A 57,153-nucleotide genomic window follows, 5' to 3' on the forward strand; every position below is an offset into this window, starting at 1 on the left:
AAGGGCTGCGACATTGCCATCAACGCCATCCAGTCCTATTCAATGGCATCGATTACCAACAAACTCTCCGACTATATGGCTTTGCAAAAACCGATTCTGAACAGCCAAGTCAACGACGAAGTTGCCGAAGTCCTTACCCTGCTGCCGCATGCGAACTACCATTCCGGCGATGTGGACGGTTTCGTTCAAGCCGCCAAAGATATTTTGAAGCGCAAAAGCGATCCTGTTCAGTCCGAAGAAATCGTCGGCCGCTTCAAACGCGACGTTGCCTATCAAAAAATCGTCAACCTGATTGAAAGATTAGCTCATGAATAAATTTTTCAAACGCCTGTTTGACATTGTCGCCTCCGCTTCAGGACTGATTATCCTGTCGCCTGTGTTTTTGATTTTGGTGTACCTCATCCGTAAAAACCTAGGCTCGCCCGTGTTCTTCATCCAAGAGCGGCCGGGCAAAGATGGCAAGCCTTTTAAAATGATTAAATTCCGCTCCATGCGCGATGCAATCGACAAAGACGGCAACCCACTGCCGGACAGCGAACGCCTGACCGATTTCGGCAAAAAATTACGTGCCACCAGTTTGGACGAACTTCCTGAATTATGGAATGTCTTAAAAGGTGAGATGAGTCTAGTTGGCCCTCGTCCGCTGCTGATGCACTATCTGCCGTTGTACAACGACTTTCAAAACCGCCGCCACGAAATGAAACCGGGCGTGACCGGTTGGGCTCAAGTCAATGGCCGCAACGCCATTTCATGGGATGAAAAATTCGCCCACGATGTTTGGTACATCGACAACTTTAGCTTTTGGCTGGATATAAAAATTTTGTTCCTGACAGTTAAAAAAGTCTTCGTCAAAGAAGGCATCTCAGCCGAAGGGGAAGCCACAATGCCTTATTTCACGGGTAACAAAACTGATGAAAAAAAATAATATACTGATTCTGTCGGCAGGTCGCCGTGTCGAATTGGTGCAGGACTTTCAAACCGAAGCCGCACGTTTTTCAGACGGTATCGGCGTTTTTGCCACTGACCTCAACCCCCACATGTCTTCTGCCTGCCATGTTGCCGACCGCACTTTCAGCGTGCCGCGTATCGATGCAGCCGAATACATTGACAGCATTTTCGAGTTGGCCAAACAACACGACATCGGTCTGATTGTGCCAACCATCGATACCGAGCTGCTCAAACTGGCCGAAGCACGTGACCGTTTTGAAGCTGAAGGAATACATATTGTCATTTCCGATGCAAAACTGATTACCCTGTGCCGCGACAAGCGCCTGACCTCAGGCCTGTTTGCACAATACAGCATCCGTTCGCCTGAAATTTACGAACGGGACCGCCTGGTTTTCCCATGTTTTACCAAGCCTTATGACGGCAGCCGCGCCATCGGTGCGAAAAAAATCAACACACCGGCTGATTTGACTGTCGACATTACCGAAGACCCGAAAATGATGTTCACCCAATACATCGATATCGAGAATACTTTTTCCGAATTTACCGTCGATATGTATTACGACCGTCAAGGCCGTCTGAAATGCGCCATTCCTCGTGAACGTTTGGAAGTGCGCACCGGCGAAGTCAGCAAAGGCGCAACCCGACGCAATGCCCTGTATAAAGAGCTGGTTGAAAAAATGGCCGTATTGGAAGGCGCACGCGGCTGCATTACCGCGCAATTCTTCGTCAGCAAAACCGACAGCACGACCTACGGCGTGGAAATCAACCCTCGTTTCGGCGGCGGTTTCCCGCTGACTTACGCCGCAGGCGGCAACTATCCGGGCTGGCTAATTCAAGAATACATCGACGGCCAAGACATCCCTTTCTCCGACGACTGGGAAAACAATTTAATCATGCTTCGTTATGATGCTAAGATTTTGGTAAGAGAACATGATTAAACCGGAAGAATCCGTCATCGTCTTCGATCTTGACGATACGCTTTACTCTGAGTACGACTACAAATGCTCCGGAATACAGGCAGTTGTAGGGACAATTACGTCGCTTTACCCACAATACGATGCCGACGTACTAAATGAAATTGCAGACAATAAAAGTAAAGACTGGCTCGAAAATTTGTGTCATCATTGCAAATTAAACGAACTAGAGAAACAATCACTTTTGTGGCAATATCGACTACACAGGCCTGTTATCCGACCCTATGTCGAACCGTCTTTTTTACAGAAGCTGATGCGCCCTTTTGCCGCACGCGCCCTGATTACAGACGGCCGCAGTCTGACACAGCGTTTGAAAATACAGGCCTTGGGTTTGACCGATTTGTTTGACAACATTTTGATTTCGGAAGCCATGCAATCGGAAAAACCCGACGATAAGCGTTTTGTCTTCCTGCAAAACAAATATCCAGCTGCAAAACGTTTCATCTACATCGGCGACAACATCAAAAAAGATTTTGTCGCACCCAACAAACTGGGTTGGCTCTCCATAGGCATCATGCCTAAGCCGCACAATATTCATCAAGCCGATCCCGAGCAATACGGTCGTGAATATCAGCCCACCCTTTGGATAAACACCCTGGAAGAATTGGCTACACTGACAACTTCCGCCACCGAAAAAGCAAATGCATAAGGGACATTTCTCCATGAAAATCTTATTTATGGGTCGTAAACAGGTTTCCGCCAACCTGCTTCGTTTTTTGACCAAACAAGACCATATCGAAATCGTCGGTGTCTTGACCGACAGCCATCTGCAAGGCTCGCCGACCACGGCTGCCGCGCAGGAATTGGGCTTACCCCTGTACACCTTCGATACGGCTTTGGAAGCAATGCGAGAAGGCCGTCTGAAATACGATTTGGGCTTGTCCGTCCTTTACTGGCGCAAGCTGCGTGATGAATTCCTGAGCATTCCGACTTTAGGCACGATCAACTTCCACCCTGCGCTGTTACCCGAATACAAAGGCACGGGCGGCTACAATCTGGCCATCATGGACGAGCTGAACGAATGGGGCAATACCGCCCACTACGTCGATGCTTCCATCGATACCGGCGAAATCATCGAAGTGGATCGTTTCCCTATCGAAGCTGAAACAGAAACCGCCCAATCTCTCGAACGCAAAACCATGCAGGCATTGGAAGATTTCGCGCGACGCATCATCACCCGCGCCATCGAGTCAAAAACCAAATTGCCGACTACGCCAAACATCGGTGGCCGCTACGTCAGCCGTGATGAGATGGAAGCCATGAAGCAAATCCGCGACGGCGACGATGTGGAGAAAAAAATCCGTGCGTTTTGGTTCCCGCCTTACGACGGCGCATACGTCGAAATCAACGGTCAGAAATACACCCTGATCAACCGCCAACTGCTGGAAGAAATCGCCCCCAAAGGCTCAACCAGTCTTTTCGCAGGAAAAACAAATGCTTAATACATCACTCTCCCCATGGCCAAGCTTTACTCAAGAAGAAGCCGATGCCGTTTCCAAAGCCCTGCTGTCCAACAAAGTCAATTATTGGACGGGCACCGAATGCCGCGAATTTGAAAAAGAATTTGCTGCTTTTGTCGGCACACAATACGCCGTCGCCCTTTCCAACGGTACATTGGCTTTGGACGTAGCCCTCAAAGCAATGGGCATCGGCCAAGGCGATGATGTGATTGTCACTTCGCGCACTTTCTTGGCTTCCGCGTCATGTATCGTGACCGCCGATGCAAATCCTGTGTTCGCCGATGTCGATTTGAACAGCCAAAACATCAGCGCCGAAACCATCAAAGCCGCTTTGACGCCAAACACCAAAGCCATCATCGTGGTTCACCTTGCCGGTATGCCGGCCGAAATGGACGACATTATGGCGTTGGCAAAAGAACATAACTTGTGGGTTATCGAAGACTGCGCCCAAGCGCACGGTGCAAAATACAAAGGCAAATCCGTCGGCTCTATCGGCCACGTCGGCGCTTGGTCGTTCTGCCAAGACAAAATCATGACCACCGGCGGCGAAGGCGGCATGGTAACCACCAACGACAAAGAGTTGTGGAGCAAAATGTGGTCATACAAAGACCACGGCAAAAGCTACGATGCCGTGTACAACCGCGAACACGCACCCGGTTTCCGCTGGTTGCACGAAAGCTTCGGCACCAACTGGCGCATGATGGAAATGCAGGCGGTCATCGGCCGCATCCAGCTCAAACGCATGCCCGAATGGACTGCCCGCCGTCAAGCTCACGCCGCCAAACTGGCTGAAAGCTTGGGCAAATTTGCCAGCATCCGTTTGGTTGAAGTTGCCGACTACATTGAACATGCGCAATACAAGTTCTACGTTTTCGTCAAACCCGAACACCTGAAAGACGGCTGGACACGCGATCGCATCGTCAACGAACTGATCGCGCGCAAAGTCCCATGCTATCAAGGCAGTTGCTCCGAAGTGTATTTAGAAAAAGCCTTCGACGACACGCCTTGGCGTCCGAAAGAGCGTTTGAAAAACGCTGTCGAGTTGGGCGATACCAGCCTGATGTTCTTGGTGCACCCAACCCTGACCGATGAAGAAATTGCGTTCTGCAAAGAAAACATCGAAGCCGTATTGACTGAAGCCACGTCATAATCATTTTCAGACGGCCTGCAACTTCAGGCCGTCTGAAAAAATAAAACAGCCTGCTTCAAACAATCCGTACCAAGCCACATTACAACACTCAGACACAAGAAATATAAAATGAACTTGGAAACCCTGCTGGCTCTGCCGCGCAACCTTAAAAAAACCTTCTTCGTCATCCACGATATCTTGATGATATTCGTGGCGTTTTGGTTTGCCCAAAGCCTCAAAGTGCAATATTCCGACGAATGGTTGAGTATCGCCAACTGGCTGGCTTTCGGCAGCACCGCTGTGCTGACCATCATCCTTTTCATCCGTATTGGCCTCTATCGCGCCGTAACACGCTTCGTCAGCATCCGCGTCCTGACCGCCGCCGCATTCGGCAGCATCATTTCAGCGGTCTTGTTCTGCCTGACCACCCTGATTTTTGAGCAAAAACTACACCTTGCCCTGCCTATCGTCTATTTCTTGGTCTTGGTGGTCGGCGTGACCAGCTCGCGCATGATCCTGCGCGCTATTCTGACCGACCATCACCGTAAACAGATGACCCCCGTCATCATCTACGGCGCAGGCCAATCCGGCCGCCAGTTGTTGGAAGCCATCAAACAGGTTAACGAATATTCGGCCATCGCCTTTGTCGATGACAACCCAAAAATCCAACGTACCGTCATCTATGACCTTGCCGTCTACAACCCCAACGAAATCCCGATGCTGATCAGCCGTTACGGCGTCCGCAAAATTCTGCTGGCGATTCCAAGTTCTACGCCTGAAGAACGCAAAGACATCATTCGCCGCCTCGAAGCATACAAATGCGAAGTCCTGACCATTCCGGGCATGAAGGATTTGGTGGACGGCAAAATCAACGTCAGCTCATTGAAAAAAATCTCTGTGGTCGATTTGCTCGGCCGCGCCCCTGTGACACCGCGCCCTGAATTAATGAGTGCCGACATCAGCGACAAAGTCGTGATGGTGACCGGCGCAGGCGGCTCTATCGGCTCCGAACTTTGCCGTCAGATTCTCAACTGCCGTCCGACCAAACTGCTGTTGTTTGAATTGTCCGAATTTGCCCTATACAGCATAGACAAAGAATTGCGCGAAACCCAAGCCGCGCAAGGCAGCCAAGTCGAAGTCGTACCGCTTTTGGGTTCGGTTCAAAACAAAGAACGCCTTAGCAGCATCATGAAGGCCTATCACGTCGACACCGTTTATCATGCCGCGGCCTATAAACACGTCCCTATGGTCGAGTTCAACACCATCGAAGGCATTCAAAACAACGTGTTCGGCACACTCTGCTGCGGACAGGCTGCCGTAGATGCGGGCGTTTCCACCTTTGTTTTGATTTCCACCGACAAAGCCGTCCGTCCGACCAACACCATGGGCGCCAGCAAACGCATGGCCGAACTCTGCCTGCAAGCGCTTGCCGCCGAGCCGGAGCAAAAAACACGCTTCTGCATGGTGCGTTTCGGCAATGTATTGGGTTCGTCCGGCTCCGTTGTCCCCGTATTTGAAAAACAAATTGCCGAAGGCGGCCCGATTACCCTGACCCACCAAGACATTACCCGCTACTTCATGACGATTCCCGAAGCGGCGCAACTGGTTATCCAAGCCGGCGCAATGGGTAAAGGTGGCGACGTATTCGTCCTCGACATGGGTGAATCCGTAAAAATCATCGACCTTGCCCGTCAAATGATTGTCCTCAGCGGCCTCAAAGTGAAAGACGAGCAACACCCACACGGCGACATCGAAATCAAGATTACCGGCCTGCGCCCGGGCGAGAAACTTTATGAAGAACTGCTCATCGGTGATGAGGTGCAAAAAACCACTCATCCCCGTATTATGACCGCCAGTGAAGTAATGCTTCCATGGACGCAATTATCTGACATACTGTCGGAACTCGAAACTGCTTGTCTCCAAAGCGACCAAAACAGCCTGCGCCAGCTTCTGTTACGCGCACCGACAGGCTTCGTACCTAAAGACGGTATCTGCGACTTGGTTTGGCAACAAAACAATAATGCCGTCTGAACATTTTCAGACAGCCCAGACACCATCCCGCAAGGACTACTACATGAAAAAAACACTCTCCCTGCTTACTCTATTAGCACTGACTGCCTGTAACAGCACGACAGTCATTCCTGGTTCAACCATCAAAACCAGAACCAAAACCATTGTTTACACCGATACCGACACCGCAGCCGATACCAACCTCGACAGCCGCGTTGCCGTTTACCCCATCACACCCAACCTGATTGAAAAAATGCGCAAGCCGCCTGTACTTTCCCAAAACAACCAAGGTTTGGAGCAAAGAAAAAGTGCTTACCGCTACCGCATCGGCAGCGGCGACGTCCTCAATATCATGGTTTGGGCGCACTCCGACCTCAACTCCCCTATCCAGCAAAGCAACCCGCAAACCAACCAAGTCAGCCGCGGTGCCTGGGTAGATGAGGGCGGTTATATTACTTATCCATTGGCAGGCAAAATTCAAGCCAAAGGCAAAACTTTGGACGAATTGCAAAACACCCTAACCAGCCTTCTGAAACGCTACATTAAAAATCCTCAAGTAGCGATCAACGTTACCGAATTCCGTTCGCAACGTATTTCAGTATCCGGTGCCATCAACCAAGCAGGTCAGCTGCCGATTACCAATATCCCGATGACCATTTTGGATGCCATCAACCAAGCAGGCGGCGTCACCCAAAGTGCCGACACCCAACACATCAAATGGACGCACAACGGCGTCGACCGCACCCTCTCCCTGCAAGACATGCTGCAATACGGCGATATGTCGCAAAACCATCTTCTCAGCCATGGCGACATCGTTTACGTTCCTAACAGCAGCAACAACAAAATCTACATCATGGGTGAAGTCGGCAAACAAGCCACTCTGCCGATCGGCAATCACGGCCTCAACCTGACCCAAGCGCTCGGCGAAGTCGGCGGCATGAACCAAAACTATGCTGATGCAACCGGCGTATTCGTGATCCGCCGCGCACCAGAAGATGCGGCCAAACCTATCCACATCTATCAGCTCAACCTGAAAGATGCGACTTCTTACGCACTGGGCAGCGAATTCAAACTGCGTTCGGAAGATACCGTTTACGTTACCGCCGCCCCGGTTACCCGTTGGAACCGCGTAATGTCACAAATTACCAACTCCATCAGCAACGTCAACACCCTCGACAATACGTTTAAATAAGCAGTGGTTCCTGCTGTCAGACCCTTGTTTGACAGCAGGATACAAAATTACACACAATCCAAACCAATTACATAAACGGCATACAAAAGCCGTACACACCGCACAAACGGAAAAGCAGTATCTTATAGTCTGACTCACGCTTTTTTCAGACCATAAACCGAAAACAATATCATGTACCACAACATACTCATCGTCTGCCTAGGCAACATCTGCCGCTCCCCTACAGCAGAGCGGATCATGCAGAAAAAACTACCCGGCCATCAAATCAGCAGCGCCGGCATAAAAGCACTGGCAGGGAAGGATGCCGATTTCCAAGCCATTAAAACCGCACTCAAACACGGCGTTATCGTTGCAGGCCATACGGCACGCCAGCTGACCGCACAAATGTGCGAGCAGGCCGATTTGATTCTTGTGATGGAGCCCAGTCAAATCGATATGGTAGCCGACATCCATTCGCCGGCACGCAGCAAAACCATGCTGTTTGCCCAATGGTTACCTAAAAAAACCGTACCTGACCCATACAAACAAAGCAGCGAAATGTTTGAAGCCGTTTTTGAACAGCTCAATGCTGCCGCAGACACTTGGAAAACCAAACTAAACGGAAAAACTCAACCGGTATAAAACCGGCATGAACAAGAAAGCAAGCAATGAAAAAAACGACCTACATACCTTACAGCGCAGACAACGACGACATCGACTTCGGCCAACAGCTGCGCGTAATTTGGACAAATAAATACAAAATCCTCGCTGCCCTGCTTGCAGGCGGCGTTCTTGGCGCAGCCTTCAGCCTGGCATCCACTCCGCAATACCGTGCCGATGCCATGCTGGAAATTGAAACGCGACAAAACCAAATCCTGACCGAAATCAACAGCATCTTCAACAACCAAACCACGCCGTCTGAAGCAGAAGTCGAGCTGGTTCAATCACGCTTGGTGCTGGGTAAAACCGTCGATGACCTTCAGCTTGACCAAGAAGTCAAAGCCAAATACACACCCGTTATCGGCAGCCTGATGCACAACATTAGCGGCGACCCCGATCCTAAATTGACCGTCGGCAGCTTTACCGTACAAGACGAATGGTTCAACAAAACCTTCACGCTGACCGCCAAAAGCAACAAGGCCTATACCCTTACCCTGCCTGACAAACGCGTCGTCGAAGGCAAGGTCGGCGTGCCTCTGAAAATCAACAATCACACCACCCTCAAAATCGATCAAATACTGGCCAATCCGGGTCAAGAATTTGCGTTGACCAAGTTCTCCCGCATCAGCGCCATCGAAAACATCCAAAACAAACTGGCTGTTATCAGCAAAGGTAAAACTAGCCCCATCATCAACCTTGCCTTTACCGGCACCGACCCTAAACGTACCAGCGTCATCCTCAACAGCATTGCCGACAACTACGTTGCGCAAAACCGTGAACGCGATGTCCAAGTTGCATCCAGCGGTTTGGCCTTCATCAGCGAAGAATTGCCACGCTTGAAAGAAACCTTGCAAGACGCTGAAAACAAACTCAATGCCTACCGCCAACAATCAGGCTCTCTCGACATTCCACTCGAGTCCAAAGGCGCATTGGAAAGCCTGACCAGCATCGAAACCCAAATTACCCTGCTCAAAACCGAAGAAGCAGGCTTAGCCGAGCTGTACACGCCGGAACACCCTTCCTATAAAGCCGTATTGGACAAACTTGCCGTTCTCGAGCGCGCTAAAAACAAAATTAATCAACAAATCGCCGAGTTGCCGAATACCCAACAAGAAGTTATCCGCCTGACCCGCGACGTAGAAACCAACCAGGCTACCTACGTCCAACTGTTGAGCAAACAACAAGAACTCAACATCATGAAAGCCAGCGCGCAAGGTAATGTCCGCATCGTCGATTATGCCTATGTCCCTGAAAACCCCGTTGCACCGCGTAAAGCCGTCATCACACTCCTGAGCGCACTTGCCGCAGGTTCATTGACCGCTTTGTGGCTCATGATCGGCAACCGCATGAAAAACGGCATTACGTCATCTGCAGAAATCGAAAACCTCAATTTGGAAGTCGTCGCTCTTGTTCCGCACTCCAAAACCCAGCAAAAACGCGACTTCTTCAAAAGCAAATTCAAAAAAACCGGCGGCCGTTCCAACTATCTGCTGGCCAGCGAAGACCGCGCCGATACTGCCGTAGAAGCCATCCGCGCCCTGCGCACCAATATCTACTTCTCCATGCTGGACGCGCCTAACAACATCCTCATGATTACCGGTGCCGCGCCTGAAGCAGGTAAATCCTTTATCTCCGCCAACCTCGCCACCGTAATGGCGCAGTCAGGCAAACGCGTTCTGCTTATCGATACCGATATGCGCAAAGGCTACCTCGACCGACTCTTCGGCCTTACCCCCGAGTTCGGCTTGTCTGACATCCTCAACGGCAAAGCGGCTCCGGCCAAAGCCGTACAAGAGACCGGCATTGAAAACCTCCACCTCATCAGCAGCGGCAGCTATCCTAGCAATCCATCCGAGCTTTTGATGGACAAACGTTTCAACGAGTTGCTCGCCCACGCGCGCCAACGCTACGATTACGTCATCTTGGACACGCCGCCTGTATTGGCCGTGACCGACGCCGTCATCATCGGCCAACATGCAGGCACCGTCCTGATGATAAGCCGTTATGCACACACGCGTGCACGAGAGCTTGAGGCCAGCGTTGAACGCCTCAAACAAAACCGTATCAACATCAAAGGTGTCGTCCTCAACGGCATGAAGCGCGAAGCCAACAACAGCTACGACTACTACGCCTACGATGCCTACCATTCCGGTAACAATAAATCATAAACCGAAGCAGGCCGTCTGAACTTTCAGACGGCCTAAGGCTTTTTAAACGGCACAAAAAATTTTTCACAAACGCCGCCCTTGCACCCCAAAGCCGTTTGTTTTAAAGTAAGCCCCGTTCCCATATGGAAGAGAAACATGAAAATTACCGTCATCGGCGCAGGTTCGTGGGGTACAGCTCTCGCGTTGCACTTTGCGCACCACAACAATGAAGTTGCCCTTTGGACACGCAATCCCGACCAAATCCGCACCCTGCAAGCAGAACGCCAAAACAAACGCGGCCTGCCCGGCTTCCCTTTCCCTGAGTCCCTGACCGCTCATGCCGATTTGGGCGAAGCGCTGAAAGACAGCCAACTTGCCCTGATCGTGACCTCCGTAGCCGGACTCAGAAGCAGCGCCGAGCTGCTCAAACAGCATAACGCCGCCGATATTCCCGTTCTCGCCGCCTGCAAAGGTTTTGAACAAGATACCGGCCTTCTGACTTTCCAAGTACTGAAAGAAGTCCTGCCTAACAATAAAAAAATCGGCGTTCTCTCAGGTCCGAGCTTTGCCCAAGAACTTGCAGCCCAACTGCCTTGCGCCGTCGTGCTTGCTTCCGAAAACAAAGACTGGGTGGAGGAAACCACTGCCCAACTGAACACCAACGTGATGCGTCTGTACGGCAGCACCGACGTCATCGGCGTCGCTGTGGGCGGTGCCGTTAAAAACGTCATGGCGATTGCCACCGGCCTTTCAGACGGCCTCGAATACGGCCTCAATGCACGCGCAGCCTTAGTAACACGCGGCCTTGCCGAAATCACCCGCCTTGCCATCGCCATGGGCGCACAACCCAAAACCATGATGGGCTTGGCAGGCATCGGCGACCTTATCCTGACCTGTACCGGCGCACTCTCGCGCAACCGCCGCGTCGGCCTCGGCCTCGCAGAAGGCAAAGAGTTGCATCAAGTGCTTGTCGAAATCGGCCACGTTTCCGAAGGCGTCAGCACCATTGAAGAAGTCTTCAACACCGCCGCCAAATACCAAATCGATATGCCCATCACTCAAACCCTGCTGCAACTCATCCGCAAAGAAATGACCCCGCAGCAAGTCGTTGAACGACTGATGGAACGAAGTGCGCGCTTCGAATAAACGGTCGCGCCGTCTGCCGTTCAGACGGCCTGACGCACAATATGACGGCCATAAGGCCGTCTGAAGGGAAATACATGAACCAATCACTGAACAATCTGGAAATCAACGTTTACCAACTTGTCCAAAAATTTGAAACACTGGTTTCAGAAAACCGCCGCCTCAACGAAGAAATCGACAGACTCAAACTTGAGCAAGAGCAACAAAAACACCAACACGACGCTGCCATTGACGAACTCAGCGAAGCCTTGCTGGTTCAAGTCGGCAAACTCAAAGAAGACCTGCAAAGCAAAATTGACAACCTGACTGCCGAAAAAGAAAACTACCGCAACGCGCTGGCACAAAGTGCAGACCAAATCCGCAGCCTCATTGCCCGATTGCCCCAAGAAACACAACAATAAAAGGATGCCCCGTGAGTATCGAACAAGTCAATCTCGACATCATGAATGTCAACTTCACCATCAACACGCCGAGTGAAGAAAAAACCACCCTGCTGCAAGCCGTTGAAATGCTCAACAAAAAAAGCGACGCGATTAAAGAAAGCGGCCGCATCGTCGGCACGGACAAAATCGTCGTCATGGCAGCCCTCAACGTCGTACACGACCTCTTGAAAACCACCCTCAACGACGATTTGGCAATTGGTGAATTTGAGCGTAAAATAACCGACATGAACAACGCGTGCCAAAAAGCACTGGCGCGCTTGGAGCAAAACTGATTTCCCCTTTTCCCTGCGGTGTTCGCGAAGGCATACATTCCTTTGAACCAATACGTTCGCTTTAGGTTGCCGGGAGCTGTAGTGGGCGCGAGCGTCCGTTTATCGGACGCACCCGAAACTACCCGAGGTGACCGCCTTGTCAGCAAGGTTCAAGCGGATTCAGCCTGAACGGCACTCGTGGGGATTCCCTAAAAAAGCCATACCGACAGGTGTGGCTTTTCCCTTTCCAAGTAAAGACTTTCGTAAAGATTTCCGGCCGTCTGAAAAAACCGCATATTCATGCATCAAACACGTTCGATTAAGATTGACAAAAACCAATCTCCTCTTTAAAATCCATAACTTTCTATATATATCTGGATTCCAACCATGAAAACCTTCTCTGCAAAACCCCACGAGGTGAAGCGCGAATGGTTCGTCATTGACGCAGAAGACAAAGTTCTGGGTCGTGTCGCAGCCGAAGTCGCACACCGTCTGCGCGGCAAACACAAACCCGAATACACCCCTCACGTTGATACCGGCGACTACATCATCGTCATCAACGCAGACAAACTGCGCGTGACCGGTGCTAAATTCGAAGACAAAAAATACTTCCGTCACTCTGGTTTCCCAGGCGGCATCTACGAGCGTACTTTCCGTGAAATGCAAGAGCAATTCCCTGGCCGCGCTTTGGAACAAGCCGTAAAAGGCATGTTGCCTAAAGGTCCTCTGGGCTACGCCATGATCAAAAAACTGAAAGTGTACGCCGGCGCCGAACACGGCCACGCTGCACAACAACCTAAAGTTTTGGAACTGAAATAATAAGGACACGACATGAACGGTAAATACTACTACGGCACAGGCCGCCGCAAAAGTTCAGTGGCTCGTGTATTCTTGACTAAAGGTACCGGCCAAATCATCGTAAACGGCCGCCCCGTTGACGAATTTTTCGCACGTGAAACCAGCCGCATGGTTGTACGTCAACCTCTGGTTTTGACTGAAAATGCCGAATCTTTCGACATCAAAGTTAACGTAACCGGTGGTGGCGAAACCGGTCAATCCGGCGCTATCCGTCACGGCATCACCCGCGCCCTGATCGACTTCGATGCAGCTCTAAAACCAGCCCTGTCTCAAGCAGGCTTCGTTACTCGCGATGCTCGTGAAGTTGAACGTAAAAAACCTGGTTTGCGCAAAGCACGTCGCGCAAAACAATTCTCCAAACGTTAATACGTTTTCAGAATCGAATCAAAAGGCCTTGCTTTGCAAGGCTTTTTTCATTTATAAAACAACAATACAATATCCCCGCAATATATGACGAAAACCCTGCTCCACTACGCCAAATCATTGCTTCAGGCTGTGATTATCTTCATCTTCTTATCCCTGATTGTCGACTGGGTGCGCAAACCTGACCAACCTTTGCAGTCGGCAGCACAAACACTGACTTTAACCAATGGTCAAACCACTTCCCTCCAATCCTTCAGCCAAAATCGGGTTGCCGTCGTTTATTTTTGGGGCAGCTGGTGTCGTATTTGTTCATACACATCATCAACCATAGAAAAACTGCACCAAGACAATATCCCAACATTGGGCGTAGCCTTGCGCTCCGGAAGTGACGCGGACATTACCCACCATATGCAACAAAACAATCTATCCTTTCCAAACTTCAACGATTCAGACGGCCTGATGGCTCAAAAATGGAACATAGCCGTCACACCAACCATTATCATATTAAAAGATGGCAAAATGATTCATCACACATCCGGACTTTCCAGTTATATCGGATTAAAAATCAGAATTTACTTGGCAAATATCTTCAGCTAAATTCATTGAAAATCCACTAAAAATAGGAAATCTAAAGAATAATTTCACCTGAATACATTCAAACAATTCAATTTCATAAATAAATAAACTATCTCTTTCCCAATAACATATCATTTTGTTGAGATTATAAAGAAAATAGACTAAGATATAACCATAAGAACAATTGGAAACATTATTATCAAAACAAACTGTTAGAGATTCTCATCTAATATCGTGGCAGTGATGCTTTTGTTCCCATAGACCCGGCTGCCGATGGCAGCCTTAAAACAGCAATATTCGCCTTTATCAATCTACCTCACGCTTCAACGGTTTGATTTTTGATAACACCGGAGACTTAGTAATGCCCAACCAATCTAAACATGCATCTATCAATATCGGTCTGATTCAGGCACGGGAAGCATTGATGACCCAATTCCGCCCTATTCTGAACCAAGCCAATATTACTGACCAGCAATGGCGTATCATCCGGCTCTTAGCGGAAAACGGCACACTCGACTTTCAAGATTTGGCCAATCAGGCCTGCATCCTTCGCCCCAGCCTGACCGGCATTCTGACTCGCCTGGAAAAAGCAGGTTTGGCCGTTCGCCTGAAGCCTTCCAACGACCAACGCCGTGTTTATCTGAAACTAACGCCCGAAGGTGAGAAACTCTATGAATCCATCGGTGCATTGGTTGACGAACGCTACGATGCGATTGAAAAAGTTCTGTCCAAAGAAAAAATGGCACAACTCAAAGAACTCTTGGCAGAGCTGGCAAAAATCGAACAGGCATTAAAATAAAGAAAGTCGGATGACAGACTCAACACACACACTCAAGGGACCATTTCGAGATGCCATGGCCTCCTGTGCCGCCGGCGTACACGTTATCACGACAGACGGCGAAACGGGACGCTATGGCATTACTATGACTGCCGTAACTGCCATTACCGATGAGCCGCCGACGGTCATGCTGTGCATCAACCGCCAATCCGCCATCATTCCCATCCTGCAAGGCAACCGTGACTTGTGCATCAACACGCTCAACGACAGCCAACAGGATGTTGCTGAACACTTTGCCGGACTGACCGACCTCTCGCCCGAAGAACGCTTCGAATACCATATTTGGCACAGGGGACAAACCGGACAGCTTGAAGTCGAAGGTGCGCTGGCGCACCTGCACGGCAGCATTGTCGATCAACGCGAAATCGGCACGCATTACGTCTTTTTCGTTCAGCTCAACGAAATCCGCAATACCGACACGCAGGCACCGGCATTGCTGTATTTTCGTAGGCAATTCAAATCTTTGGCATAAATAAAGGTCTCAGGCCGTCTGAAACATCGGTTTCATTTTTTCAGACGGCCTGAGACTTTTTCTGTTTCACACATTATAGGCACACCCATGAAAGCAATGATATTGGCCGCCGGTCGCGGCGAACGCATGCGCCCGCTGACCGACCACACGCCAAAACCCTTACTCGAAGTGGCAGGCATGCCGCTTATCGGCTGGCACTTACGCCGCCTGCGGAAGGCCGGCTTTACTGAAATCGTCATCAACCATGCCTGGCTTGGCCAGCAAATCGAAGACACCTTGAAAGACGGTTCGGACTACGGCGTGCGCATTGCCTATTCTCCAGAACTCGCCGGAGGCCTGGAAACCGCCGGTGGCATTGCCACCGCCCTGCCTCTTTTGGGCGACGAGCCGTTTTTGGTCGTCAATGGCGATGTGTTGACTGACATTGATTTCCAAGCTGCACGACTGGCTGCCCAGCGTATGCAGGAACACAACCTTCTCGCCCATTTGTGGCTGGTGGACAATCCGCCCCATCACCCCGAAGGCGACTTCGGCCTGCTTTCAGACGGCCTGGTATCCGCCTCATCCTCAGACGGCCAAGCCCTAACTTTCAGCGGCGTGGGCGTTTATCATCCCGCACTTTTCAAAGATACCCCGGCGCATCAGGCTGCCAAACTTGCCCCTCTGTTACGTCAGGCCATGAGCCAAAGCCAAATCAGCGGCGAACACCACAACGGCCTTTGGTTGGACGTCGGCACAGTCGAACGCCTGCAAGAAGCCGACCGTATTGCCCAAAGCTGGTAAAACAAAAGGGACGTATCCGATACATCCCTTTCAATATCAAAGGCCGTCTGAAAATATTGGTCAACCCATTTTTCAGACGGCCTCAATCTATCATCAAGCTTTAGCCAATTTCTTTTCTTTCTTCATTCCCAACAAGCCATTGACAATCATCACGCACAATCCCGACCAAATCAGGCCATAGCCGATCAATGCGCCTTTTTGCACCGGCTCACCCAGCCATACAATCGACACAATAAAAAGCAATACAGGCTCCAAATAGCTCAACATGCCGAACACCGCAACCTGCAACAACTGACTCGCCTTCAAATTCAAATGCATAGATATTGCGCTATTGAAGCCTAGCAACACAATAAAGAAAATTAAAACCGGTTTGGCCGCAATCATCGCCGGCGTATCCGTTGCAAATATAATATACGCCAACGCAAATGGCGTAATCATCATCAAATCAAAAGTCAGACCGATTAAAGAAGGCACACCCAGTTTTCGGCGTGGCAGATAATAAAACGGATAGGTGCCGAACACCCATACAGTCGTCCACGAAAACGCACCCGACCGTACCAATTCACATGCCACGCCTGCACACGCCAACGCAACGGCAACCGTCTGCAATCGGTTTAAACGCTCTTTAAACCAAATCCGTCCACCCAGCATCATCGCCAAAGGAAACAGGAAATAACCCATGGCGATGTTTACCCCTTCCCCGTTGACCGGCCCCCAGACAAACAGCCACAACTGGCTGGCAAATATCGGCGTCGGCAATACAATCAATAGCCACCGCTTCCAATCGCGGCCGATATTGCTCGCAAACCGCGCCGCCGCCCGCCAACCGTTGACCATCGTCATCAGCACGCATAAAGCCGACAACATCGCCACCATACGCCACGCGAAAATTTCTGTGCCACTCATCGGCTGCATCCATACGCCGTACAGAAACAGCATGGCAAACAACACATTGGACGTTATGGCCGCCAGCAAACCTTTGGATAAATTCGTCATTTCAGACGGCCTTCCTCAATAAATCAATATTGATATTGTAAAGAAAATGTGTGAAAAAATTTCTCATATTTTTTTATATTACAACGATAATTTTTCTATTATGATTAAAAAATCAAAAAATATTACATTCAAAGGCCGTCTGAAATGGAGCTGGACAAACTCGACCGCAATATCCTCAACATTCTCCAAACACGTGCAGACATTCCGCTGAAAGAATTGGCCGCACAAGTGCATTCGTCGATTGCCACTTGCCAGCGGCGCATCAAAAACCTGACCGAACAAGGCGTCATCCTCCGCCAAGCCGCCATCGTCTCGCCGCAGGCAGTCGGTTTGAACATTAGCGTCTTTGTCCAAGTTGACCTCGAACGCCAGTACCATGATGTGCAAGAAGCATTTGAACGCAGTATGCAGCGCGAGCCGCAAGTTGTCGGGTGTTATGAAATTTCCGGCAATTATGATTTCTTGCTGTTGGTGCATTGCACCGATATGCCCGCTTATCACGCCTTCACGCGCCGCGTGCTCACTTCCGTCAACAGAGTACGCAATTTCAAAAGCCAATTTGTAATGAATTTCGCGAAAACGGAAACCAAAATCGAAATTCCGGGATAACCGGTATTCCTTTGTTTACAAAGAGACTTCACAACATAAATCCATTTAGTTAAATGGCCGTCTGAAAACCCTGTCTTTAGGTTTTCAGACGGCCTTTCATTGCACCGAAACAGTCTAATTATCAACCCTGCTTCACAATATCCGACAGCGGCCAGCGCGGTTTGACATTGAATGCGCCGACAGCCTGACGCTCGGCAAGACGCATCGCACCGGCAAAGGCAATCATTGCGCCGTTGTCGGTACAGTATGCCATCGGCGGGAAATAAACATTGATTTTTTCTTCCTGCGGTTTGGGTTTGCCTTTTTCAGACGGCACTTTGACGGTTAAGCGCGAAAATTCATCGCGCAGTTTCCAGTTTGCACCCACGCCGCCGGCAACCACCAAAGTTCTGAAGCCGGTATCCAACAACGCTTTTTTGGCTTTGGCCGCCAATACGTCAACTACCGCATCTTGGAAAGCGCGGCAAATGTCGTTGCGTGTTTGTTCCGAAATTTCATCGCTTCCGGTTTCAGCACAGACTTTTTCGACAGCGGTCAAAACGGCTGTTTTCAAACCGGAAAAGCTCATCTGCAAATCGTGCGAATGGAGCATGGGGCGTGGGAATGTGAAGGCATCAGGCGTACCGAGTTTGGCCAGCTCGGATAATTTGGCACCGCCGGGATAAGGCAGGCCCAAGAGCTTGGCTGTTTTATCAAATGCCTCGCCTGCCGCATCATCCACACTTTCACCCAGCAAGGTGTAATCGCCGATACCGCGTACAGCCATAAATTGCGTATGTCCGCCCGACACCAGCAAAGCAACAAATGGAAATTCAGGCTTGTCGTCTGCCAACAAGGGCGAGAGCAAATGGCCTTCAAGATGGTGAACTGGGATAACGGGCTTGCCGATGGCAAATGCCAAAGCGTTGGCGAAGCCTGAACCGGTCAGCAATGCGCCGCCCAAGCCCGGACCTTGCGTAAAAGCAACAGCGTCAATATCGGCATAGCCTACGCCTGCTTCCTTCAAGCAACCTTGCGTCAACGGCACCACACGGCGGATATGGTCACGGCTGGCCAATTCGGGAACAACGCCGCCGTATTCGGCGTGCATCGCCATCTGTGTGTGCAAATGATGCGCCAACAGGCCGCGCTCGGTATCGTAGAGCGCAACGCCGGTTTCGTCGCAAGATGATTCAATTCCTAATACCAACATGGTTTGAGGCCGTCTGAAAAAATGATTAAAAACGATTCAGACGGCGTTTTCTCCGAAAACGGAAAAAGGCCGTCTGAAATAAAGTGCAGAATAAGCGGTTTACAAAGTGCCGTAAGAGTGCAGGCCGCTCAAGAACATATTCACGCCGATAAAGGCAAAGGCGGTAATGACCAGGCCGATAACCGCCCACCAAGCCAACACTTTGCCGCGCCAGCCTGCCACCAGCCGCAAATGCAACCAGACCGCGTAATTCAGCCAAACGATGAATGCCCAAGTCTCTTTCGGGTCCCAGCTCCAATAGCGGCCCCACGCGTCGGCTGCCCACAATGCGCCGAGGATGGTGGCAATGGTGAAGAACAGGAAACCGACGGCAATCGCTTTGTACATCACTTCTTCAATGACTTGAGATTGCGGCAGCCATGATTTTTTTCCTGCATTTTCTTTTCTGAGTGCCAGCAGTTCGGCAATACCCAGCATGGCGGCGATACAGAATGCGCCGTAGCCGATAAAGTTGGCCGGAACGTGGATTTTCATCCACCAAGACTGCAAAGCAGGAATCAGCGGCTGAATGGTATGCGCCTCGCGTGAAACGCTGTACCACAAGACAAATCCGACCACAATCGCCATAAAGCTGAAAACGAAGCCACCCAGTTTTTGTACGGCAAAACGGCCTTCGTAATAGAGGTACATCAGCGCCGTAATGACCAAGAACAAGATGAATACTTCGTAAAGGTTGGAAACTGGAATATGGCCGGCATCGGGACGCAGCAGATAGCTTTCATGCCAGCGTACCAGCAAACCGACAAAGCCTGCCATCGCGGAGACCCACGCAAACACGGTACCCATGCCCAAAAGCGTATTGGACGGCACATTTTTGCGCACCGCCGCTATCGCGCCGACTATATAGGCAAACAAGGCAAAGAACACAAACGCGCATTGCCACATAATCGCCGACTGGCTGCTTAACAGGTATTTGAGCAAGAAGCCGTCTGCGTGTTTGATGTTGCCGCCATACAAATCAACGGCCAAATACGCCAAGCACACGCCCAAAGGGATAAACCAGCGCATCGGTTTGAAAAACCAACCCAGAAAAACGGCAATACCAGCACTCACCCACAAAATCACCATTTCGTAGATGTCCATGTGCAGACCGGCCTGGGTTTGGGCAATAAACGCACCGACTGCAATCAGCAGCGCAAATGCCCAGTCGAAAAGGTTGAGGTTTCGGATAAATGATTTGTGTGTCAGAAGCTCATGCTCGGGCAAGGCCTGATATTTGTTATTCATGGTTTAAATCCTTGGCAAGCTGCTGCAATTGCCGTGTGTGTTGCGGAAATTCTTTCTGCAAGTCGCGTTCGTTGCGGCTGGAAGACATGGCAAAACGGATACGGCCGTCTGAAAACAGCAGCCAAGCACGTTTTTCACGGATATAGAACATAAACACCGTGCCCAACACCAGCAATACCGAACCCAAATACACCAAGAATTCCCCCGGAGAACGGGTCATCTGCAATCCGGAAGAGCGCACTTCGGAATAGCCGTCCAATTGCAGCAACATCGGCGCAGGATACTCGGTCAAACCGGTGTACGCGTCCATTGCATGCAGCAGGAAGCGGTTGCGCTTTTCGTCTTGCGGCCAAGCCGGCAGGTTGTATGTACTGATCGTGTCTTCCAAAGCGGCGTTCATCACGCCATAGAGCATCTCGTAGAAATAGCCCTGCATTTTTTCCTGCTGCTCTCTCGGAATGTTGGTGGTAACAAACTCGTCCAAAGCTAAATAGCCGCCTTTGGCAAAAATCGACAAAGTATTTTCCGCCGCCGCCATGAATTGCTCGCGGATTTCGGCAGGCGCGCCTTTAACGGCGTTGGCAACGGTTTTACGGCGTGCCGCATCGTCTTTCAAATATTGGCGCAAAGCCATAAAGGTGTCGATTTGGCCGTTTTTATCCATCGGAATGCGCAACCAGCGGTATTGCTGCGCCAAGCCGCTGCGCGTGCCGGTAATGAAGAAATAGTCTTCATCTTGCTTTACCGGCAACATATAGTTTTTATATTCGACCGCCTGCCCTGCTTTGTCGCGGATGCGGTAAACGATAGACGGGCCGATATTGGTGTATTTTTTGCCTTCTTGACGGACGGAGCGAACATCATTGATGGCGGATTTCAGGTTTTGCTCTTTTTCAGACGGTTCGCTCATGTCTTCGACGTTCATCGAAGTAAACTGGTCGAATTCCAGTTTATAAGAGGTCTTACCCAAATCCAGCGGAAACTCGCGCATGGAAGTCGCTTTGAGTTTGACCGGAGTGCGGTCGGCATCAGCCAGATTCCACGCTTTAAACGTCAAGTCCGAGCCGCCGTCGGCGAAACTTGCCTGATAAACCGTAATACCGTGCAGCGTCAAAGGATGGTTGACGCGGATGGTGTGTTCGCTGACTTTGCCGGTCGCCTTGTCCGTTATTTCCAAGTCGCTGGCAAAATCGCGGGGCATACCGGTATCGTAAAAGTCGATATGGAATTTCTTCAATTTGACCGAAAACGGTAGGTCTTGCACCAGCATGCCGTTATCCGCATTCAGAAACACCACGTCCGCACTCTGCCCTTCCGCAATATTGACATTGCCCCTAAACGACAGGTTGGATTCTCCCAACACGCTTTCGGGCTTAAAGTCTTTGGCGTAAACCGCCGTATTGTCCGGCACGACTTGGCCGGTGAGCATGCCGATTTTCAGCAGGATATTGCTGTCTATCAAACCGCCCAAACAAATTACAATCAGCGCGGCATGGGCAAAGATATAGCCCCATTTGTTCATCGCACCTTTTTTCGCCGCCACCAAAACCGAACCGTCTTCACGCGTAACGGTTTTGCAGCCATAGCCCTGCACTTCCAAATAACGTTGCGCAACTTCGGGCGTTACCTGTCCGTCTAAAACGATGGAATGGCGCATTGCCGCCAGTGATTTTTCCTTCGCGTTTTCACGGAAGGAACGAATCTCGCGCAAAAACGGCGGAACATTGCGAATCAGGCACAATCCGGTGGAAATCACCAAAAACATCATGATGACAACGAACCACGCCGAGGCATACACGTCGTACAGGCCCAAAAAGCCGAAAATCTGCGACCAAAACGGGCCGAATTTCACCAAATAATCAACTTGTGGCTGATTTTGTTGCAAGACCGTACCGATAATCGAAGCCACGCCCAACAGGCTAAGCAGGGCAACGGCAAAGCGCATGGAGCTGAAAAAGGCAAACCATGGTCTACGGATAAGTGGGACGGATGATGAAGATTTACTCATGTCTCAAATGTCGGCTTGGGGCAACCCGATCGGTAGAACGGACTGCAATGACGTGTGATGCGAAAGGAAGAATACTGCATATTGTAGTAAAAATCTTTCTGTCGCTATTTGAAAAAAACAATCAGGCTTATCGGCCTATATTGGCTAAGGCCGTCTGAAGGGTTTTCAGACGGCCTGTATCAATAAGCTCGTTTCAAAACGAAATTAGTGCAAACCTTGGATGAAGTTGGCTACTGCGTTCAACTCTTCTTCGCTCAGACGGTTGGCAATATCGGCCATGATGGCGTTTTTGCGTTGGCCGGATTGGTAAGCTTTCATTTGCTCGACAACGTAAGCTTTGTGTTGGCCGCCCAGACGAGGATAGGCTTGGATTTCAGTACCGCCGCCAGGGATACCTGCGCCGCTAGGACCGTGGCAAGACATACATGCCGGCAGTTTTTTAGCGCTCAGGCCGCCGCGATAGATTTTCGCGCCCAGCTCTGGGTTTTCTTTAGGATTGGCTTCGCCCGGTTTGCCTTGTTGTTTGGCGTAGTAGGCGGCAGCGTCGCGGATGTCTTGTTCGGACAAGTTCATCACCATCGGTTTCATCACACCGGCAGCACCGTGGGTACGGGTACCGTCTTTGATGGCCATGGTTTGGCCGTAGGTGTAGGCCGCAGCCTGACCTGCCAGTTTAGGATAAGTTGCGATACCGCTGTTACCATCGGCTGCGTGACACGCCGCACAGATAGTAGTCGCTACCTGTTTGCCTTTTTCAGCATCTGCTTTAGGGGCAGCGGAAACCGCACCGGCAGCCAATACCAAGGCCAATAAAGTCAATCGTTTCATGGAGTGCTCCTGATTACAGCATTGCGTACCGCGTCAATGCCTTTTTTATACTCAAATACCGGGGAATTTTCCCGATTAAAACCGATAATTCTATAAACGTGCTATTCTATACCAAGTTTACATTAAATTACTACTCAAATTACCAAACTGCTGCAACATAAATGCCCGATACAAATTATGATGTTGCAGTTTTGTTTCCATGCAAGGAAATACTGATGAACCTTTTTCAAAACGCCAAATTCTTTACAACGGTCAACCATTTGAAAGACCTGCCCGACACGCCGGCCGAGATTGCCTTTGTTGGCCGAAGCAATGCCGGCAAATCTAGCGCCATCAATACTTTAACTAATCATGTGCGCCTTGCCTATGTTTCCAAAACACCGGGCCGCACCCAACACATCAATTTCTTTGAACTGGAAAACGGCAATTTCATGGTCGATTTGCCCGGCTACGGCTACGCGCAAGTACCGGAGGCCATCCGTGCGCACTGGGTCAAACTCTTGGGCGACTACCTGCAACAACGCCGCCAACTGATCGGCCTGATTCTGATTATGGACTCGCGCCATCCGCTCAAGGCTTTAGACATTCAAATGCTGGACTTCTTCCACATCACCGGCCGTCCTGTGCATATCCTGCTGTCAAAAGCAGACAAGCTGTCTAAAAACGACCAGATTAAAACTTTGGCGGCGGTAAAAAAATCACTCAAACCCTACACCGAGCGTCAAAAAATCAGCGTTCAACTGTTCTCCAGCCTGAAAAAACAAGGCATGGACGAAGTCAATCAAGTGGTTGGTTCATGGTTTGACGCGCATCGCGAAGAAATCGAGAATCTTGCAGGCGAAGCATCGCCTGAATGATTGTAAAACAAGGCGGAATGAGATGAGTTGACCAACCGCAAATCTTATTCCGTCATTTGTTTTGCACAATGCCGTTTTTTATCTCTCTTCCAAAGGGTATGTATGCACATGCCCTTTTTTATTGCGTTTTTTTATTTTCTTATCGCAAACTAAAAACAACGACGTATCAGTAAAAATTCTTAAAAAGCATGGGTTTATTCAACTAAACCTTTTTCAGACGGCCTTTGCCTCATCTTCGCCATCAGTCCAACCCGCTTCTTTCAATTTCCGCTGTTGCGCATCATAGCGTGCTTTTTCCGCCCAATACATTGTCTGGATACAGGCATCGCCACACTCGCTGCCGCAACATTCCCACGATTCGGGACGGACAGGTTCGTCTAAAAGCGGCTCGCCCAAGATGGCTTCGGCTTTATTCTTCAGGGTCGTATCCATCGGCAATTTCCAAGCGTGCGCCGTCAAATTCAATCACTTCGCCGCCGCGTATTTTGGCGGTTTTACGGGTTTCGGTTTCGCCGTTGCGCAACACCAGCCCTTCGGCGATAAATGCTTTTGCCTGTCCGCCGCTTTCGGCAAGGCCGGCCAGTTTCAACAGGTCGCATAAAGCGATGTATTCATTGTCTTCAAGATAGACGGTTGCTTCCATCATTCAATCCTTTTCAATAATGTCGATATTTTAACATGGCCGTCTGAAAGAAAGCCCCCTTCTGTTTTATTTGCTTTATCCAACCCCATTACATTTGGTTTTCAGACGGCCTTTAGCTGCCAACCCTGCTACAATACGCCTTTTATTGTTCACGCCGATTTTGCCATGACCGAGCCGACCTACATCCCCCTGCGCCTGCATACCGAATTCTCGATTACCGACGGTATGGTGCGGATTAAAAAACTGATTGCCAAAGCGCAGGAATACGGTTTGCCTGCTTTGGGCATCAGCGATTTGATGAACGAATTCGGCTTGGTGAAATTCTATAAAGCCTGCCGCGGTGCAGGGATTAAGCCCATCGGCGCGGCGGACGTGTGGATAGGCAATCCGAATGCGCCCGACAAGCCGTTTCGCGCCATGCTGATTATCCGCAACGATGCGGGCTATCTGCGCTTGAGCGAGCTTTTGACGGAGGCCTATGTCGGCAAAGACCGCAATATCCATCATGCGGAACTCAACCCCGAATGGCTGGCAAACGGCGACAACAGCGGCTTGATTTGTTTGAGCGGCGCGCATTACGGCGAAGTGGGCGTGAATCTATTGAACGGCAATGAAGAAGCGGCGCGGGCGGCAGCGTTGAAGTATGCGGCGTGGTTTCCCGATGCGTTTTATTTAGAGTTGCAACGCCTGCCCGAACGCCCCGAATGGGAGGCTTGCGTTTCCGGCAGCGTGAAGCTGGCGGAGGAACTGGGTTTGCCGGTAGTGGCGACGCATCCGACCCAGTTTATGAGCAGCGACGATTTCAACGCGCACGAGGCGCGGGTGTGCATCGCGGGCGGTTGGGTGCTGACGGACAAGAAACGTCCGCGCGATTTCACGCCGAGCCAGTTTTTCATTCCGCCGGAAACGATGCTGGAGCGTTTCTCCGATTTGCCTGAAGCCCTCGAAAACACAGTAGAAATTGCCAAACGCTGCAATCTGCACATCACATTGGGCAAAAACTTCCTGCCGCTCTTCCCTACTCCAGACGGCCTGTCGCTGGATGATTATTTGATCAAGCTCTCCAACGAAGGCTTGCAAGAACGCATGGTTCAGCTTTATCCCGACGAGGCGGAGCGTGCGGCAAAAATGCCGGAATATCAGGAACGTTTGGATTTTGAGTTGAACATCATCATCCAGATGAAATTCCCCGGCTATTTCCTTATCGTACAAGACTTTATCAACTGGGCGAAAACACACGGCTGTCCGGTAGGACCGGGTCGTGGCTCGGGTGCAGGTTCGCTGGTGGCGTATTCATTGAAGATTACCGACCTTGATCCGCTCAAATACGCGCTGCTGTTCGAGCGTTTCTTAAACCCTGAACGCGTCTCCATGCCCGACTTCGACGTGGATTTCTGTCAAGCAAACCGTGGCCGTGTGATTGAATATGTGCGCGAGAAATACGGCGCGGAGGCGGTCAGCCAGATTGTCACCTTCGGCACGATGTCGTCCAAAGCGGTCATCCGCGACGTGGGACGCGTGCTGGAACTGCCGTTCATGCTGTGCGACAAACTGTCCAAGCTGATTCCGTTAGAAGCCAACAAACCCCTGAGTTTGGAAAAAGCCATGGAGGCCGAACCGCAAATTCAGGAATTAATCGAAGCGGAAGAAGCAGACGAACTGATTACGCTGGCGAAAAAGCTGGAAGATTTGACACGCGGTTTGGGTATGCACGCAGGCGGCGTGTTGATTGCACCGGGCAAGATTTCCGATTACAGCCCCGTGTATCAAGCGGACGAATCCGCCTCGCCCGTATCCATGTACGACAAGGGCGACGTGGAAGACGTGGGTTTGGTGAAATTCGACTTTTTGGGTCTGCGCAACTTAACCATTATCGAAATGGCGCAGAACAACATCAAAAACACCACCGGCGATATCGTCGATGTTGGCAAGATTCCGCTTGACGACCAGGCCGCCTACCAAATCTTCCGCGATGCGAACACCACCGCCGTCTTCCAGTTCGAGTCGACCGGCATGAAAAAAATGCTGAAAACGGCGCACACGACCAAGTTTGAAGAACTCATCGCCTTCGTATCGCTCTACCGCCCCGGCCCGATGGACAACATCCCCGACTTCGTCGCGCGTATGAAGGGACAGGAATTCCAATACATCCACCCGCTGCTCGAAGGCATCCTTGCGCCGACTTACGGGATTATGGTGTATCAGGAACAAGTGATGCAGGCGGCGCAGATTATCGGCGGCTACTCACTCGGTGGTGCAGACTTGTTGCGCCGCGCCATGGGTAAGAAAAAACCCGAAGAAATGGTGAAACACCGCGAAATCTTCGCTGAAGGCGCGGCCAAACAAGGGATTTCGCGCGAAAAATCCGACGAAATCTTTAACTACATGGAAAAATTCGCCGGCTACGGTTTCAACAAATCCCACGCCGCCGCCTACGCCCTGATTTCCTACCAGACCGCATGGCTCAAAGCCCATTATCCTGCCGAATTTATGGCGGCAACCATGTCGTCTGAATTGGACAACACCGACCAGCTCAAACATTTCTACGACGACTGCCGCGCCAACGGCATCGAGTTCCTGCCGCCCGACATCAACGAATCCGACTACCGCTTCACGCCGTATCCGAACATGAAAATCCGCTACGCACTCGGCGCGATTAAAGGCACGGGCGAAGCCGCCGTCGAATCCATCATCGCCGCGCGGCAAAGCGGCGGCAAGTTTACCGGCCTCTTGGACTTCTGCGAGTGCGTCGGCAAAGAACACATGAACCGCCGCACCCTCGAAGCCCTGATACGCGGCGGCGCGTTCGACAGCATCGAACCCAACCGCGCCATGCTCTTGGCGAACATCGACCTTGCCATGAACAACGCCGACCAAAAAGCCGCCAACGCCAATCAGGGCGGGCTTTTCGACATGATGGAAGACGCCATCGAACCGGTGCAGCTCGTCGATGCCCCCATGTGGAGCGAATCGGAAAAACTCGCCGAAGAAAAAACCGTCATCGGCTTCTACCTCTCCGGCCACCCGTTCGGCCCGTATGCGCAAGAAGTGCGACAAATCGCCCCGACCAAATTAGGCCGTCTGAAACCGCAAGACAGCGTGCGCCTCGCCGGATTCGTTACCGCCGTGCGCACCATGATGGGCAAACGCGGCAAAATCGCCTTTGTCAGCCTTGAAGATTTGAGCGGGCAGATTGAAATCATGGTCAGCGGCCACACGCTGGAAAACTGCGCCGACTACCTCAAGTCCGACCAAGTGCTGATTATCGAATCCAAAGTCAGCCGCGACGACTACGGCGGCGGCGACGGACTGCGAATCATGGCAAACCAAGTCATGACCCTGCAAATGGCGCGCGAACGCTACGCCCGCAGCCTCAGCCTCGCCCTCGCCCCCGGTCACGACATTGCACGCCTCGCCGCCATCCTCACCGCCCACCGCCTGCCCGACACGTCGCACATCCCGCTGCAACTGTCGTACAGCAACGGCAAAGCATCAGGCAAATTGAAAATTGCGCCAAAATGGATGGTAACGCCAAGCACCGCCTTGTTTGACGAACTGGAAACATTGCTCGGCAGCAGGGCTGTCCGCGTGAATTGGTAAAATTAAAGGCCGTCTGAAACTACACGTTCAGACGGCCTTTAATTTAAAAAGCGCTTTAAAAACATAAATCAAATACGGATTCAGGCTTTCAGACGGCCTTATTGAATAGAGCGGTTATCTGAAAAGTTTATTGCACAAAGCCTTTGACCAATAAAGGAAAGATAGCCCAAAACAAAGGGGAGCGACACTGCCGAAACCATGCCAAGCACCCAGTAAATACATTGGTTCAGTACAGTTTTTGAGGCGGTAAGCCGCAGCAGTTTGAAATACGGGGGTAACCAAGTAAAAGGGGGTGAAAATACACCCCCTTTTCCTACAGATGCCCCATATCAAAGGCCGTCTGAAAAACAGTTTTATTTAACGATTTCAACCGGGCCGTGGTCGTCGCAGTGATCGCCGTGTTGGTGGTGCAGACGGCCGTTGACGATGTAGTCAACGTGATCGCCGTGCGGTACGGCTTCGTGGCCGCAACCTTCGCCGTGAACGTGGCCGTGGCAGGTGCCAACCGGATGGCAGCCGTCAGGGTTGGTTTCATTGACGCTCAGGGCATGCTCGTCGTAGTGGCCGTTGTGTTCATGGTGCAGGTGGCCGTCGTGCAGATAATCGACGTGGCCTTCGTGTTGGATGGCAGTGTGGCCGCAGTTTGCGCCGTGAACGTGGTCATGATGTTCGTGGGTTTTACAGGTCATTTTTCTCTCCTAATGTTCAGTGAATAGCAATCTTTCGCGATTGATTTTTTTATCTTATCTTTTTTTGATGCAAGCGTAAAAAAATTTACAGTTATTAATATATTGTTACGATATATCATCTATTGATATATCAGACTATTTTGTTTTTCAGACGGCTTTTTATTCATCACTCATTCATTTTCAGCGGGTAATTTAACCCTTTCCGCCTATGTTGAATATCGAATTTCTCAGCCGTAACGGGTAATATTGAAACCAAGGGATGAATCCTTCAAACAAACAGGTACTGCAATGGGAAAACAAGCCAGACTTTATATGGTTCGCAGCACGCAAGGTGCACTTTATGATGTATTTTTTGAACGCGGTGTGGCGGCATTGGCCTGGCCTATGCTGGCCGAAGCGGCGGCCAAGGGTTTTGGCCGTGAGGAACTGACGGATATTTACCGTTCGGCCGTGCCGGATGTGAAGTTGAGAACGGCGCAATCGGGTGCGGCTCAGATGTGGCGGTTTGTCAACGAATTAGCTGATGGAGATGCCGTATTGACCTACTCGCCTACCCTGCGCCGTTATCGGGTCGGCAGGATTACGGGCGCAGCGGTGCATTGTCCGCAATGGGACGATGAAAAAATGTCGCTGGTGCGGCCGGTTGAGTGGCTGGGCGAAGTAGGCCGCGATGATTTGAGCGTGGCAGCACAACGGGCTTTGGGCAGCGTGGCAACTTTGTTTGCGGTATCGGAAGCGTGTGCGGCAGAAATTTTTGAACGCGTGGGTTTTCAGACTGCCTAAGAAGGGAAAGGAAACAGGATTATGTGGAACACCATACAGGAATGGCTGAATGCTTTGCCTGTCAGTGAAGAGATCATCAAATCGGCATTGATGTCGGTATTGATGATTGTGGCCGTCATTGCCGGGCGCAGCATTTTGCTCTCGGCGCATTTTCGCAGCCATCCGGATTTGAGCATTGAAAACAAACGCCGCTCGCTGGTGGTCAGCCGCAACATCACCATGCTGCTGATCCTACTCGGGCTGGCGATGATTTGGGCGGCTCAGATTCAAACTTTGGCGTTGTCCATGTTTGCGGTAGCCGCGGCGATTGTGGTGGCGACCAAAGAATTGATTATGTGTTTGTCCGGCAGCATCCTGCGCTCGGTAACCAAACAATACTCCATCGGCGACTACATCGAAATCAACGGCCTGCGCGGACGGGTGGTCGATATCAATATGCTGAACACGCTGATGATGCAAATCGGCCCCAATCCGTTGATTGGCCAGCTTTCCGGCAAAACACTCTCGTTTCCCAACAGCCTGCTTCTAAGCCACACCGTGCGCCGCGACAATATTTTGGGCGATTATGTGATTCATACGGTAGAAATTCCCGTACCGATTCATTTGGATTCGGACGAAATCATCGGCCGTCTGAAAGATGTTCTTGAGCCATTGTGCGAGCCTTATGTCCCTGCCATCAAGCAGCATTTGGAAAACGTGCAAACCCAAAAATTGTTTATCACGCCCGCCGCCCAGCCGCGTGTATCCCGCGTGCCACATGATGACAAGGTGTACAACATCATCGTGCGCTTTGCCTCGCCCGTGGCCAAACGCTTGGAAATCCAACAGGCGGTTTTGGACGAATTCTTGCGCACGCAATGCCAATTAATCAATAAATTAAAATAGCCCAGTTTATATATACTATCAAATCCCTTACAATATCGAGGTTCACAATAAACAATAAGGAAAAGTCATGTTGCCCGAATCAGCCCTTGCCGAAATGTATCCCGTCATTATGACCCCCAGCCATGACGGCAAATATTTCCACAACTACACCCTCTCACTTCTGAACATCGTCCACACCAATGCCGCACACGGCCTACCGCTTCAAGTGATGATGCAGCGCGGCGAAAGCCTGATTACGCGCGCGCGCAACAACTGCGTGGCCACATTCTTAGAAAACAAAGAATGGACGCATTTATTTTGGATTGACTCCGACATCGGCTTCTCTCCCGATTCATTTTACCGTCTGCTTTTGGCCGATAAAGACGTTGTGGCAGGCATTTACCCGCTCAAACGCGACAACTGGCCTGAAGAAGGCGTTCCAGCCGGCACGACTCAAGCCGACTTCGAGCGCATGTACACTTCTTATACCGTCAACACCAGCGAAAAAAATGAAAACGGTGAAATCGTACTGAAAGTCGATGAAGACGGTTTTATGAAAGTCCATGACGCGCCAACCGGCTTTATGGTTATCAAGCGCAGCGTATTTGAAAAAATGATGGCAGCCTACCCCGAGTTGAACTACATCTCCGACAGTGACTACAACCGAGAAGACAAAGGCCTACACTACCGCTTCTTCGACTGCATGGTTGATCCGAAAAGCAAACGCTACCTGTCCGAAGATTACACCTTCTGCCACCTCTGGCGTCAAATCGGCGGCGAAGTGTACGTCGATGTACAATCCAACCTGACCCACCAAGGTGCAAAAGTGTATTGCGGCTCGTTTGCCGAATCCCTGCAAACCAATGTTGCCAATGCAGTATTTGCCCCGAAAGGCACACCAATGCGCCTCGAACTGGCTGCGCCATTGCACGCCAATCCGCGCGGCGCAGAATAAAATTGGTCGACAGGCAGACAAGACACTTTAATTCTATCTGTCTGCCACCATATAACGCCTATCGTTTTCTTTTCAGACGGCCACAAGGCCGTCTGAATCCATCTTATTCAGGAGAAACCATATGAGCGACAACGTCCTGCTCCACTTGGGCGAAGAACCCCGTTTCGACCAAATCAAAACCGAAGACATCAAACCCGCCCTGCAAACTGCCATTGCCGAAGCGCGCGAACAAATCGCCGCCATCAAAGCACAAAAGCACACCGACTGGGCCAACACCGTCGAAAAACTAACTGACATTACCGAACGTGTCGGCCGCATTTGGAGCGTGGTTTCCCATCTCAACTCCGTGGTCGATACGCCCGAGCTACGTGCCGTATACAACGAATTGATGCCTGAAATCACCATTTTCTTCACCGAAATCGGTCAAGACATTGAGTTATACAACCGCTTCAAAATCATCAAAAATTCTGCCGAATTCAACACCCTCTCCCCTGCGCAGCAAACCAAGCTCAACCACGACTTGCGTGACTTCGTCCTCAGCGGTGCCGAATTACCGCCCGAACAGCAGGCAGAACTGGCGCAACTGCAAACTGAAGGCGCGCAACTGGGTGCCAAATTCGCACAAAACGTCCAAGACGCGACCGACGCTTTCGGCATTTACTTTGACGATGCCGCGCCGCTTGCCGGCATCCCCGAAGACTCCATCGCCATGTTTGCCGCCGCCGCACAAAGCGAAGGCAAAACAGGCTACAAAATCGGCCTGCAGATTCCGCACTACCTCGCCGTTATCCAATACGCCGACAACCGCGAACTGCGCGAACAAATCTACCGCGCCTACGTTACCCGTGCCAGCGAATTGTCTGACGAAGGCAAATTCGACAACACGGCCAACGTCGAACAAACCCTCGCAAACGCGCTGAAAACCGCCAAACTGCTCGGCTTCAAAAACTACGCCGAGCTATCTCTGGCAACCAAAATGGCGGATACGCCCGAACAGGTTTTAAACTTCCTGCACGACCTTGCCCGCCGCGCCAAACCGTTTGCCGAAAAAGACTTTGCCGAAATCAAAGCCTTTGCGCGAGAAAACCTGAATATCGAAGATCCGCAATCTTGGGATTTGAGCTACGCCGCCGAAAAACTGCGCCAAGCCAAATACGCCTTCAGCGAGACCGAAGTGAAAAAATACTTCCCTATCAGCAAAGTATTGGCAGGCCTGTTTGCCCAAATCAAAAAACTCTACGGCATCGAGTTGGCTGAAAAAACCGTCCCCGTTTGGCACAAAGACGTGCGCTATTTCGAGCTGAAACAAGATGGCCAAACCATCGGCGGCGTTTACATGGATTTGTACGCACGCGAAGGCAAACGCGGCGGCGCATGGATGGACGGCTACAAAGGCCGCCGCCGTTTCGCCGACGGCACGCTGCAACTGCCGACCGCCTACCTCGTCTGCAACTTCACCCCGCCGGTTGGCGACAAAGAAGCGCGTTTGAGCCACGACGAAATCATCACCCTCTTCCACGAAACCGGCCACGGCCTTCACCACTTGTTGACCCAAGTTGACGAAGTGGGCGTATCCGGCATCAACGGCGTCGAATGGGACGCGGTCGAGCTGCCCAGCCAATTCATGGAAAACTTCGTTTGGGAATACGACGTATTGGCGCAAATGTCTTCGCACGAAGAAACCGGCGCGGTATTGCCGAAAGAGCTGTTCGACAAAATGCACGCGGCCAAAAACTTCCAACGCGGTATGTTCCTCGTCCGTCAAATGGAATTTGCCCTCTTTGACATGGAAATCTACCATCAGGAAGATGAAGGCCGTCTGAAAGAATGGCCGCAAATCTTGGACAAAGTGCGTCAAGAAGTCGCCGTAACCCAACCGCCGGCATACAACCGCTTTGCCTTGAGCTTCAGCCACATCTTCGCCGGCGGCTACTCCGCAGGCTATTACAGCTACGCATGGGCGGAAGTTTTGAGTGCAGACGCTTACGCCGCTTTTGAAGAAAGCGACGACGTTGCCGAAACCGGCCGCCGCTTCTGGAAAGAAATACTGGCCGTCGGCGGTTCGCGCAGCGCAGCAGAATCCTTCAAAGCCTTCCGCGGCCGCGAACCAAGCCTGGATGCCCTGCTCCGCCACAGCGGTTTCGACAACGCAGCTTGATTTGAAAATCCGCCGTTTTAATTGCTGATTCAAAGCTAAAGGCCGTCTGAAATGTTTCAGACGGCCTTTTTATAATCAATTCAATATGTTCAGCAAAACAAATATAAAACCATTCAGTCGATAAAACCACCCAGCGCGAAACGCCGCAATGATTGCCAAGCTCAATATTTCCCCCAATGCAGACAAACCGCCCATAAAAATAGGGCATGTTCCCATGCCCTATCATTTGAATTTCAGACGGCCTTTCGGTTGTCAAAACTTATTAGGAACAATAAGTACACCCTGTCCCTAACAAGACTTCGAGGAAAACAGAAGTCCGCATTTCAAACTCCTATCTCCTCCTGCCCAACGCTAAAATTAGTTTTTGCCCTTTTTATCGCCGGCGTCCAAGCGCATATTGATAAATTCCATCATCAAATCTTTTTTCGTCCAGAAAAAGGTTTTCATTTTTTCCAAAGAATAGATTTTCCGAATCATCGCCGGCAATCCTGCATGAACGATGGCGGCGACTTCGCCATTGGTTGTTTCATTATCCATGGCGGCTTTGAGGCTTAGATTGTGCGTATTCAGGTAGTTGCTAAGCTCTTTCCTGACGCTGTTGCTGATTTCAAATTGTTTCATGTTTTCCGTCCATAATGTTTTTATAATTAAATAGCATAGGATTTTAACAAGTTTTTTGCATTGTGCATATCTCAACTTGCATATTGTTGCGAAATTTACAATTTGGTTTTTGGGTAAAATCATGCCTGCAACACATTGTTGCGACGCACCCTGTCGGATTGTTTTGACTATTTTGTTTCGGCTTGGGCCGCATTGCGGATAAAATAACGGTTTTAGGTGTTGAGGCCGTCTGAAATGTATTTGTGGTTTAAGCTGCTGCATGTGTTTTTTGTAATTTCTTGGTTTGCCGGACTGTTTTATCTGCCGCGGATTTATGTGAATCTGGCGCAATTAGAGCCCGGCAGCGTGGAATATGTACGGCTGACGGATATGTCGCGCAGGCTGTACCGCTTTATGTCGCCTTTGGGCTGGGGAACGCTGATATTCGGCGCGGCCATCGGGTTTGTTAACAATTGGTGGGGCAACGGCTGGCTGGCGGTTAAATTATTGTGCGGCCTGCTGCTCTTGGCCTACCAGCTTTATTGCGGCCTGCTGCTGCGCCGTTTCCAGAACGGCAGCAATGTGTATTCGCACCGCTGGTATCGGGTATTCAACGAACTCCCTGTATTGATGATGGTGGCCGCGCTTTATATGGTGGTTTTCAAGCCGTTTTAATCTTCAGACGGCCTGTTTGGTAAATAAGGAAAGAATTCATGACGGTCGAAATCGAACGCCGCTTTTTGCTGGCGGATGACAGTTGGCGCGAAGCGGCAAGCGAGCCGCTGGTGTTGCAACAGGGCTATTTGAGCGTGGAAAAAGAGCGCACCATCCGCGTGCGGATTATCGGTTCGCAAGCATGGCTGACCCTGAAAGGCTATATTTCCGACATGACGCGCAGCGAGTTTGAATACGAAATTCCGCTGGCTCACGCGCAGGCGATGATGGCGGACATGTGCCCGTTTAAAATGGAAAAATACCGCTATCGGGTTGAATTTGAAGGCTTTGTGTATGAAATCGACGAATATTTCGGCGACAATGCGCCCTTGATTGTGGCGGAAATCGAATTGCCGTCTGAAGATACCGAGTTCCCCAAACCGTCTTGGCTGGGCAAGGAGATCACGGCAGACGGTAGATTCACCAATGCGTATCTGAGCAAACATCCGTATTCATCTTGGACGGAATAACGAGTACAACCCACATACAAAAAAGGCATGTATCGCACATGCCTTTTTTCCTTTCAGACGGCCTGATTTACCTTACCGATATTTGAATTAAGCTGCTTTTGACATAGTGTTTTAAATATCGGACAAGCCCGTGTGTTTTATCCGTGTAACCTTACGCCGGACGGCAGGCAACCATATAGTTAACCTCGGTCGAGTCACACAAAGAATAACGGCCGCTCAACAAATTGTAGGTCATGCCCTTGCTGCCGACGGTATCCAATCCGGCTTGGCGGCACATACGCGCGAGTTCTGCCGGCGTGATAAATTTTTTCCAGTCGTGCGTGCCTTTGGGGACGAATTTCAACAGATATTCTGCGCCGACAATCAGATGCAGATAAGATTTGGGATTGCGGTTGATGGTGGAGAAAAACACCATGCCGTCGGGTTTGACCAGTTTCGCACAGGCTTGAACGATGGCAGACGGATCAGGAACGTGTTCCATCATTTCCATACACGTTACCACGTCAAAGCTGTGCGGCTGCTCGGCAGCGAGGTCTTCGACGCGGATGCAGCGGTAATCGATATTGGCAACGTGTTGAGCGGCCGCATGGGCAGCGGCGGTTTGCAGGGATTTTTCCGCCATATCGATGCCGGTAACGTGTTCTGCGCCGCGTTTGGCCATGCTTTCTGACAAAATACCGCCGCCGCAGCCTACATCCAGCACGCGTTTGCCTGCCAATCCGGCATAGCCGTCGATATAGTCGAGGCGTAAGGGGTTGATGTCATGCAGGGGCTTGAATTCGCCGTTTTTATCCCACCACTTATCGGCGATTTGGCTGAACTTGGCGATTTCGCCGGCATCTACGTTGTCGTGTTGATTGCTCATGGTTTACTCCTGCATAAAATAATTCGCCTGATTTTAGCCGATTGCGCTTCAAAATAAAATGTTTCAGACGGCCTTTGCCTGTTTATCGGCACTATTTCAACTTTCATCCTCCTGCCCATAAAAAACGCACCTTGTGGCAAGGTGCGTTTCAATCGGTACGATTTAGAATTTAGCTCCGGATTCGTTGGCCATGTAGTCAACTGCGGCTTTCACTTCATCATCGCTCAAGCTGCCGTTGCCGCCTTTGGCAGGCATGGCTTGGAAGCCTTCGATTGCGTGTTTGTGCAGAGTGTCTTGGCCTTGTTTAATGCGAGGCGCCCAGTCTTCTTTTTTGCCTACTGCAGGAGCGCCGGGAATCAAGCCGCTGTGACATGCTTTACAGTTCGCTTCAAAAACAGCTTTGCCGTCCACTTTGGCGGATTCAGCAGGCTTGGCCTCAGCGGCAGGCGCTTCGGTTTTCTCTTCAGGTTTGGCAGCTTCTTCAGGTTTAGCGGCTTCCTCTGCTTTGCTGGCAGCGGCTTCGGCTTTATCGGCAGCTTCTTGAGCGGCAGACGCAGCAGCATCGGCAGCAGAAGCAACTTCGTTTTTCACTTCAGATGCAACGGCTTGAGCAGCCTCTTGAGTCTCCTGTTTAGCCTCTTGGGAACAAGCTGTCAAACCAGCCATCATCATTACGGCAATCAGTAATTTGTTCATGTTCTGTCTTTCCTTAGTTTTAGTTTAAATCACTGTTTTATATAAACAGCTTAAAAATTTTAGCATAGAAACTAATACCTTCGACCTACACTATAATAAATATTGGCATAAATCAGATTTTGTCACAAAAACAGGAAAAACATATTGACACCACACCTCTACTCAGATAGAAATTTACGCCCATTTGTCATTTAACGTAATAATTTTCATTTTATTGTTCAAACAGTTATCCTCTTAATTTTGTAAAGTTTCTTTTTAAATTCAACTTTTTACAAACTTTCCAGATAATACCATAAGCATTAAACCGCTTCTTATCCTAAAAAGGCCGTCTGAATCCCAATCAGGTTTCAGACGGCCTTTTTGAATCATGTTAATAAACATTTGCCGCTTGGCTATGCAAAAGATACCAGCAGACTTACCTATTTATGTGGTTATTCATATCCCGACGACAATTTAATCCATTGCCGCCATTAGTCTTTTATCATTATTTCAGCTTCAGCCCACAATCCCCGCTTCTGCTCTGCCGTCAATTTCTTAATCCCGATTTCCCGTTTCAGCGCTTCACTTTTGCTCAGACCGTCTGAAACAATGCGCATCTCAACAGGCTTGTTCAAACGCGTGTATTTCGCGCCTTTTCCTAACAAATGCGCCGCAAACCGCTCTTGCGGACGGTTGCTGATGCCGCAATAAAACGCGCCGTTTTCGCACAAAATCAGATAAACGATCCAATTTTCCGCGTTCATAAATCCCCTTCCTTGGCAAAACTCTCAGTAAAAATGCGCACGGCAGCCTCAGTTTTGGCAGACTGCACACGATAAGGCGTCACCAAATAAAGGCTGAGCGGCGGCAATGTCCATTCGGGCAAAACCGCTTTCAGACGGCCTTGGGCGATTTTCTCCCTCACTTCGCCGCCCACTTGCAAAGACAAACCGAAACCGCTTTCGGTCAGGCTGCACACGGCGGCAAGATGCGTGCAGGCAATGCTGTCGGCAACGTCGAGGAAATAGCTTTCTTCACCATTTTGCAAGGTGGTGCGGACAGGTAAAAAATGCAGCCAGCGGTGCGCATGAAGCTGAGAGGGATGGGTAATGGGCGGATGCCGGTCGAGATAATCGGGCGCGGCACAAATGATGTACGGCCAGGTAACGAGATGGCGCGCAACCAGATTAGCATCGTCCAAAGCACGGTCGCCGCCGCGTATGGCAATGTCGGTCTGATTGTGTTGCAGGTCGTCCAAAGTATCGCTGAAATTAAGGATAGGGCGGATTTTCGGGAACTCGGTTTGCAATCTTGCAAACGCCGTCTGAAAAGCGCGGGATTCAATAACTGTAGAAGTCAGGGAAATCCGCAATTCGCCGACGGGTTCGGTTTTCAGATTGTCGATAACGGTACGCGTATCGGACAAGGTAGCGGCGAGGCGGCGGCAGTATTCGCCCAAGGCACGGCCGGCATCGGTCGGCGCAAGGCTGCGCGTGCTGCGGTTTAACAGCTTGATGCCGTGCAGGGTTTCGAGGCGGTTGATGTGCTGGCTGATCGCCGACGGGGTCATGCCCAGCACGGCAGCAGCGGCGTTCATGCTGCCGTGTTCGAGGACGGCGGCGAAAACGAGCAGGGGTTTGATGTCTTGCATTTTGACTGATTATGTAGTTTAACTTCACAATCATAACAGCAAAACAAGGATTATCAAGCGTTTCAGACGGCCTTACAATGCACTCATCTAATCAATCACATCCCCACAAGGAGTCAAACATGAAAATCGCAGTTATCGGTGCAACTGGTTATGTCGGCAACGCAGTCGTGCAAGAATTGGCAGGCCGCGGTCATGAAGTGACCGCTTTCACCCGCAATACAGACAAAGTGTTCCAAGCGCAAAATGTTACCGCAGTCTCCGCAGATGTCAATGCAGCCGATTTTGCCGACAAACTGGCCGGTTTTGATGCCGTGGTCAGCGCCTTCAACCCGGGCTGGACCAATCCCAACATCGGCGCGGATTTCACACGCGGCGCAAACAGCATCGTCGAAGCGGCAAAAGCAGCACAGGTGCCTTATTTGTTGGTCGTCGGCGGCGCGGGCAGCCTGTATGTGGCACCCGGTTTGCAAGTTATCGATACGCCCGACTTCCCGAAAGAAATTTTCGACGGCGCCAATGCCGCACGCCATTTCTTGGCAGAACTCCTGCCGCGCCGCGACGTGAACTGGTCTTTCGTTTCCCCTCCGGCACGACTGGGCGCAGACGGCGGTTTCAGCGAAGACAAAACCGGCAAATACCACTTGGGCAAAGACGATTTGCTGATGGACGGTGAAATTCCGGCAGGCATCAGCGTGGCCGATTTGGCAGTCGCCATCGCCGACGATGCGGAAAACAAAGCGCATTTGTTTGAACGTTTTACCGTCGCCGCTGTTTAATCATCTTAATTTAAAGGCCGTCTGAAACTAAAAGTTTCAGACGGCCTTTGCATGCGCTCATCTCATCAATCGAATCTCAACAAGAAGTCACACATGAAAATCGCAGTGATTGGTGCAACAGCTTATGTCGGCAACGCAAGTAAAGTTTTCCAAGTGCAAAATATTGTCGTCGTCTCCACATACGAATAAAATCTGTCGGCAATTTATATCAAAATTACAAAAATATTTTGAACAAAGTGAAGGAACTGTACCAGAGTAGTACGGAGCCCATCCTGAAAAGATGTAGATCATAAATTGCATATTGTGAGCAACAATCCGCTCCGCTACCGATCTTTTCTCACGCAAGCGCTGATGGTTAAGATGATCTGAAAGCATCTCTCTAATTTTTCAGACGGCCTCAATTTTCCCTGTACTCTATTTCAAGGAGTTTTCATGACACCTCAAACTGTCTTAGATTTCTGGTTTACCGAAGAAAACCACCCTTTCCAATTTGCCCGCAACGATGGATTCGATGCCCAAATTCGCGCTCAATTTTTCGATATCTGGCAGCAGGCAGCTCGCGGCGAACTTTCACACTGGCGCGATACCCTGCAAGGCAGGCTCGCCGAAATCATTATTCTTGACCAATTCTCGCGCAATCTGTTCCGCGACAGCCCTCAAGCGTTTGCCCAAGATACTGCTGCACTCATTCTTGCCCAAGAAGCCGTTCGCCGACCTGGCTTCGCCGATCTCCTCCCGCATGAACGCCATTTCATGCTGATGCCGTTGATGCACAGCGAAAGCCAAGTTATCCATGAACAAGCCGTACCGCTGTTTGAACGCTATACCAATGAAAACGCATTGGCCTTTGAAATCAAACACAAAGTCATCATCGACCGCTTCGGACGCTATCCGCACCGTAACGCCGTATTGGGGCGTAAAACTACGGAAGAAGAGGCAGAATTTCTGAAGCAGGAAGGTTCATCGTTTTAATTCCATCAAAGTCAAAGGCCGTCTGAAACCGAAATCAAGGTTTTCAGACGGCCTGCATCATCGTGAAATCACTATATAATACCGTCTATTAAATTCCCGATACGAGCCAGCCATGTCCTCATCACAACCTACCATTGCCGCCATCGCTACCGCACCCGGACGCGGCGGCGTCGGCGTTATCCGTCTTTCCGGCAAAAACCTGCTGCCTTTGGCGCAAACCCTCAGCGGCGGTAAAACACCCAAACCGCGCACCGCGCTTTACACCGACTTTCTCGGCAGTGACGGACAGCCGATAGACAACGGCATCCTGCTCTACTTCGCCGCTCCCGCCAGCTTTACCGGTGAAGACGTGATTGAATTGCAGGGACACGGCGGCCCCGTCGTGATGGACATGCTGCTTTCGCGCTGCCTCGAACTGGGCGCGCGCATGGCAGAGCCGGGCGAATTTACCAAACGCGCCTTCCTCAACAACAAACTCGACCTTGCCCAAGCCGAAAGCGTCGCCGACCTCATCGATGCCTCCAGCAAGTCCGCCGCACGCATGGCGTTGCGTTCGCTCAAAGGCGCATTTTCCCAACACATACACGAGCTGGTGGACGACCTTATTACTTTGCGGATGCTGGTCGAAGCCACGCTGGACTTCCCCGAAGAAGACATCGACTTTCTCGAAGCCGCCGACGCGCGCGGCAAGCTCCAAGCCCTGCAAGGTCGTCTGAAAACCGTGCTTGCCAGTGCGGAACAAGGCGCGATTTTGCGCGAAGGCATGAACGTTGTCCTCGTTGGCGCACCCAACGTCGGCAAATCCAGCCTGCTCAACGCCTTGGCTGGCGACGACATCGCCATCGTAACCGACATCGCCGGCACCACCCGCGACACCGTGCGCGAACAAATTACCCTCGACGGCGTGCCCGTCCACATCATCGACACCGCCGGCCTGCGCGAAACCGACGACGTAGTCGAACAAATCGGCATCGAGCGCAGCCGCAAAGCCGTTTCCGAAGCCGATGTCGCCCTGATTCTGATTGACCCGCGTGAAGGCGTGAATGCCAAAACCCAAGCGATTTTGAACAGCCTGCCCGAAGGTTTGAAAAAAATCGAAATCCACAACAAAGCCGACCTGACCGGCGAACCCGTCGCCGTCCGTTCAGACGGCCTCGCGCAAACCGGCGCGGAAAGCGTCATTAGCCTGTCTGCCAAAACCGGCGCCGGTCTCGATTTGCTCAAACACGCCCTATTGCAGGAAGTTGGTTGGCAGGGCGAAAGTGAAAGCCTGTTCCTCGCCCGCAGTCGCCACCTCAACGCCCTGCATGAAGCCGAAGCCGAGCTGGAAAACGCCGCCCTCTGCGACAACAACCAAATCGAGCTTTTCGCCGAACACCTGCGCCTCGCCCAAAACGCGTGCAGCGAAATCACCGGCGAATTTACCGCCGACGATTTGCTGGGCGTGATTTTCTCGCGCTTCTGCATCGGCAAATAAAACGGTTTGCCATCAAATACAAAGGCCGTCTGAATGTTCAGACGGCCTTTTTTATCACCAAAACAAGCTTAATTTCACTTGTGTTTATTTATTGGCAGCTTCTGCCATATTTTTTGCGATTTTGGTTGCGCCAACTGTCAAACCGGACATGCCGATCAAAGAAGCTGCGGCCAATTTGATTAATGTTTTCATTTTAACTCTTTTCTGTGTATTTAAGGGTGTGTTGTGTATTTTTTATTTATCGGCATCAGCCATATTGTGGGCGATATTGGTTGCACCGACGGTCAGGCCGGACATACCGATTAAAGAGGCTGCAGCCAGTTTGATTAAAGTTTTCATTGTTTGTCTCACTTTCTTGTCTGTCGGCCGAAAAACGGCCTAAGTTGCGTTTTCTGAAGTATTGTAATTAATTCGTTTATGATTGAATTATTTTGTACTACCGTTTCGATATTACGGGAGATGCCGATGGTAGAAGCCAATATTCCGGACATACCGATTAAAGAAGCGGCAGCAAGCGTTATTAAATATCCCATTTTAAGTAGTCCTTTTTCATGGATACAAAATGTTATTTAACAACATACACATTTTTTCGCCGACATCTGCGCTGCCGACAGGACGAATCATACCGTGTTAATCGTTAATTAATACAACTTCTCCGTAAAGATAAAATATTAAAAATATACATAATGATGGTTATAGTTAATTTATATTTTGTTTTGAAAATGACACCGATGTCTTTCTCAATGACACCGATGTCTTAATTACATACACACTACAAACGTATCTTTCTGCGCCCATAAAATCCCTCCTTTTTTGTTGCAAAATTGCACTCTAAATTAAATATATTTTTAAATTCAAAATGTTACAAAATTATATTTTTTGCAAACCAAATATTCATTTAGTCAAAACCAATACCTTTGATAGCTTCTTTTAAAGAAAACATACGTTTCTAGCGCATATCCGACCATAAAATGCGCTGCAAATATATGATATAGTGAAACATTCTGCATATTGACTATTTCCAGCATGAACAACACCCTAATCCTGACCGGCGCGGCCGCATTTTTTATCGGCGCGCTGTTTGCTTGGCTGATAACACGCTACCAAGCCCAAAGCCGACACTTTATTGTTTTGCAAGAATTGGCCGAAAGCCGCCGCCTACATGAGTTTGCCGAACAGGTGCAGGCTCAAACTGCGGCGGCCTTGGCGCAAAGCCGCCATACCGTGCAGGAATTGCAAGACGAATTGCAGGAGACGGGCAACCGCTTTGCCGCAGCCGAAAAACAGATTGCCTATCTGCAAGATTGCGAGGCCGAAGCCGAAGCTTTAAAACACGAATGTGCAAAATGGCAGCAAAGCGCGCAAAACCTGCAAATCAACAATGAACGCCTAAACACGCAGCTGGTTCAAGAACAGGCATTGAGTGCGGATAAAAATACGCTTTTACAACAGCAGGAAACGGAAAAAGGCCGTCTGAAACAAGACTACGACACGCTTTTGGAGCAAAACCATGCGCTGCAAGTCCAAAACGAACGCCTCTCCACACAACTGACCCAAGAAAAAGCCAATATCGACGATAAAAACAGCCTTTTACAGCAACAGGAAGCCGAAAAAGGCCGTCTGAAACAAGAATACGCCGCCCTTTTGGAGCAAAACCACGCGCTTCAAGTCCAAAACGAGCGCCTCAACACCCAATCGGAAAAAGACCGTCAGGCTGCCGAAGAAAAACTGACCCTGCTGGCAGATGCGCGTAAAAACCTGAGCGACCAGTTCCAAAACCTCGCCAACACTATTCTGGAAGAGAAAAGCCGCCGCTTTACCGAACAAAACCACGACCATCTCCAGCAACTCCTCAATCCGCTCAACGAACGCATACACGGCTTCAGCGAGCTGGTTCAGCAGACTTATGAAAAAGAAGCCAAAGAACGCCTGACCATCGAAAACGAGCTCAAACGCCTGCAAACCCTCAACACCCAGCTCCACCACGATGCCAAAGCGCTGACCACCGCGCTGACCGGCACGCAAAACAAAACCCAAGGCAACTGGGGCGAGATGATTTTGGAAAGCGTATTGGAAAATTCCGGCCTGCAAAAAGGCCGCGAATACATCGTCCAAGCTTCCAGCGTCCGCCACGAAGCAGACGGCACCCAACGCCGCCTCCAGCCCGACGTCCTCATCAATCTGCCCGACAACAAACAAATCGTCATCGACTCCAAAGTATCGCTGACCGCCTACGTCCGCTATACGCAAAGCACCGGTGCAGAAGCAGAACGCGAGCTTGCCAACCACGTCGCCAGCATCCGCGCCCACATCAAAAGCTTGGCAGCGAAGGATTACACCGACCTTGAGGGCGTCAAAACGTTGGACTTCGTCTTTATGTTCGTCCCTGTCGAACCGGCCTATCTCCTCGCCCTGCAACATGATCCAAACCTCTTCCAAGAGTGTTTCGACAAACGCATCATGCTGACCGGCCCCAGCACCCTGCTCGCCACCCTGCGCACCGTTGCCAACATCTGGCGCAACGAGCAGCAAAATCAAAACGCGCTGGCGATTGCCGAGGCAGGCAGCAAACTCTATGACAAATTTGTCGGCTTTGTCGAAAGCATGGACGGCATCAATAAAGCACTTGTTCAGGCTCAATCCCAGTTTCAGACGGCCTATGGCCGCTTGGTTTCCGGCAGGGGCAACCTCATCAGCAGCACCGAAAAACTGCGCAAATTGGGCATCAAAGCCGGCAAACAGCTACAACGCGATTTATTAGAAAAAGCCATGTCAGAAAACGAAGATCATGCAGCCTTACCAACCGCACAAGACCAAGAAGATAACTGACAAAATTTAAGATATTGCAAATAAAGGGAATTTAACCAATGAGCAACATCACCATCGTCCTTGCCGCCGATACCGGCTATGCCGAGCAGGTTCATACACTGATGAAGTCCGTCTGTACCCACAACAAAAATGTCAATTTCTACATCATGCACAATACCTTCAGGCGGGAATGGATCGACTATACCAACCAAAAGCTCGCAGCCAGCGGCAGCCGTCTGAATGATGTCAAAATCGAAGTCGACTTCAGCCAATATCGCCGCCTGCCCCATATTTCGGATGCCGCATTTTTCCGCCTGATGATGCAGCACCTGCCTGTCGATCGCGCCCTTTATCTCGACAGCGATATGGTGATTACCCAATCCCTACACGATTTGTTCAGCCTCGATATGTGCGGTTATCCCGTTGCAGCGGTACAAGACTCCTTTCTTGCCCGTACCGAATGGAATCACCCAACCGGCCTGCACACTACGCCCTATTTCAATTCCGGTATGTTGTTGGTCGACCTGGCGCAATGGCGGGAACACAATATCGCGGCGCAACTGCTGCAAACTGCTACCACCATTGACAAATCCGTTCCCTACGGCGACCAATGCTTTCTAAACACCGTATTTCAAAAAAACTGGCTGCAACTAGAAGAATCTTGGAATTTCCAAACAGGCGCAGTCCAATATTTCCAAAAACGAAATCTCGGCGAAGTATTCCCCAAACCTGACACCGTCCCGCCCGTTATCCACTACACCACACGCGCCAAACCGTGGTTGTGCGATTACGGCGAAATTCCTTTTATCGAAGTCTATTGGCAATACTATTGCGCCGACTGGCCGAAAGCGTAATTTCAGGCAAGGGACCCCTCTCCCTTCGATTACTCTTAAAGAACCCATCATCAAAAACAAAAGGCCGTCTGAAATCGTTTCAGACGGCCTTTAAGCCATAAAAAAACAGGCAGAACATTCTGCCTGTTTTTTTGTTCAAAACTAACCATAGAGTGAGCATACCACCTTCAATCAGCGTTATCGTTATCCGATTAGATACCGCGCAACAATTCGTTCACGCTGGTTTTCGCACGGGTTTGCGCGTCCACGCGTTTAACGATAACCGCGCAGTAGAGGCTGTGGCTGCCGTCTTTGGAAGGCATGCTGCCGGATACGACAACAGAGCCAGCCGGTACGCGGCCTTGATAGATTTCGCCGGTAGTACGGTCAAAGATTTTAGTAGATTGACCGATGAACACGCCCATAGAAATCACGCTGCCTTCTTCGACAATCACGCCTTCAACAATTTCAGAACGCGCGCCGATGAAGCAGTTGTCTTCAATAATGGTAGGGCTGGCTTGCAGAGGCTCGAGGACTCCGCCGATGCCGACGCCGCCGCTCAAATGCACATTTTTACCGATTTGCGCGCAAGAGCCGACAGTCGCCCAAGTATCGACCATCGCACCTTCGTCAACGTATGCGCCGATATTGACATAAGAAGGCATCAACACGACATTTTTCGCCACAAAGCTGCCGCGGCGGGCAACGGCACCCGGAACTGCGCGGAAACCTGCGCTGCGGAATTCGTCTTCAGACCAATCGGCAAATTTAGTCGGTACTTTGTCGAAGTATTTGTTTACACCGTCGTTGAGGATTTCATTGTCCTGAATGCGGAAAGACAGCAATACGGCTTTTTTCGCCCATTCGTTGACTTTCCATTCGCCCACGCCCAGACGCTCGGCAACGCGCAGTTTGCCGGAGTCGAGTTGATGAATGGTTTCCAAAACCGCTTCACGCACTTCCGGGGTAACGGTATTCGGATTGATTTCGGCACGGTTTTCAAAAGCCGTTTCAATGATGTTTTGCAAAGACATGTTGATTCCTTCAAGAGATCAGGGCCGTCTGAAACCTATTCAGGCCACCCTATTACAAATATTTAACTCGTTATTTTGCCATGTAAAAGCGATTTCGTCAGCTATTAACATGATTAGCGCCGAGCGTTACACGGCCGGATTTCGGCTAAGCCAAGATTTTCAGACGGCCTATTCAAGTGAATTGTTTTCTAACTAATTTTCCAGCTACGATATGCAAGCTGCCCATTCTGCCGACACGCCGTGCCGATAAATCAATCTTTGCCGCCAATTCTTTTACAGAAGATTTTCAGCCACCACGCTGCATTCGATATTCCGCTTTAACGGTTTCGCGTTCCAATCCTTCAAGGCCGTCTGAAAGTCGGCAAAATCCATCAACTGCGAACCGAAACGGCGCATATGTTCGGTATCCTGCTGACAGTCTATCAGCGCAACGCCCAAATCCGCCAGAAACGGTACGGCGCAGGCAAACGCAATCTTTGACGCATCGGGACGCAAAGCAAACATCGATTCACCATAAAACACGCAGCCGATTTGCACGCCGTAAAACCCGCCTGCCAACTGCATTTCTCCTTGTTCGTCCGGCAACCAGCATTCAAACGAATGCGCATGCCCCTGATGGTGCAGCTTCAAATAGGCCGTCTGAAACGCAGGTTCTATCCACGTTCCGTCCTGTTCCGGACGCGGCACATTGGCGCAATGGGCAATCACTTTTTCAAAACAGCGGTTGACCGTTACCCGATACGGCTTGTGGCACAAAGTTTTAGCGAGCGATCGGCCGATATGCAGGCTTCCCGGCACAATCACGGCTCGCGGCGCAACCGCATACCAGAAAAACCAACCGTAGCGGCTAAACCACGGAAAAATCCCCTGCCCATACGCCGACAACAGCCGCCCCGTATCCAAATCGCCGCTGACGCCGACCAAGCCGTCACATTCTGCCAAAGCATAAGACGGGTCGGGGAAACGATAATCCCGTGGCGCAAGAAAAGGAATCTTCATCGCAAAGCCCATAAAGTTTCAGACGGCCTCAGGCTGAAAATGCCCAAGGCCGTCTGAAAAATCAACATACAAACTGATTAACGTTTGGTTTTGGTTTGGCATTCGCCGCATACGCCGTACATATACAGCGCGTGATCGACGATGCGGTAGCCGTTTTCTTCGGCGATTTTGTCTTGCAGCGCTTCGATTTCCGGATTGTGGAATTCGGTTACTTCGCCGCATTTCACGCAGACGATGTGGTCGTGGTGGTCACCTTTGTCCAATTCGTAAACCGCTTTGCCGGTTTCAAAATGGTGGCGTTGCAAAATGCCGGCCTGTTCAAACTGGGTCAGCACACGGTAAATCGTCGCCACGCCGATTTCCACGCCCTCTTCCAACAGGATACGGTACACATCTTCCGCACTCAAATGCTCCTCGGCATGAGTCTCGAACAAGTCCAAAATTTTCAAACGTGGACCAGTAACTTTCAAACCGCTGTCTTTCAATTGCGCAATGTTGCTGAATTTTTCCATAATATTCAATATCCCTGTAAGGTAATAACCGTTATAATACGCACTTTCCGCCCGTTTGCCCACTATTGGGCCGTTAAAGGGCGGCAATCTGCCGCCGGTCTTGCAATTGAAAATCGGCGAAAAGAAAAATTAAGAAGATGATTATCGTTTGCTTTTTAAAAATATTCAAGCGATGATAAACATCTTTCCCGAAATGACACAGAAAGGTAAGCCCGTGAATAAAGCCTTATGCCTTGCCATCGCCGCTATTTTAGGTCTGGCCTCATGCAGTGCCGAGCGCGTATCCAACTTTCCATCCTACAAACTCAAAATCATTCAAGGTAACGAGCTCAATCCCCGCGCCGTGGTTTCCCTGCGCCAAGGTATGACCCGCGACCAAGTCCAACTGCTGCTCGGTACGCCGCTCCTGCGCGACGCCTTCCATGCCGACCGCTGGGATTACACTTTCAACACCAGCCGCAACGGCATCATCAAAGAACAAAGCAACCTGACCCTGTACTTTGAAAACGACGTCCTCGCACGCGCCGAAGGCGATGCCATTCAAAAATCCATCGAAGCGGTTCAAGCCGGACAAAACGTCGTTCCGACCACCGAAACCAAGCCGCAATAAGGAAGCCCCATGAGCGCATTGAAAATCGCCATTGCCGGCGTCAACGGCCGCATGGGTCGCGTTTTGGTTGAAGCGGTCAACAACCATCCCGATACTGTCCTCTCCGGCGCACTCGAACATTCCGGTTCGGAAGTATTGGGTTTGGATGCAGGCTTCGCCTCCGGCCTCAAAACCGGCGTTGCCATTTCAGACGACGTGGATGCCGTACTGGCTCAAAGCGATGTCCTCATCGACTTTACCCGTCCCGAGCCAACCCTGAAACACCTGCAAAAATGCGTGGAAAAAGGCGTCAACATCATCATCGGCACCACCGGTTTCGACGACGCAGGCAAAGCCGCCATCCAAGCCGCAGGCGAGAAAACAGGCGTTGTCTTCGCAGCCAACTTCAGCGTCGGCGTCAATCTGACCTTCCATATCCTCGACACCGTCGCCCGCGTATTAAACGAAGGCTACGACATCGAAATCATCGAAGGCCACCACCGCCACAAAGTCGATGCCCCAAGCGGCACCGCGTTACGCATGGGTGAAGTCATTGCCGACGCACTCGGCCGCGACCTCAAAGAATGCGCCGTTTACGGCCGCGAAGGCCACACCGGCCCACGCGATCCGTCCACCATCGGTTTTGCCACCGTCCGTGCAGGCGACATCGTCGGCGACCACACCGCCCTCTTCGCCACCGACGGCGAGCGCGTGGAAATCACCCACAAGGCCAGCAGCCGCATGACCTTTGCCGCCGGTGCTGTACGCGCCGCAGTTTGGGCAAACGGCAAAAAAGGTCTGTACGATATGCAAGACGTACTGGGTTTGAAAAACCGATAAACCCGCATCATCAGGTTTCATACCTTACAAGGCCGTCTGAAAGCACAACGTCGATTTTCAGACGGCCTTATTAAAAAAGAAAGCCCCACTATGTCCTATCAACAAATCACCATCAACGTCAACGATGCTGTCGCCGAACGCCTTGCCGACGCGCTGATGGAACACGGCGCATTGTCCGCCGCCATTGAAGATGCCTACGCCGGTACAGAAAACGAGCAGGCCATTTTCGGCGAGCCGGGCATGCCGACCGAACAAATCTGGCAACAAAGCAAAGTCATCGCCCTTTTCGGCGAAAGCGACGATGCCGCTTCCATTATCGAAGCCGCCGCGCAGGAATGCAGTTTGAACGATTTGAAATACACCGGCGAAATCCTTGAAGATCAAGACTGGGTGCGCCTGACCCAAGCGCAATTCGACCCAATTCAAATTTCCGACCGCCTGTGGATTACCCCGTCTTGGCACGAAGCGCCCAACGGCGACGCCGTCAACCTGCAACTCGACCCGGGCCTTGCCTTCGGCACCGGCAGCCATCCAACCACCCGCCTCTGCCTCAAATGGCTGGACACGCAGCTCAAAGGCGGCGAAAGCGTATTGGACTACGGCTGCGGCTCAGGCATTTTGGCCATTGCCGCCCTCAAACTCGGCGCAGGCTCCGCCATCGGCGTAGACATTGACGAACAAGCCATCCGCGCCAGTAAAGACAATGCCGCGCAAAACAACGTCGATGCGCAGTTCTACCTGCCGGACGGCTTGCCGCAAGGCCAATTTGATGTCGTTGTCGCCAACATTCTGGCAAATCCGTTGCGTATGCTCGGCGAAATGCTTGCCGCGCGTACCAAACAAGGCGGCCGCATTGTCTTGTCCGGCCTTTTGGACGAACAAGTCGAAGAACTCAGCGGCATTTACAGTCAATGGTTCGACATTGAGCCTGCCGAAATCGAAGAAGGCTGGGCGCGATTGAGCGGTGTCAAACGCTAAACCCGTTTTCCGATACAAAGGCCGTCTGAAATTTAATCTTTCAGACGGCCTTTTTGCACTTAAAACGCTGAATATTCCAGCAAAATCAGGTATAATTGCCTATTATTTTGACCTTTCGGAACACATCCGCCGCGCCCGTTTGACATTTCATTGCGCGCACGGAAAAATTCCTTGAAATTCAGCAAGAAAAGACCATGACTGACCAAAAACACGAAGAATACGGCGCCGACAGCATACAAGTGCTGGAAGGCTTGGAAGCGGTACGCAAACGCCCCGGTATGTATATCGGCGACACGCAGGACGGCAGCGGCCTGCACCACATGGTGTTCGAGGTGCTCGACAACGCCATTGACGAAGCGCTCGCCGGACATTGCGACAAAATCACCGTAACCATCCATGCCGACAATTCCGTCAGCGTGGCCGACAACGGGCGCGGTATGCCGACCGGCATCCACCCGAAAGAAGGACGCTCTGCCGCCGAAGTCATCATGACCGTATTGCACGCGGGCGGCAAGTTCGACAACAACAGCTACAAAATCTCCGGCGGCCTGCACGGCGTGGGCGTGTCCGTCGTCAACGCGCTGTCCGACTGGGTAACGCTGACCATCTACCGCGACGGCAAAGAACACTTCGTCCGCTTCGTACGCGGCGAAACCGAAGAGCCGTTGAAGGTTGTCGGCGATTCCGACAAAAAAGGCACAACCGTACGCTTCCTCGCCAGTAGCGAAACCTTCGGCAATGTCGAATACAGCTTCGACATCCTCGCCAAACGCATCCGCGAACTTTCGTTCCTGAACAACGGCGTGGACATTGAATTGACCGACGAACGCGACGGCAAACACGAAAGCTTCGCCCTCTCCGGCGGCGTGGCCGGCTTCGTGCAATACATGAACCGCAAAAAAACGCCGTTGCACGAAAAAATCTTCTACGCGTTCGGCGAAAAAGACGGCATGAGCGTCGAATGCGCGATGCAATGGAACGACAGCTACCAAGAAAGCGTGCAATGTTTTACCAACAACATTCCGCAACGCGATGGCGGTACGCACTTGACCGCGCTGCGCCAAGTGATGACCCGCACCATCAACAACTATATCGAAGCCAACGAAGTGGCCAAAAAAGCCAAAGTGGAAACCGCCGGCGACGATATGCGTGAAGGCCTGACCTGCGTTTTGTCCGTCAAACTGCCCGACCCGAAATTCTCATCGCAAACTAAAGACAAACTGGTTTCCAGCGAAATCGGCCCCGTTGTCAACGAAGTCATCAACCAAGCCTTGACCGACTTCCTTGAAGAAAACCCGACCGAAGCCAAAATCATCACCAGCAAAATCGTCGATGCCGCGCGCGCGCGCGAAGCCGCCCGCAAAGCACGCGAAATTACCCGCCGCAAAGGTGTGATGGACGGTTTGGGCCTGCCGGGCAAACTTGCCGACTGCCAAGAAAAAGACCCTGCCCTGTCCGAACTCTACCTCGTCGAGGGCGACTCTGCAGGCGGTTCCGCCATGCAAGGCCGCGACCGCAAATTCCAAGCGATTTTGCCGCTCAAAGGTAAAATTTTGAACGTCGAAAAAGCACGTTTTGAAAAAATGCTGGCCAGCCAAGAAGTCGCCACGCTGATCACCGCTCTAGGCGCAGGCATCGGCAAAGAAGAATTCAATGCCGAAAAACTGCGCTACCACCGCATCATCATCATGACCGATGCCGACGTGGACGGCGCGCACATCCGCACCCTGCTCCTGACCTTCTTCTACCGCCAAATGCCCGAGCTGGTCGAACGCGGCTACATCTACATCGCCCAGCCGCCTTTGTACAAAGCCAAATACGGCAAACAAGAGCGCTATCTCAAAGACGAATTGGAAAAAGACCAATGGCTGCTCGGCTTGGCCTTGGAAAAAGCCAAAATCGTTTCAGACGGCCGCACCATCGAAGGCGAAGAGCTTGCCAATACCGCCAAACAATTCCTGTTGGCCAAAACCGTCATCGAGCAAGAAAGCCGCATCATTGACGAACTCGTCCTGCATGCCATGCTGCATGCTTCGCCGGTCGATCTCAGCACAGCAGAAAGCGCAGACCGCGCCGTTGCTGAATTGAGCGGCCTCTTGGACGAAAAAGAAGTCGCACTCGAACGCATCGAAGGCCACGAAGGACACCAGTTCATCAAAATCACACGCAAGCTGCACGGCAATGTGATGGTAAGCTACCTAGAGCCTAAGTTCCTCAACAGCAAAGCCTACCAAACCCTTACCCAAACCGCCGCCGCACTCAAAGGCATGGTCGGCAAAGGGGCGAAGCTCTACAAAGGCGACAACGAATACGACATCGACAGCTTTGAAGCCGCTTTGGACATCTTGATGAGCGTTGCCCAAAAAGGCATGTCCATCCAACGATACAAAGGCTTGGGCGAGATGAACCCGGAACAACTTTGGGAAACCACGATGGATCCTACCGTCCGCCGCCTCCTGAAAGTCCGCATCGAAGACGCCATCGCCGCCGACGAAGTGTTCGTCACCCTGATGGGCGACGAAGTCGAACCGCGCCGCGCCTTCATCGAAAACAACGCCCTGCTGGCACAAAACATCGACGCCTAAGCATGGAAAGATAAAAGGCCGTCTGAAAATCCATTTTCAGACGGCCTTTTTGTTTTTGTACTTTATTTTTTACAACTCAAATCCCAACAACTTCGCGTGTTTTAATAGAGCGTTCCAACTGATTCGGATTCGGGACAACCCAAATACCCCGTTTGAAACGCTCCAATCCGCTTCCGATTTATTCCACTTTCCCTAAAATCATCGCATCGCCATAGCTGAAAAAGCGGTATTCCTGTTCCACCGCATGACGGTAAACGCTGCGGATATGCTCCATGCCCGAAAACGCACTGACGAGCATCAGCAAGGTTGATTTGGGCAGGTGGAAGTTGGTAATCAAGCGGTCGGCAACATTGAAGCGGTAACCCGGCGTAATGAAAATATCGGTATCGCCGCGACCGGCTTTCAGACGGCCTGTCTCGCGTGCGGCGGATTCCAAGGCGCGCATAGAGGTTGTGCCCACAGCCCACACTTTATTACCGCGCGCTTTGGCGGCCTCAACGGCGGCAACGGTCTCGGCCGGTACGTCAAACCACTCGCTGTGCATTTTGTGTTCTTCAATTTTATCAACGCGCACGGGTTGGAATGTTCCGGCACCGACGTGCAGGGTTACTTCCGCGGTTTCTACGCCTTTGGCTTTCAGACGGCCCAACAACTCATCGGTAAAGTGCAAACCTGCCGTCGGCGCGGCCACTGCGCCTTGATACTTGGCGTACACGGTCTGATAGCGGCTGTCGTCTTCATCATCGGCCGCGCGTTCGATATAAGGCGGCAAGGGCAGATGGCCGTTTTGCTCTAAAAGTTCGTAAACGGTTTGCTCGCCTTTAAATTTCAGGCAAAACAATTCTTCCGCGCGCTCCATCATGACGGCACGGATATCGCCTTCAAAAATCAATTCTGTACCCGGTTTCGGCGATTTGGACGAGCGGATATGCGCCAATGCGGTATGCGCGTCCAATACCCGTTCAATCAGGGCTTCGATTTTGCCCCCACTGGCTTTTTGACCGAACAGGCGTGCCTTCATCACTTTGGTATTGTTAAACACCAGCACATCGCCCGGAGCGACATAATCGGGTAAATCGCCGAAATGTTTGTCTTCAATCGGCAATGTAGGCAAGGCAACCAGAAGCCTGCTACTGCCGCGCACTTCCGGAGGATGCTGAGCAATCAGTTTTTCGGGCAATTCAAAATCAAAATCGGAAATATCCATTGTCGTGCATACTTTAAAAAAACAGGCGCCATTATACGCGCAAAGTTGGTTTTCAGACGGCATGTTTTGTCGAAAAACCAATAAATTAGAATAAACGCTCTTGAAAAAATCACTTTTTAACGAAAATCAGCGTTCCTTTCTTTTTTCGCCGAAAAACGCCTTTTTTCTATCTTTTACTGGACATTTACCGACAAGTTCGGGAAAATAACCAGATTCATTTCTCAGGCTCCGCCCTGTTCCGACATTATTTAAACGCCGGATGGCAAACCTACCTTCCGACGTCTCAGGAAATCATCTAAAACCACAGCGGCGCATACCCAATATGCACTTTATGCCGCGCTAAAAAGGAAAAGCAATGGATTTGCGTAAATTAAAAAAACTGATTGATTTGGTCGAAGAATCAGGCATTGCAGAAATTGAAGTTACCGAAGGCGAAGAAAAAGTCCGCATTACGCGTACCACTGCCGCCGCAGCGCCTATTTATGCTGCTCCGGCACCTGCCGCAGCCGCTCCGGTTGCCGCCCCTGCTGCTCCGGCCGCAGCCGCTCCGGCCGCCGCCCCTGCCGCTCGCGATTTGTCCAACGCGCAAAAATCGCCTATGGTAGGTACGTTCTATCGCGCTCCCGGCCCGAACGCCGCAGCTTTCGTTGAAGTAGGTAAACAAGTAAAAGCCGGCGATACTTTGTGCATTATCGAAGCCATGAAGCTGATGAATGAAATCGAAGCCGAGAAATCCGGTGTCGTTAAAGAAATTCTGGTTGAAAACGGTACCCCAGTCGAATACGGCGAGCCGCTCTTTATCATTGAATAATCCGCTTTTTCAGACGGCCTTTATCTTCAAGGCCGTCTGAAATTCCTTTTTCTGTTCATTAAGGACAAACCATGCGTCTGATTTTGGCTATTTTCTTGCCATGGCTTCAGTTTTTCACCATCGGCCGTCCGTTTGCAGGCATCATCTGTCTGATTCTGCAGTGTACGCTGGTTGGCTGGATACCGGCAGCCATGTGGTCGGTTTACGCCTTGAGCCAATACAAAACCGACCAGAAAATCCGCAACGCATTAGGCGGCCGCTGAGGCCGTCTGAACCATCCGGAAAGATTATCATGCTGAAAAAAGTATTGATCGCCAACCGGGGCGAAATCGCCCTGCGCGTCCTGCGTGCCTGCCGTGAAATGGGCATCGCCACCGTCGCCGTCCATTCCGAAGCCGACAAAGACAGCCTGCACGTCAAACTCGCCGACGAATCCGTGTGCATCGGCCCTGCCGCATCTGCACAAAGCTACCTCAACATTCCCGCCCTCATTGCTGCCGCCGAAGTAACCGAAGCCGACGGCATCCACCCAGGTTACGGCTTCCTCGCCGAAAACGCCAATTTTGCCGAACAAGTCGAACAATCCGGCTTTGTCTTCATCGGCCCTAAAGCCGACACCATCCGTCTGATGGGCGACAAAGTATCCGCCAAACACGCCATGATCGAAGCCGGCGTGCCTTGCGTTCCCGGTTCTGACGGCGCATTGCCGGACGATGGCGAAGAAATCCTCAAAATCGCCGATAAAGTCGGTTATCCCGTCATTATCAAAGCCTCCGGCGGCGGCGGCGGTCGCGGTATGCGCGTCGTCGAGAAAAAAGAAGACCTCCTCCAGTCTGTCGAAATGACCAAAGCCGAAGCAGGCGCGGCATTCGGCAACCCGATGGTTTACATGGAACGCTATCTGCAACGTCCGCGCCACGTCGAAATCCAAGTGATTGCCGACGAACACGGCAACGCCATCTACCTCGCCGAGCGCGACTGCTCCATGCAGCGCCGCCACCAAAAAGTCATCGAAGAAGCACCGGCTCCGTTCATCACTGAAGAAGAACGCGCCAAAATCGGCAAAGCCTGTGCCGACGCTTGCAAACGCATCGGCTATCGCGGCGCAGGTACGTTTGAATTCCTGTACGAAGACGGCGAATTCTTCTTTATCGAGATGAACACACGCGTTCAGGTTGAGCATCCGGTTACCGAGCTCATCACCGGCGTAGACATCGTCCAAGAGCAATTACGCATCGCATCCGGCCTGCCTTTGCAATACAAACAGGAAGACATTCAAGTCGAAGGCCACGCGTTTGAGTGCCGTATCAACGCCGAAGACCCGTACAACTTCATTCCAAGCCCCGGCCTGATTGAAAGCTGCCACCTGCCCGGCGGCTTCGGCGTCCGCGTTGACAGCCATATTTACCAAGGCTACCGCATCCCTCCTTACTACGACAGCCTGATTGGCAAAATCTGCGTCGTCGGTAAAGACCGCGACCAAGCCATGGCAAAAATGCGCGTAGCCCTTGCCGAGCTGGCGATTACCGGCATCAAAACCAATACGCCGCTGCACCGCGACTTGTTCAGCGACCCAGGTTTCCAAAAAGGTGGCGTCAGCATCCACTACTTGGAACATTGGTTGGAAGAACGCAAAGCCAAACTGGATAAATAATCCTTTGTTTTGACTAAAAATAAGGCCGTCTGAAACGCAAAATAAAGTTTCAGACGGCCTTTTTTATAGCTTAATTATTAATAAAAACTAATGAAATTTAATTTCTGATTATTAATATTAATTCTAAATCGATTTCATAGTTCCAATAGTTAAAACCTTTCTGTATAGTTCTTTTAATAGTTAACAGCAAAAGGAAATAAAATGTCGATACAAGAAATTTATGAGGATCAAGAAACCGGCTACGAATATGCCTTCCGGCAAATCGTTTTATAAACCACTGACCATTTCACAAAGGAAATAACTATGTCCATCTCCAAATGCCCAGTTACCCACCTGACCATGAACAACGGCGCGCCTGTTGCCGACAATCAAAACAGCCTGACCGCCGGTCCGCGCGGCCCTCTGCTG

The 57,153-nt window shown here is 50.9% G+C and carries 58 protein-coding genes and 1 other RNA gene (2 of these 59 running past the window's edge); 42 read left to right on the top strand and 17 right to left on the bottom strand.

The window, feature by feature from the left end:
- From ACTHTJ_RS03360 to murU, 20 genes are all read left to right on the top strand, one after another.
- Positions 1–315, top strand: partial view of a glycosyltransferase gene (locus ACTHTJ_RS03360; RefSeq protein ID WP_070645328.1) — the 3' portion only. It extends 858 nt beyond the left edge of the window; the window shows 315 of its 1,173 coding nt (coding positions 859–1,173); the start codon falls outside the window, past its left edge; it ends in the stop codon at positions 313–315.
- Positions 308–925, top strand: a complete 618-nt coding sequence (locus ACTHTJ_RS03365; RefSeq protein ID WP_049333552.1) for a sugar transferase — start codon at positions 308–310, stop codon at positions 923–925. The genes ACTHTJ_RS03360 and ACTHTJ_RS03365 overlap by 8 nt, the downstream gene beginning before the upstream one ends.
- Positions 912–1,886: an ATP-grasp domain-containing protein gene (locus ACTHTJ_RS03370; protein ID WP_440360761.1), complete on the top strand. Its 975-nt coding sequence runs from the start codon at positions 912–914 to the stop codon at positions 1,884–1,886. The genes ACTHTJ_RS03365 and ACTHTJ_RS03370 overlap by 14 nt, the downstream gene beginning before the upstream one ends.
- Positions 1,879–2,571: an HAD family hydrolase gene (locus ACTHTJ_RS03375; protein WP_315037956.1), complete on the top strand. Its 693-nt coding sequence runs from the start codon at positions 1,879–1,881 to the stop codon at positions 2,569–2,571. Before ACTHTJ_RS03370 ends, ACTHTJ_RS03375 begins: the two co-directional genes overlap by 8 nt.
- Before the next feature lie 13 nt (positions 2,572–2,584).
- Positions 2,585–3,364: a methionyl-tRNA formyltransferase gene (locus tag ACTHTJ_RS03380; RefSeq protein WP_070584698.1), complete on the top strand. Its 780-nt coding sequence runs from the start codon at positions 2,585–2,587 to the stop codon at positions 3,362–3,364.
- A complete protein-coding gene (locus tag ACTHTJ_RS03385; protein ID WP_070584696.1) occupies positions 3,357–4,532 on the top strand; it encodes a DegT/DnrJ/EryC1/StrS family aminotransferase in 1,176 nt (391 codons plus the stop codon). The genes ACTHTJ_RS03380 and ACTHTJ_RS03385 overlap by 8 nt, the downstream gene beginning before the upstream one ends.
- A gap of 108 nt (positions 4,533–4,640) precedes the next feature.
- Complete coding sequence (locus ACTHTJ_RS03390) at positions 4,641–6,542, top strand: polysaccharide biosynthesis protein (RefSeq protein WP_070584694.1); 1,902 nt, start codon at positions 4,641–4,643, stop codon at positions 6,540–6,542.
- Positions 6,543–6,585: 43 nt separating this feature from the next.
- The gene (locus ACTHTJ_RS03395) at positions 6,586–7,713 is read left to right on the top strand and encodes a polysaccharide export protein (protein ID WP_070584692.1); all 1,128 of its coding nucleotides are present in this window, start codon (positions 6,586–6,588) and stop codon (positions 7,711–7,713) included.
- Positions 7,714–7,884: 171 nt separating this feature from the next.
- Positions 7,885–8,334, top strand: coding sequence for a low molecular weight protein-tyrosine-phosphatase (locus ACTHTJ_RS03400; protein ID WP_070584690.1), 450 nt, complete (start codon positions 7,885–7,887; stop codon positions 8,332–8,334).
- Positions 8,335–8,360: 26 nt separating this feature from the next.
- Positions 8,361–10,520, top strand: coding sequence for a polysaccharide biosynthesis tyrosine autokinase (locus ACTHTJ_RS03405; protein ID WP_070584689.1), 2,160 nt, complete (start codon positions 8,361–8,363; stop codon positions 10,518–10,520).
- 135 nt (positions 10,521–10,655) lie between these two features.
- The gene (locus ACTHTJ_RS03410) at positions 10,656–11,645 is read left to right on the top strand and encodes an NAD(P)H-dependent glycerol-3-phosphate dehydrogenase (RefSeq protein WP_070584687.1); all 990 of its coding nucleotides are present in this window, start codon (positions 10,656–10,658) and stop codon (positions 11,643–11,645) included.
- A gap of 74 nt (positions 11,646–11,719) precedes the next feature.
- Positions 11,720–12,043 carry a hypothetical protein gene (locus tag ACTHTJ_RS03415; RefSeq protein ID WP_039864236.1) on the top strand — a complete coding sequence of 108 codons (324 nt, stop codon included), beginning with the start codon at positions 11,720–11,722 and terminating at the stop codon, positions 12,041–12,043.
- A gap of 11 nt (positions 12,044–12,054) precedes the next feature.
- Positions 12,055–12,357, top strand: a complete 303-nt coding sequence (locus ACTHTJ_RS03420; RefSeq protein ID WP_070584685.1) for a cell division protein ZapA — start codon at positions 12,055–12,057, stop codon at positions 12,355–12,357.
- 7 nt (positions 12,358–12,364) lie between these two features.
- Positions 12,365–12,545, top strand: a non-coding RNA gene (gene ssrS, locus ACTHTJ_RS03425) — 6S RNA.
- A 178-nt stretch (positions 12,546–12,723) separates the two neighbouring features.
- Positions 12,724–13,155 (top strand): 50S ribosomal protein L13, encoded by a 432-nt coding sequence (rplM, locus tag ACTHTJ_RS03430; RefSeq protein ID WP_003684605.1) that lies wholly within the window; start codon positions 12,724–12,726, stop codon positions 13,153–13,155.
- Between the two features lie 12 nt (positions 13,156–13,167).
- A complete protein-coding gene (gene rpsI, locus ACTHTJ_RS03435; protein WP_003681515.1) occupies positions 13,168–13,560 on the top strand; it encodes a 30S ribosomal protein S9 in 393 nt (130 codons plus the stop codon).
- An 84-nt stretch (positions 13,561–13,644) separates the two neighbouring features.
- The gene (locus ACTHTJ_RS03440; protein ID WP_070584682.1) at positions 13,645–14,154 is read left to right on the top strand and encodes a protein disulfide oxidoreductase; all 510 of its coding nucleotides are present in this window, start codon (positions 13,645–13,647) and stop codon (positions 14,152–14,154) included.
- Between the two features lie 340 nt (positions 14,155–14,494).
- Positions 14,495–14,932 (top strand): homoprotocatechuate degradation operon regulator HpaR, encoded by a 438-nt coding sequence (gene hpaR / locus ACTHTJ_RS03445; protein WP_003684610.1) that lies wholly within the window; start codon positions 14,495–14,497, stop codon positions 14,930–14,932.
- 10 nt (positions 14,933–14,942) lie between these two features.
- The gene (gene hpaC / locus ACTHTJ_RS03450) at positions 14,943–15,443 is read left to right on the top strand and encodes a 4-hydroxyphenylacetate 3-monooxygenase, reductase component (RefSeq protein WP_070584680.1); all 501 of its coding nucleotides are present in this window, start codon (positions 14,943–14,945) and stop codon (positions 15,441–15,443) included.
- An 87-nt stretch (positions 15,444–15,530) separates the two neighbouring features.
- Positions 15,531–16,226: an N-acetylmuramate alpha-1-phosphate uridylyltransferase MurU gene (gene murU, locus ACTHTJ_RS03455; RefSeq protein WP_070713729.1), complete on the top strand. Its 696-nt coding sequence runs from the start codon at positions 15,531–15,533 to the stop codon at positions 16,224–16,226.
- A 93-nt stretch (positions 16,227–16,319) separates the two neighbouring features.
- Here murU and rarD read toward each other — a convergent pair whose 3' ends face one another.
- Entirely contained in the window at positions 16,320–17,222 is a 903-nt protein-coding gene (gene rarD, locus ACTHTJ_RS03460; protein ID WP_070584678.1) for an EamA family transporter RarD, read from the bottom strand.
- 144 nt (positions 17,223–17,366) lie between these two features.
- Here rarD and ACTHTJ_RS03465 point away from each other — a divergent pair, with 144 nt between their 5' ends.
- Entirely contained in the window at positions 17,367–17,831 is a 465-nt protein-coding gene (locus ACTHTJ_RS03465; protein ID WP_293198558.1) for an Lrp/AsnC family transcriptional regulator, read from the top strand.
- A 121-nt stretch (positions 17,832–17,952) separates the two neighbouring features.
- Here ACTHTJ_RS03465 and tsaD read toward each other — a convergent pair whose 3' ends face one another.
- The 4 genes from tsaD to ACTHTJ_RS03485 form a co-directional block, all read right to left on the bottom strand.
- Positions 17,953–19,023, bottom strand: a complete 1,071-nt coding sequence (gene tsaD / locus ACTHTJ_RS03470; RefSeq protein ID WP_440360760.1) for a tRNA (adenosine(37)-N6)-threonylcarbamoyltransferase complex transferase subunit TsaD — start codon at positions 19,021–19,023, stop codon at positions 17,953–17,955.
- Between the two features lie 99 nt (positions 19,024–19,122).
- Positions 19,123–20,310, bottom strand: a complete 1,188-nt coding sequence (ccsB, locus tag ACTHTJ_RS03475; RefSeq protein ID WP_440360759.1) for a c-type cytochrome biogenesis protein CcsB — start codon at positions 20,308–20,310, stop codon at positions 19,123–19,125.
- Positions 20,303–22,255 carry a cytochrome c biogenesis protein ResB gene (locus tag ACTHTJ_RS03480; protein ID WP_440360771.1) on the bottom strand — a complete coding sequence of 651 codons (1,953 nt, stop codon included), beginning with the start codon at positions 22,253–22,255 and terminating at the stop codon, positions 20,303–20,305. The genes ccsB and ACTHTJ_RS03480 overlap by 8 nt, the downstream gene beginning before the upstream one ends.
- A gap of 267 nt (positions 22,256–22,522) precedes the next feature.
- Positions 22,523–23,146 carry a c-type cytochrome gene (locus ACTHTJ_RS03485; RefSeq protein WP_003684518.1) on the bottom strand — a complete coding sequence of 208 codons (624 nt, stop codon included), beginning with the start codon at positions 23,144–23,146 and terminating at the stop codon, positions 22,523–22,525.
- Between the two features lie 215 nt (positions 23,147–23,361).
- Here ACTHTJ_RS03485 and yihA point away from each other — a divergent pair, with 215 nt between their 5' ends.
- Positions 23,362–24,003 (top strand): ribosome biogenesis GTP-binding protein YihA/YsxC, encoded by a 642-nt coding sequence (yihA, locus tag ACTHTJ_RS03490; protein WP_070607212.1) that lies wholly within the window; start codon positions 23,362–23,364, stop codon positions 24,001–24,003.
- A gap of 213 nt (positions 24,004–24,216) precedes the next feature.
- On the opposite strand, the gene ACTHTJ_RS03495 is transcribed toward yihA, so the two are convergent.
- Both ACTHTJ_RS03495 and ACTHTJ_RS03500 read right to left on the bottom strand, forming a co-directional pair.
- The gene (locus ACTHTJ_RS03495; protein ID WP_036492735.1) at positions 24,217–24,435 is read right to left on the bottom strand and encodes a hypothetical protein; all 219 of its coding nucleotides are present in this window, start codon (positions 24,433–24,435) and stop codon (positions 24,217–24,219) included.
- On the bottom strand, positions 24,413–24,646 hold the full coding sequence (locus tag ACTHTJ_RS03500; protein ID WP_002221492.1) for an RNA-binding S4 domain-containing protein: 234 nt from the start codon (positions 24,644–24,646) through the stop codon (positions 24,413–24,415). Before ACTHTJ_RS03500 ends, ACTHTJ_RS03495 begins: the two co-directional genes overlap by 23 nt.
- Before the next feature lie 165 nt (positions 24,647–24,811).
- On the opposite strand from ACTHTJ_RS03500, the gene dnaE reads away from it, so the two are divergent.
- Entirely contained in the window at positions 24,812–28,246 is a 3,435-nt protein-coding gene (gene dnaE, locus ACTHTJ_RS03505; protein WP_440360758.1) for a DNA polymerase III subunit alpha, read from the top strand.
- Positions 28,247–28,599: 353 nt separating this feature from the next.
- Here dnaE and ACTHTJ_RS03510 read toward each other — a convergent pair whose 3' ends face one another.
- Positions 28,600–28,935, bottom strand: a complete 336-nt coding sequence (locus tag ACTHTJ_RS03510; protein ID WP_070584664.1) for a hypothetical protein — start codon at positions 28,933–28,935, stop codon at positions 28,600–28,602.
- 288 nt (positions 28,936–29,223) lie between these two features.
- On the opposite strand from ACTHTJ_RS03510, the gene ACTHTJ_RS03515 reads away from it, so the two are divergent.
- The 4 genes from ACTHTJ_RS03515 (at position 29,224) to ACTHTJ_RS03530 (ending at position 33,695) form a co-directional block, all read left to right on the top strand.
- Positions 29,224–29,718 carry a restriction endonuclease gene (locus ACTHTJ_RS03515; RefSeq protein ID WP_070584662.1) on the top strand — a complete coding sequence of 165 codons (495 nt, stop codon included), beginning with the start codon at positions 29,224–29,226 and terminating at the stop codon, positions 29,716–29,718.
- Positions 29,719–29,739: 21 nt separating this feature from the next.
- Positions 29,740–30,603 (top strand): mechanosensitive ion channel domain-containing protein, encoded by an 864-nt coding sequence (locus ACTHTJ_RS03520; RefSeq protein ID WP_440360757.1) that lies wholly within the window; start codon positions 29,740–29,742, stop codon positions 30,601–30,603.
- Between the two features lie 67 nt (positions 30,604–30,670).
- Positions 30,671–31,537, top strand: a complete 867-nt coding sequence (locus ACTHTJ_RS03525) for a hypothetical protein (RefSeq protein WP_070584659.1) — start codon at positions 30,671–30,673, stop codon at positions 31,535–31,537.
- A 121-nt stretch (positions 31,538–31,658) separates the two neighbouring features.
- The gene (locus ACTHTJ_RS03530; protein ID WP_440360756.1) at positions 31,659–33,695 is read left to right on the top strand and encodes a M3 family metallopeptidase; all 2,037 of its coding nucleotides are present in this window, start codon (positions 31,659–31,661) and stop codon (positions 33,693–33,695) included.
- 357 nt (positions 33,696–34,052) lie between these two features.
- Here ACTHTJ_RS03530 and ACTHTJ_RS03535 read toward each other — a convergent pair whose 3' ends face one another.
- Positions 34,053–34,316 (bottom strand): hypothetical protein, encoded by a 264-nt coding sequence (locus tag ACTHTJ_RS03535; RefSeq protein WP_070713750.1) that lies wholly within the window; start codon positions 34,314–34,316, stop codon positions 34,053–34,055.
- A 234-nt stretch (positions 34,317–34,550) separates the two neighbouring features.
- On the opposite strand from ACTHTJ_RS03535, the gene ACTHTJ_RS03540 reads away from it, so the two are divergent.
- A complete protein-coding gene (locus ACTHTJ_RS03540; RefSeq protein ID WP_003681587.1) occupies positions 34,551–34,970 on the top strand; it encodes a CopD family protein in 420 nt (139 codons plus the stop codon).
- A gap of 38 nt (positions 34,971–35,008) precedes the next feature.
- Positions 35,009–35,479: a CYTH domain-containing protein gene (locus ACTHTJ_RS03545; RefSeq protein ID WP_440360755.1), complete on the top strand. Its 471-nt coding sequence runs from the start codon at positions 35,009–35,011 to the stop codon at positions 35,477–35,479.
- A gap of 151 nt (positions 35,480–35,630) precedes the next feature.
- Here the strand turns inward: ACTHTJ_RS03545 and ubiG are convergent, their stop codons facing one another.
- The 4 genes from ubiG to ACTHTJ_RS03565 all read right to left on the bottom strand — a co-directional run bounded on the left by ubiG (position 35,631) and on the right by ACTHTJ_RS03565 (position 38,670).
- Entirely contained in the window at positions 35,631–36,344 is a 714-nt protein-coding gene (gene ubiG, locus ACTHTJ_RS03550) for a bifunctional 2-polyprenyl-6-hydroxyphenol methylase/3-demethylubiquinol 3-O-methyltransferase UbiG (RefSeq protein WP_070584652.1), read from the bottom strand.
- A gap of 162 nt (positions 36,345–36,506) precedes the next feature.
- Positions 36,507–37,040: a c-type cytochrome gene (locus ACTHTJ_RS03555; protein WP_070584651.1), complete on the bottom strand. Its 534-nt coding sequence runs from the start codon at positions 37,038–37,040 to the stop codon at positions 36,507–36,509.
- 470 nt (positions 37,041–37,510) lie between these two features.
- A complete protein-coding gene (locus ACTHTJ_RS03560) occupies positions 37,511–37,783 on the bottom strand; it encodes a GIY-YIG nuclease family protein (protein ID WP_070584649.1) in 273 nt (90 codons plus the stop codon).
- Positions 37,780–38,670 carry a LysR family transcriptional regulator gene (locus ACTHTJ_RS03565; protein ID WP_070584648.1) on the bottom strand — a complete coding sequence of 297 codons (891 nt, stop codon included), beginning with the start codon at positions 38,668–38,670 and terminating at the stop codon, positions 37,780–37,782. The genes ACTHTJ_RS03560 and ACTHTJ_RS03565 overlap by 4 nt, the downstream gene beginning before the upstream one ends.
- A gap of 119 nt (positions 38,671–38,789) precedes the next feature.
- Between ACTHTJ_RS03565 and ACTHTJ_RS03570 the strand changes: the two genes are divergently transcribed.
- The 5 genes from ACTHTJ_RS03570 (at position 38,790) to ACTHTJ_RS03590 (ending at position 45,557) form a co-directional block, all read left to right on the top strand.
- Positions 38,790–39,446 carry an NAD(P)-dependent oxidoreductase gene (locus tag ACTHTJ_RS03570; RefSeq protein WP_070584644.1) on the top strand — a complete coding sequence of 219 codons (657 nt, stop codon included), beginning with the start codon at positions 38,790–38,792 and terminating at the stop codon, positions 39,444–39,446.
- A gap of 432 nt (positions 39,447–39,878) precedes the next feature.
- Positions 39,879–40,418, top strand: a complete 540-nt coding sequence (locus ACTHTJ_RS03575) for a DUF924 family protein (RefSeq protein ID WP_070584642.1) — start codon at positions 39,879–39,881, stop codon at positions 40,416–40,418.
- Positions 40,419–40,530: 112 nt separating this feature from the next.
- Entirely contained in the window at positions 40,531–41,895 is a 1,365-nt protein-coding gene (gene mnmE / locus ACTHTJ_RS03580; RefSeq protein ID WP_070584640.1) for a tRNA uridine-5-carboxymethylaminomethyl(34) synthesis GTPase MnmE, read from the top strand.
- A 1,026-nt stretch (positions 41,896–42,921) separates the two neighbouring features.
- On the top strand, positions 42,922–44,724 hold the full coding sequence (rmuC, locus tag ACTHTJ_RS03585) for a DNA recombination protein RmuC (RefSeq protein ID WP_070584637.1): 1,803 nt from the start codon (positions 42,922–42,924) through the stop codon (positions 44,722–44,724).
- A 38-nt stretch (positions 44,725–44,762) separates the two neighbouring features.
- On the top strand, positions 44,763–45,557 hold the full coding sequence (locus tag ACTHTJ_RS03590; protein WP_070584635.1) for a glycosyltransferase family 8 protein: 795 nt from the start codon (positions 44,763–44,765) through the stop codon (positions 45,555–45,557).
- 191 nt (positions 45,558–45,748) lie between these two features.
- On the opposite strand, the gene dapD is transcribed toward ACTHTJ_RS03590, so the two are convergent.
- The 3 genes from dapD to fur all read right to left on the bottom strand — a co-directional run bounded on the left by dapD (position 45,749) and on the right by fur (position 48,144).
- A complete protein-coding gene (gene dapD / locus ACTHTJ_RS03595; RefSeq protein WP_004520923.1) occupies positions 45,749–46,570 on the bottom strand; it encodes a 2,3,4,5-tetrahydropyridine-2,6-dicarboxylate N-succinyltransferase in 822 nt (273 codons plus the stop codon).
- A gap of 273 nt (positions 46,571–46,843) precedes the next feature.
- The gene (aat, locus tag ACTHTJ_RS03600) at positions 46,844–47,569 is read right to left on the bottom strand and encodes a leucyl/phenylalanyl-tRNA--protein transferase (protein ID WP_070584838.1); all 726 of its coding nucleotides are present in this window, start codon (positions 47,567–47,569) and stop codon (positions 46,844–46,846) included.
- A gap of 77 nt (positions 47,570–47,646) precedes the next feature.
- Complete coding sequence (gene fur / locus ACTHTJ_RS03605; RefSeq protein WP_003682812.1) at positions 47,647–48,144, bottom strand: ferric iron uptake transcriptional regulator; 498 nt, start codon at positions 48,142–48,144, stop codon at positions 47,647–47,649.
- A gap of 151 nt (positions 48,145–48,295) precedes the next feature.
- Between fur and ACTHTJ_RS03610 the strand changes: the two genes are divergently transcribed.
- The 4 genes from ACTHTJ_RS03610 to gyrB all read left to right on the top strand — a co-directional run bounded on the left by ACTHTJ_RS03610 (position 48,296) and on the right by gyrB (position 53,073).
- Complete coding sequence (locus ACTHTJ_RS03610) at positions 48,296–48,691, top strand: outer membrane protein assembly factor BamE (protein ID WP_003682810.1); 396 nt, start codon at positions 48,296–48,298, stop codon at positions 48,689–48,691.
- A 9-nt stretch (positions 48,692–48,700) separates the two neighbouring features.
- Positions 48,701–49,510, top strand: a complete 810-nt coding sequence (gene dapB, locus ACTHTJ_RS03615) for a 4-hydroxy-tetrahydrodipicolinate reductase (RefSeq protein ID WP_049322641.1) — start codon at positions 48,701–48,703, stop codon at positions 49,508–49,510.
- A gap of 90 nt (positions 49,511–49,600) precedes the next feature.
- On the top strand, positions 49,601–50,488 hold the full coding sequence (gene prmA, locus ACTHTJ_RS03620) for a 50S ribosomal protein L11 methyltransferase (RefSeq protein ID WP_070584631.1): 888 nt from the start codon (positions 49,601–49,603) through the stop codon (positions 50,486–50,488).
- Positions 50,489–50,682: 194 nt separating this feature from the next.
- On the top strand, positions 50,683–53,073 hold the full coding sequence (gene gyrB, locus ACTHTJ_RS03625) for a DNA topoisomerase (ATP-hydrolyzing) subunit B (protein ID WP_070584628.1): 2,391 nt from the start codon (positions 50,683–50,685) through the stop codon (positions 53,071–53,073).
- Between the two features lie 178 nt (positions 53,074–53,251).
- Here gyrB and queA read toward each other — a convergent pair whose 3' ends face one another.
- Complete coding sequence (gene queA / locus ACTHTJ_RS03630; RefSeq protein WP_070584626.1) at positions 53,252–54,280, bottom strand: tRNA preQ1(34) S-adenosylmethionine ribosyltransferase-isomerase QueA; 1,029 nt, start codon at positions 54,278–54,280, stop codon at positions 53,252–53,254.
- A gap of 355 nt (positions 54,281–54,635) precedes the next feature.
- On the opposite strand from queA, the gene accB reads away from it, so the two are divergent.
- The 4 genes from accB to katA all read left to right on the top strand — a co-directional run.
- Entirely contained in the window at positions 54,636–55,091 is a 456-nt protein-coding gene (gene accB, locus ACTHTJ_RS03635) for an acetyl-CoA carboxylase biotin carboxyl carrier protein (protein ID WP_070584624.1), read from the top strand.
- Between the two features lie 71 nt (positions 55,092–55,162).
- A complete protein-coding gene (locus ACTHTJ_RS03640) occupies positions 55,163–55,354 on the top strand; it encodes a YqaE/Pmp3 family membrane protein (RefSeq protein ID WP_003680299.1) in 192 nt (63 codons plus the stop codon).
- Between the two features lie 29 nt (positions 55,355–55,383).
- The gene (accC, locus tag ACTHTJ_RS03645) at positions 55,384–56,745 is read left to right on the top strand and encodes an acetyl-CoA carboxylase biotin carboxylase subunit (protein WP_107810421.1); all 1,362 of its coding nucleotides are present in this window, start codon (positions 55,384–55,386) and stop codon (positions 56,743–56,745) included.
- Positions 56,746–57,048: 303 nt separating this feature from the next.
- A protein-coding gene (katA, locus tag ACTHTJ_RS03650) for a catalase KatA (RefSeq protein WP_070584622.1) crosses the window boundary here: on the top strand, positions 57,049–57,153 show its 5' portion. It continues 1,410 nt past the right edge of the window; the window shows 105 of its 1,515 coding nt (coding positions 1–105); its start codon is at positions 57,049–57,051; its stop codon lies off the right edge, out of view.

This window comes from Neisseria sp. P0018.S001 (genome assembly GCF_051957355.1).
Taxonomy (GTDB): domain Bacteria; phylum Pseudomonadota; class Gammaproteobacteria; order Burkholderiales; family Neisseriaceae; genus Neisseria; species Neisseria subflava_A.

Coding starts and splice junctions, on each gene's coding strand:
- mnmE (WP_070584640.1), top strand. CDS start 40,531: ATGTCCTCATCACAACCTACCATTGCCGCCATCGCTACCGCACCCGGA.
- ACTHTJ_RS03390 (WP_070584694.1), top strand. CDS start 4,641: ATGAACTTGGAAACCCTGCTGGCTCTGCCGCGCAACCTTAAAAAAACC.
- ACTHTJ_RS03530 (WP_440360756.1), top strand. CDS start 31,659: ATGAGCGACAACGTCCTGCTCCACTTGGGCGAAGAACCCCGTTTCGAC.
- ACTHTJ_RS03545 (WP_440360755.1), top strand. CDS start 35,009: ATGACGGTCGAAATCGAACGCCGCTTTTTGCTGGCGGATGACAGTTGG.
- ACTHTJ_RS03510 (WP_070584664.1), bottom strand. CDS start 28,935: ATGACCTGTAAAACCCACGAACATCATGACCACGTTCACGGCGCAAAC.
- prmA (WP_070584631.1), top strand. CDS start 49,601: ATGTCCTATCAACAAATCACCATCAACGTCAACGATGCTGTCGCCGAA.
- ACTHTJ_RS03395 (WP_070584692.1), top strand. CDS start 6,586: ATGAAAAAAACACTCTCCCTGCTTACTCTATTAGCACTGACTGCCTGT.
- ACTHTJ_RS03440 (WP_070584682.1), top strand. CDS start 13,645: ATGACGAAAACCCTGCTCCACTACGCCAAATCATTGCTTCAGGCTGTG.
- ACTHTJ_RS03380 (WP_070584698.1), top strand. CDS start 2,585: ATGAAAATCTTATTTATGGGTCGTAAACAGGTTTCCGCCAACCTGCTT.
- ACTHTJ_RS03415 (WP_039864236.1), top strand. CDS start 11,720: ATGAACCAATCACTGAACAATCTGGAAATCAACGTTTACCAACTTGTC.
- hpaC (WP_070584680.1), top strand. CDS start 14,943: ATGACAGACTCAACACACACACTCAAGGGACCATTTCGAGATGCCATG.
- ACTHTJ_RS03480 (WP_440360771.1), bottom strand. CDS start 22,255: ATGCGCTTTGCCGTTGCCCTGCTTAGCCTGTTGGGCGTGGCTTCGATT.
- ACTHTJ_RS03500 (WP_002221492.1), bottom strand. CDS start 24,646: ATGGAAGCAACCGTCTATCTTGAAGACAATGAATACATCGCTTTATGC.
- aat (WP_070584838.1), bottom strand. CDS start 47,569: ATGAAGATTCCTTTTCTTGCGCCACGGGATTATCGTTTCCCCGACCCG.
- ACTHTJ_RS03375 (WP_315037956.1), top strand. CDS start 1,879: ATGATTAAACCGGAAGAATCCGTCATCGTCTTCGATCTTGACGATACG.
- yihA (WP_070607212.1), top strand. CDS start 23,362: ATGAACCTTTTTCAAAACGCCAAATTCTTTACAACGGTCAACCATTTG.
- rplM (WP_003684605.1), top strand. CDS start 12,724: ATGAAAACCTTCTCTGCAAAACCCCACGAGGTGAAGCGCGAATGGTTC.
- ACTHTJ_RS03410 (WP_070584687.1), top strand. CDS start 10,656: ATGAAAATTACCGTCATCGGCGCAGGTTCGTGGGGTACAGCTCTCGCG.
- ACTHTJ_RS03370 (WP_440360761.1), top strand. CDS start 912: ATGAAAAAAAATAATATACTGATTCTGTCGGCAGGTCGCCGTGTCGAA.
- accC (WP_107810421.1), top strand. CDS start 55,384: ATGCTGAAAAAAGTATTGATCGCCAACCGGGGCGAAATCGCCCTGCGC.
- hpaR (WP_003684610.1), top strand. CDS start 14,495: ATGCCCAACCAATCTAAACATGCATCTATCAATATCGGTCTGATTCAG.
- murU (WP_070713729.1), top strand. CDS start 15,531: ATGAAAGCAATGATATTGGCCGCCGGTCGCGGCGAACGCATGCGCCCG.
- ACTHTJ_RS03495 (WP_036492735.1), bottom strand. CDS start 24,435: ATGGATACGACCCTGAAGAATAAAGCCGAAGCCATCTTGGGCGAGCCG.
- ACTHTJ_RS03520 (WP_440360757.1), top strand. CDS start 29,740: ATGTGGAACACCATACAGGAATGGCTGAATGCTTTGCCTGTCAGTGAA.
- ACTHTJ_RS03400 (WP_070584690.1), top strand. CDS start 7,885: ATGTACCACAACATACTCATCGTCTGCCTAGGCAACATCTGCCGCTCC.
- ubiG (WP_070584652.1), bottom strand. CDS start 36,344: ATGAGCAATCAACACGACAACGTAGATGCCGGCGAAATCGCCAAGTTC.
- ccsB (WP_440360759.1), bottom strand. CDS start 20,310: ATGAATAACAAATATCAGGCCTTGCCCGAGCATGAGCTTCTGACACAC.
- queA (WP_070584626.1), bottom strand. CDS start 54,280: ATGGATATTTCCGATTTTGATTTTGAATTGCCCGAAAAACTGATTGCT.
- gyrB (WP_070584628.1), top strand. CDS start 50,683: ATGACTGACCAAAAACACGAAGAATACGGCGCCGACAGCATACAAGTG.
- ACTHTJ_RS03540 (WP_003681587.1), top strand. CDS start 34,551: ATGTATTTGTGGTTTAAGCTGCTGCATGTGTTTTTTGTAATTTCTTGG.
- ACTHTJ_RS03515 (WP_070584662.1), top strand. CDS start 29,224: ATGGGAAAACAAGCCAGACTTTATATGGTTCGCAGCACGCAAGGTGCA.
- ACTHTJ_RS03385 (WP_070584696.1), top strand. CDS start 3,357: ATGCTTAATACATCACTCTCCCCATGGCCAAGCTTTACTCAAGAAGAA.
- ACTHTJ_RS03555 (WP_070584651.1), bottom strand. CDS start 37,040: ATGAACAAATTACTGATTGCCGTAATGATGATGGCTGGTTTGACAGCT.
- rpsI (WP_003681515.1), top strand. CDS start 13,168: ATGAACGGTAAATACTACTACGGCACAGGCCGCCGCAAAAGTTCAGTG.
- dapB (WP_049322641.1), top strand. CDS start 48,701: ATGAGCGCATTGAAAATCGCCATTGCCGGCGTCAACGGCCGCATGGGT.
- ACTHTJ_RS03590 (WP_070584635.1), top strand. CDS start 44,763: ATGAGCAACATCACCATCGTCCTTGCCGCCGATACCGGCTATGCCGAG.
- ACTHTJ_RS03465 (WP_293198558.1), top strand. CDS start 17,367: ATGGAGCTGGACAAACTCGACCGCAATATCCTCAACATTCTCCAAACA.
- dnaE (WP_440360758.1), top strand. CDS start 24,812: ATGACCGAGCCGACCTACATCCCCCTGCGCCTGCATACCGAATTCTCG.
- accB (WP_070584624.1), top strand. CDS start 54,636: ATGGATTTGCGTAAATTAAAAAAACTGATTGATTTGGTCGAAGAATCA.
- ACTHTJ_RS03365 (WP_049333552.1), top strand. CDS start 308: ATGAATAAATTTTTCAAACGCCTGTTTGACATTGTCGCCTCCGCTTCA.
- ACTHTJ_RS03640 (WP_003680299.1), top strand. CDS start 55,163: ATGCGTCTGATTTTGGCTATTTTCTTGCCATGGCTTCAGTTTTTCACC.
- dapD (WP_004520923.1), bottom strand. CDS start 46,570: ATGTCTTTGCAAAACATCATTGAAACGGCTTTTGAAAACCGTGCCGAA.
- ACTHTJ_RS03405 (WP_070584689.1), top strand. CDS start 8,361: ATGAAAAAAACGACCTACATACCTTACAGCGCAGACAACGACGACATC.
- rmuC (WP_070584637.1), top strand. CDS start 42,922: ATGAACAACACCCTAATCCTGACCGGCGCGGCCGCATTTTTTATCGGC.
- ACTHTJ_RS03485 (WP_003684518.1), bottom strand. CDS start 23,146: ATGAAACGATTGACTTTATTGGCCTTGGTATTGGCTGCCGGTGCGGTT.
- ACTHTJ_RS03525 (WP_070584659.1), top strand. CDS start 30,671: ATGTTGCCCGAATCAGCCCTTGCCGAAATGTATCCCGTCATTATGACC.
- ACTHTJ_RS03575 (WP_070584642.1), top strand. CDS start 39,879: ATGACACCTCAAACTGTCTTAGATTTCTGGTTTACCGAAGAAAACCAC.
- ACTHTJ_RS03535 (WP_070713750.1), bottom strand. CDS start 34,316: ATGAAACAATTTGAAATCAGCAACAGCGTCAGGAAAGAGCTTAGCAAC.
- ACTHTJ_RS03565 (WP_070584648.1), bottom strand. CDS start 38,670: ATGCAAGACATCAAACCCCTGCTCGTTTTCGCCGCCGTCCTCGAACAC.
- ACTHTJ_RS03560 (WP_070584649.1), bottom strand. CDS start 37,783: ATGAACGCGGAAAATTGGATCGTTTATCTGATTTTGTGCGAAAACGGC.
- rarD (WP_070584678.1), bottom strand. CDS start 17,222: ATGACGAATTTATCCAAAGGTTTGCTGGCGGCCATAACGTCCAATGTG.
- ACTHTJ_RS03570 (WP_070584644.1), top strand. CDS start 38,790: ATGAAAATCGCAGTTATCGGTGCAACTGGTTATGTCGGCAACGCAGTC.
- tsaD (WP_440360760.1), bottom strand. CDS start 19,023: ATGTTGGTATTAGGAATTGAATCATCTTGCGACGAAACCGGCGTTGCG.